The sequence below is a fragment of the Streptomyces cavernicola genome (assembly GCF_029968035.1).
Lineage (GTDB): Bacteria > Actinomycetota > Actinomycetes > Streptomycetales > Streptomycetaceae > Streptomyces > Streptomyces cavernicola.
On the sequence record NZ_JASCIQ010000016.1, the window covers coordinates 1 to 55,565 of the forward strand.

The 55,565-nt window shown below is 71.4% G+C and carries 53 protein-coding genes, 1 pseudogene and 1 riboswitch (1 of these 55 running past the window's edge); of the genes and pseudogenes, 29 read left to right on the forward strand and 25 right to left on the reverse strand.

What is annotated here, in order from left to right; translation table 11 throughout:
* Window positions 1-164 precede the first annotated feature (164 nt).
* Together QIS96_RS16475 and QIS96_RS16480 are read left to right on the forward strand one after the other, a co-directional pair.
* Window positions 165-1,517: a tetratricopeptide repeat protein gene (locus tag QIS96_RS16475; protein ID WP_282543356.1), complete on the forward strand. Its 1,353-nt coding sequence runs from the start codon at window positions 165-167 to the stop codon at window positions 1,515-1,517.
* A gap of 39 nt (window positions 1,518-1,556) precedes the next feature.
* Window positions 1,557-1,802: a CPCC family cysteine-rich protein gene (locus QIS96_RS16480; RefSeq protein WP_282543357.1), complete on the forward strand. Its 246-nt coding sequence runs from the start codon at window positions 1,557-1,559 to the stop codon at window positions 1,800-1,802.
* Between the two features lie 9 nt (window positions 1,803-1,811).
* Here QIS96_RS16480 and QIS96_RS16485 read toward each other — a convergent pair whose 3' ends face one another.
* The 4 genes from QIS96_RS16485 to QIS96_RS16500 all read right to left on the reverse strand — a co-directional run bounded on the left by QIS96_RS16485 (window position 1,812) and on the right by QIS96_RS16500 (window position 6,693).
* Entirely contained in the window at window positions 1,812-2,996 is a 1,185-nt protein-coding gene (locus QIS96_RS16485) for a hypothetical protein (protein ID WP_282543358.1), read from the reverse strand.
* Window positions 2,997-3,033: 37 nt separating this feature from the next.
* Window positions 3,034-3,978 (reverse strand): N-acetylneuraminate synthase family protein, encoded by a 945-nt coding sequence (locus QIS96_RS16490; protein WP_282543359.1) that lies wholly within the window; start codon window positions 3,976-3,978, stop codon window positions 3,034-3,036.
* An 11-nt stretch (window positions 3,979-3,989) separates the two neighbouring features.
* Window positions 3,990-5,300, reverse strand: a complete 1,311-nt coding sequence (locus QIS96_RS16495; protein WP_282543360.1) for an N-acylneuraminate cytidylyltransferase — start codon at window positions 5,298-5,300, stop codon at window positions 3,990-3,992.
* 79 nt (window positions 5,301-5,379) lie between these two features.
* Window positions 5,380-6,693 carry a DUF6716 putative glycosyltransferase gene (locus tag QIS96_RS16500; protein ID WP_282543361.1) on the reverse strand — a complete coding sequence of 438 codons (1,314 nt, stop codon included), beginning with the start codon at window positions 6,691-6,693 and terminating at the stop codon, window positions 5,380-5,382.
* A gap of 187 nt (window positions 6,694-6,880) precedes the next feature.
* On the opposite strand from QIS96_RS16500, the gene QIS96_RS16505 reads away from it, so the two are divergent.
* Genes QIS96_RS16505 through QIS96_RS16515 form a run of 3 tightly spaced genes read left to right on the forward strand, consistent with a single transcriptional unit; the run spans window position 6,881 to window position 10,349 of the window.
* Entirely contained in the window at window positions 6,881-7,867 is a 987-nt protein-coding gene (locus QIS96_RS16505; RefSeq protein ID WP_282543362.1) for a glycosyltransferase family 2 protein, read from the forward strand.
* Window positions 7,867-9,228: a polysialyltransferase family glycosyltransferase gene (locus QIS96_RS16510; RefSeq protein WP_282543363.1), complete on the forward strand. Its 1,362-nt coding sequence runs from the start codon at window positions 7,867-7,869 to the stop codon at window positions 9,226-9,228. The genes QIS96_RS16505 and QIS96_RS16510 overlap by 1 nt, the downstream gene beginning before the upstream one ends.
* A complete protein-coding gene (locus tag QIS96_RS16515) occupies window positions 9,225-10,349 on the forward strand; it encodes an acyltransferase family protein (protein ID WP_282543364.1) in 1,125 nt (374 codons plus the stop codon). The genes QIS96_RS16510 and QIS96_RS16515 overlap by 4 nt, the downstream gene beginning before the upstream one ends.
* Window positions 10,350-10,400: 51 nt before the next feature.
* Here the strand turns inward: QIS96_RS16515 and leuE are convergent, their stop codons facing one another.
* A complete protein-coding gene (leuE, locus tag QIS96_RS16520; protein WP_282543365.1) occupies window positions 10,401-11,057 on the reverse strand; it encodes a leucine efflux protein LeuE in 657 nt (218 codons plus the stop codon).
* A gap of 99 nt (window positions 11,058-11,156) precedes the next feature.
* Window positions 11,157-12,746: an acyl-CoA mutase large subunit family protein gene (locus QIS96_RS16525; RefSeq protein WP_282543366.1), complete on the reverse strand. Its 1,590-nt coding sequence runs from the start codon at window positions 12,744-12,746 to the stop codon at window positions 11,157-11,159.
* 92 nt (window positions 12,747-12,838) lie between these two features.
* Between QIS96_RS16525 and QIS96_RS16530 the strand changes: the two genes are divergently transcribed.
* The gene (locus tag QIS96_RS16530) at window positions 12,839-13,711 is read left to right on the forward strand and encodes a L,D-transpeptidase family protein (protein ID WP_282543367.1); all 873 of its coding nucleotides are present in this window, start codon (window positions 12,839-12,841) and stop codon (window positions 13,709-13,711) included.
* Window positions 13,712-13,904: 193 nt separating this feature from the next.
* On the opposite strand, the gene QIS96_RS16535 is transcribed toward QIS96_RS16530, so the two are convergent.
* On the reverse strand, window positions 13,905-15,134 hold the full coding sequence (locus QIS96_RS16535) for a hypothetical protein (protein WP_282543368.1): 1,230 nt from the start codon (window positions 15,132-15,134) through the stop codon (window positions 13,905-13,907).
* Window positions 15,134-15,811 (reverse strand): RNA polymerase sigma factor, encoded by a 678-nt coding sequence (locus QIS96_RS16540; RefSeq protein WP_282543481.1) that lies wholly within the window; start codon window positions 15,809-15,811, stop codon window positions 15,134-15,136. Before QIS96_RS16540 ends, QIS96_RS16535 begins: the two co-directional genes overlap by 1 nt.
* Before the next feature lie 599 nt (window positions 15,812-16,410).
* Between QIS96_RS16540 and QIS96_RS37700 the strand changes: the two genes are divergently transcribed.
* The gene (locus tag QIS96_RS37700) at window positions 16,411-17,205 is read left to right on the forward strand and encodes a hypothetical protein (RefSeq protein WP_349017388.1); all 795 of its coding nucleotides are present in this window, start codon (window positions 16,411-16,413) and stop codon (window positions 17,203-17,205) included.
* Window positions 17,148-19,100, forward strand: coding sequence for an FG-GAP-like repeat-containing protein (locus tag QIS96_RS16545; protein WP_349017389.1), 1,953 nt, complete (start codon window positions 17,148-17,150; stop codon window positions 19,098-19,100). The genes QIS96_RS37700 and QIS96_RS16545 overlap by 58 nt, the downstream gene beginning before the upstream one ends.
* 69 nt (window positions 19,101-19,169) lie before the next feature.
* On the opposite strand, the gene QIS96_RS16550 is transcribed toward QIS96_RS16545, so the two are convergent.
* Window positions 19,170-19,892, reverse strand: coding sequence for a hypothetical protein (locus tag QIS96_RS16550; RefSeq protein ID WP_282543369.1), 723 nt, complete (start codon window positions 19,890-19,892; stop codon window positions 19,170-19,172).
* Between the two features lie 181 nt (window positions 19,893-20,073).
* Between QIS96_RS16550 and QIS96_RS16555 the strand changes: the two genes are divergently transcribed.
* Window positions 20,074-20,460, forward strand: a complete 387-nt coding sequence (locus QIS96_RS16555) for a hypothetical protein (protein ID WP_282543370.1) — start codon at window positions 20,074-20,076, stop codon at window positions 20,458-20,460.
* Between the two features lie 307 nt (window positions 20,461-20,767).
* Here QIS96_RS16555 and QIS96_RS16560 read toward each other — a convergent pair whose 3' ends face one another.
* The 3 genes from QIS96_RS16560 to QIS96_RS16570 form a co-directional block, all read right to left on the reverse strand.
* Complete coding sequence (locus tag QIS96_RS16560; protein WP_282543371.1) at window positions 20,768-21,280, reverse strand: hypothetical protein; 513 nt, start codon at window positions 21,278-21,280, stop codon at window positions 20,768-20,770.
* Window positions 21,281-21,364: 84 nt separating this feature from the next.
* On the reverse strand, window positions 21,365-21,862 hold the full coding sequence (locus QIS96_RS16565) for a hypothetical protein (protein WP_282543372.1): 498 nt from the start codon (window positions 21,860-21,862) through the stop codon (window positions 21,365-21,367).
* A gap of 125 nt (window positions 21,863-21,987) precedes the next feature.
* Window positions 21,988-23,619 (reverse strand): family 20 glycosylhydrolase, encoded by a 1,632-nt coding sequence (locus QIS96_RS16570; RefSeq protein WP_408907198.1) that lies wholly within the window; start codon window positions 23,617-23,619, stop codon window positions 21,988-21,990.
* 410 nt (window positions 23,620-24,029) lie between these two features.
* On the opposite strand from QIS96_RS16570, the gene QIS96_RS16575 reads away from it, so the two are divergent.
* From QIS96_RS16575 to QIS96_RS16620, 10 genes are all read left to right on the forward strand, one after another.
* Window positions 24,030-24,587 (forward strand): 2-oxo-4-hydroxy-4-carboxy-5-ureidoimidazoline decarboxylase, encoded by a 558-nt coding sequence (locus QIS96_RS16575; RefSeq protein ID WP_282543373.1) that lies wholly within the window; start codon window positions 24,030-24,032, stop codon window positions 24,585-24,587.
* 137 nt (window positions 24,588-24,724) lie between these two features.
* Window positions 24,725-25,105, forward strand: a complete 381-nt coding sequence (gene sdhC, locus QIS96_RS16580; protein ID WP_282543374.1) for a succinate dehydrogenase, cytochrome b556 subunit — start codon at window positions 24,725-24,727, stop codon at window positions 25,103-25,105.
* Between the two features lie 5 nt (window positions 25,106-25,110).
* Window positions 25,111-25,581 (forward strand): succinate dehydrogenase hydrophobic membrane anchor subunit, encoded by a 471-nt coding sequence (locus QIS96_RS16585; protein ID WP_282543375.1) that lies wholly within the window; start codon window positions 25,111-25,113, stop codon window positions 25,579-25,581.
* Between the two features lie 23 nt (window positions 25,582-25,604).
* Window positions 25,605-27,368, forward strand: coding sequence for a succinate dehydrogenase flavoprotein subunit (gene sdhA / locus QIS96_RS16590; RefSeq protein ID WP_282543376.1), 1,764 nt, complete (start codon window positions 25,605-25,607; stop codon window positions 27,366-27,368).
* The gene (locus QIS96_RS16595) at window positions 27,368-28,129 is read left to right on the forward strand and encodes a succinate dehydrogenase iron-sulfur subunit (RefSeq protein ID WP_282543377.1); all 762 of its coding nucleotides are present in this window, start codon (window positions 27,368-27,370) and stop codon (window positions 28,127-28,129) included. The genes sdhA and QIS96_RS16595 overlap by 1 nt, the downstream gene beginning before the upstream one ends.
* 146 nt (window positions 28,130-28,275) lie before the next feature.
* On the forward strand, window positions 28,276-28,893 hold the full coding sequence (locus QIS96_RS16600; protein WP_282543378.1) for a Uma2 family endonuclease: 618 nt from the start codon (window positions 28,276-28,278) through the stop codon (window positions 28,891-28,893).
* A gap of 9 nt (window positions 28,894-28,902) precedes the next feature.
* Entirely contained in the window at window positions 28,903-29,316 is a 414-nt protein-coding gene (locus tag QIS96_RS16605) for a VOC family protein (protein WP_282543379.1), read from the forward strand.
* A 150-nt stretch (window positions 29,317-29,466) separates the two neighbouring features.
* Window positions 29,467-29,892 (forward strand): hypothetical protein, encoded by a 426-nt coding sequence (locus QIS96_RS16610; RefSeq protein ID WP_282543380.1) that lies wholly within the window; start codon window positions 29,467-29,469, stop codon window positions 29,890-29,892.
* Window positions 29,893-29,895: 3 nt separating this feature from the next.
* Window positions 29,896-30,411 carry a thiol-disulfide oxidoreductase DCC family protein gene (locus QIS96_RS16615; RefSeq protein WP_282543381.1) on the forward strand — a complete coding sequence of 172 codons (516 nt, stop codon included), beginning with the start codon at window positions 29,896-29,898 and terminating at the stop codon, window positions 30,409-30,411.
* Between the two features lie 38 nt (window positions 30,412-30,449).
* Window positions 30,450-31,169 (forward strand): TetR/AcrR family transcriptional regulator, encoded by a 720-nt coding sequence (locus QIS96_RS16620; RefSeq protein WP_282543483.1) that lies wholly within the window; start codon window positions 30,450-30,452, stop codon window positions 31,167-31,169.
* A gap of 37 nt (window positions 31,170-31,206) precedes the next feature.
* Here QIS96_RS16620 and QIS96_RS16625 read toward each other — a convergent pair whose 3' ends face one another.
* Both QIS96_RS16625 and QIS96_RS16630 read right to left on the reverse strand, forming a co-directional pair.
* Window positions 31,207-32,499, reverse strand: a complete 1,293-nt coding sequence (locus QIS96_RS16625) for a metallophosphoesterase (RefSeq protein ID WP_282543484.1) — start codon at window positions 32,497-32,499, stop codon at window positions 31,207-31,209.
* Between the two features lie 53 nt (window positions 32,500-32,552).
* A complete protein-coding gene (locus QIS96_RS16630; protein ID WP_282543382.1) occupies window positions 32,553-32,798 on the reverse strand; it encodes an SCO4848 family membrane protein in 246 nt (81 codons plus the stop codon).
* A gap of 127 nt (window positions 32,799-32,925) precedes the next feature.
* On the opposite strand from QIS96_RS16630, the gene QIS96_RS16635 reads away from it, so the two are divergent.
* Window positions 32,926-34,161 (forward strand): D-alanyl-D-alanine carboxypeptidase family protein, encoded by a 1,236-nt coding sequence (locus QIS96_RS16635; RefSeq protein ID WP_349017390.1) that lies wholly within the window; start codon window positions 32,926-32,928, stop codon window positions 34,159-34,161.
* 64 nt (window positions 34,162-34,225) lie between these two features.
* On the opposite strand, the gene QIS96_RS16640 is transcribed toward QIS96_RS16635, so the two are convergent.
* From QIS96_RS16640 to QIS96_RS16655, 4 genes are all read right to left on the reverse strand, one after another.
* Complete coding sequence (locus QIS96_RS16640; RefSeq protein WP_282543384.1) at window positions 34,226-35,131, reverse strand: YihY/virulence factor BrkB family protein; 906 nt, start codon at window positions 35,129-35,131, stop codon at window positions 34,226-34,228.
* 93 nt (window positions 35,132-35,224) lie between these two features.
* The gene (locus tag QIS96_RS16645) at window positions 35,225-35,815 is read right to left on the reverse strand and encodes a 2'-5' RNA ligase family protein (protein WP_282543385.1); all 591 of its coding nucleotides are present in this window, start codon (window positions 35,813-35,815) and stop codon (window positions 35,225-35,227) included.
* 84 nt (window positions 35,816-35,899) lie between these two features.
* Entirely contained in the window at window positions 35,900-36,919 is a 1,020-nt protein-coding gene (gene trpS / locus QIS96_RS16650; RefSeq protein ID WP_408907199.1) for a tryptophan--tRNA ligase, read from the reverse strand.
* Between the two features lie 260 nt (window positions 36,920-37,179).
* Entirely contained in the window at window positions 37,180-38,631 is a 1,452-nt protein-coding gene (locus QIS96_RS16655) for a glycine hydroxymethyltransferase (protein ID WP_282543387.1), read from the reverse strand.
* Between the two features lie 70 nt (window positions 38,632-38,701).
* A riboswitch (ZMP/ZTP riboswitch) is annotated at window positions 38,702-38,788 on the reverse strand.
* A gap of 119 nt (window positions 38,789-38,907) precedes the next feature.
* Between QIS96_RS16655 and rocD the strand changes: the two genes are divergently transcribed.
* Entirely contained in the window at window positions 38,908-40,113 is a 1,206-nt protein-coding gene (gene rocD, locus QIS96_RS16660; protein ID WP_282543388.1) for an ornithine--oxo-acid transaminase, read from the forward strand.
* Between the two features lie 45 nt (window positions 40,114-40,158).
* Here rocD and QIS96_RS16665 read toward each other — a convergent pair whose 3' ends face one another.
* Together QIS96_RS16665 and QIS96_RS16670 are read right to left on the reverse strand one after the other, a co-directional pair.
* Window positions 40,159-41,343, reverse strand: coding sequence for a glutathionylspermidine synthase family protein (locus QIS96_RS16665; protein ID WP_282543389.1), 1,185 nt, complete (start codon window positions 41,341-41,343; stop codon window positions 40,159-40,161).
* Between the two features lie 3 nt (window positions 41,344-41,346).
* Window positions 41,347-41,664 carry a hypothetical protein gene (locus QIS96_RS16670; protein ID WP_282543485.1) on the reverse strand — a complete coding sequence of 106 codons (318 nt, stop codon included), beginning with the start codon at window positions 41,662-41,664 and terminating at the stop codon, window positions 41,347-41,349.
* A gap of 202 nt (window positions 41,665-41,866) precedes the next feature.
* On the opposite strand from QIS96_RS16670, the pseudogene QIS96_RS16675 reads away from it, so the two are divergent.
* A pseudogene (locus QIS96_RS16675) lies at window positions 41,867-42,701 on the forward strand (hypothetical protein).
* Between the two features lie 779 nt (window positions 42,702-43,480).
* Here the strand turns inward: QIS96_RS16675 and pdxR are convergent.
* Window positions 43,481-44,968, reverse strand: a complete 1,488-nt coding sequence (gene pdxR / locus QIS96_RS16680; RefSeq protein WP_282543390.1) for a MocR-like pyridoxine biosynthesis transcription factor PdxR — start codon at window positions 44,966-44,968, stop codon at window positions 43,481-43,483.
* A gap of 185 nt (window positions 44,969-45,153) precedes the next feature.
* Between pdxR and QIS96_RS16685 the strand changes: the two genes are divergently transcribed.
* The 7 genes from QIS96_RS16685 to QIS96_RS16715 all read left to right on the forward strand — a co-directional run bounded on the left by QIS96_RS16685 (window position 45,154) and on the right by QIS96_RS16715 (window position 49,909).
* Entirely contained in the window at window positions 45,154-45,606 is a 453-nt protein-coding gene (locus tag QIS96_RS16685) for a carboxymuconolactone decarboxylase family protein (RefSeq protein ID WP_282543486.1), read from the forward strand.
* A complete protein-coding gene (locus QIS96_RS16690) occupies window positions 45,603-46,061 on the forward strand; it encodes a carboxymuconolactone decarboxylase family protein (protein WP_282543391.1) in 459 nt (152 codons plus the stop codon). Before QIS96_RS16685 ends, QIS96_RS16690 begins: the two co-directional genes overlap by 4 nt.
* Window positions 46,052-46,783 (forward strand): isocitrate lyase/PEP mutase family protein, encoded by a 732-nt coding sequence (locus QIS96_RS16695; RefSeq protein ID WP_282543392.1) that lies wholly within the window; start codon window positions 46,052-46,054, stop codon window positions 46,781-46,783. Before QIS96_RS16690 ends, QIS96_RS16695 begins: the two co-directional genes overlap by 10 nt.
* Window positions 46,784-46,901: 118 nt before the next feature.
* Window positions 46,902-47,222 carry a hypothetical protein gene (locus QIS96_RS16700; RefSeq protein WP_282543393.1) on the forward strand — a complete coding sequence of 107 codons (321 nt, stop codon included), beginning with the start codon at window positions 46,902-46,904 and terminating at the stop codon, window positions 47,220-47,222.
* The gene (locus QIS96_RS16705; RefSeq protein WP_282543394.1) at window positions 47,223-48,485 is read left to right on the forward strand and encodes a putative T7SS-secreted protein; all 1,263 of its coding nucleotides are present in this window, start codon (window positions 47,223-47,225) and stop codon (window positions 48,483-48,485) included. It begins immediately after the preceding gene.
* Between the two features lie 37 nt (window positions 48,486-48,522).
* Window positions 48,523-49,224 (forward strand): hypothetical protein, encoded by a 702-nt coding sequence (locus QIS96_RS16710; RefSeq protein WP_282543395.1) that lies wholly within the window; start codon window positions 48,523-48,525, stop codon window positions 49,222-49,224.
* Between the two features lie 49 nt (window positions 49,225-49,273).
* Entirely contained in the window at window positions 49,274-49,909 is a 636-nt protein-coding gene (locus tag QIS96_RS16715; protein WP_282543396.1) for a hypothetical protein, read from the forward strand.
* Window positions 49,910-49,999: 90 nt separating this feature from the next.
* Here QIS96_RS16715 and QIS96_RS16720 read toward each other — a convergent pair whose 3' ends face one another.
* The 4 genes in view from QIS96_RS16720 to QIS96_RS16735 are tightly spaced (at most 53 nt apart) and all read right to left on the reverse strand, a layout consistent with a single transcriptional unit that may run on beyond the window.
* A complete protein-coding gene (locus QIS96_RS16720; protein WP_282543397.1) occupies window positions 50,000-50,998 on the reverse strand; it encodes a glycine betaine ABC transporter substrate-binding protein in 999 nt (332 codons plus the stop codon).
* Between the two features lie 53 nt (window positions 50,999-51,051).
* On the reverse strand, window positions 51,052-53,064 hold the full coding sequence (locus QIS96_RS16725) for an ABC transporter permease (protein ID WP_282543398.1): 2,013 nt from the start codon (window positions 53,062-53,064) through the stop codon (window positions 51,052-51,054).
* A gap of 43 nt (window positions 53,065-53,107) precedes the next feature.
* The gene (locus tag QIS96_RS16730; protein WP_282543399.1) at window positions 53,108-54,220 is read right to left on the reverse strand and encodes a quaternary amine ABC transporter ATP-binding protein; all 1,113 of its coding nucleotides are present in this window, start codon (window positions 54,218-54,220) and stop codon (window positions 53,108-53,110) included.
* On the reverse strand, window positions 54,217-55,565 hold the 3' portion of the coding sequence (locus tag QIS96_RS16735) for a GMC family oxidoreductase (protein WP_282543400.1). It continues 214 nt past the right edge of the window; the window shows 1,349 of its 1,563 coding nt (coding positions 215-1,563); its start codon lies beyond the right edge, outside the window; it ends in the stop codon at window positions 54,217-54,219. The genes QIS96_RS16730 and QIS96_RS16735 overlap by 4 nt, the downstream gene beginning before the upstream one ends.

Sequence of the window (55,565 nt, forward strand, 5' to 3'; positions counted from 1 at the left end):
TTGACGCGGTCGCGGGGGTCCTGTGTGCGAGGCCGAGTTCTTTCGGCCCCTGTGCAAGAGGTAACCGCCCGGACACGCTGCGCAGGTACCGTTGAGAGACGGTCAGACCGTGAACACCGTGAACGCGACCGTGAAAACCCTTGACACCGTGGGGAGTTGAGGACATGGCAGCACGGAAACGCACCCCCAACCCAGCCTTGGCCGACCTGCTCGACCAGGCGCGATGGACCCGGACCCAGCTCGCCCAGCAGGTCAACCGCCTCGGCCCGCAGGCCGGACTCGACCTGTCGTACGACCGCACGGCAGTGGCCCACTGGATCGCGGGGGTCCAGCCGAAACCGCAGGTCAGAGCGCTGGTTCTCGAAGCGCTTTCGGCTCGGCTCGGCCGCCCCGTCACTCACGCGGAGGCCGGCCTGGAGCCCGCCCATGCCGCCGTAGGAACTGAACGGGTGGACACTGTCGAGGAGTTGATCGACCTGGGGAGGGCAACCATGGATCCGTCCCGCCGCACCTTGCTGACAGCCTCGCTGTTCTCCGCCGCCTTGTCCGTGCCCGCGTTCGCGTTGCCTGCGCAGGCGGCCGAGGAGAGTGTCGTACCGGGCAGGAGGACCGTTCGGGTCGGCTCCTCACAGGTGCAGGCGATCCGCACGATGACCGACCGGATCGCAGACATCCTTGACGAACTCGGCGCGGGCCACGCCATGCCCATGGCGTCCGCGTTCCTCGTCAACACGGTCGGGCCTTGGCTCCGGGCGCAGTCGACCGACGCCATACGCCAGGACATGCTCGCCGCCGCCTCCGACCTCACGTACTTGACCGGCTGGATGGCCATGTACGAGAAGGCCCACGGGCTCGGTCAGCGCTACTACGTCCAGGCGCTCAGCCTCGCTCGCGAAGCGGCGGATCAGGCCACGTACTGCAGGACACTGCGCGGCATGTCCTTGCAAGCCTCCAGCCTGGGGCACGGGCCGAAGGCCCTGGAGTACGCAGACGCCGCAGCGGAGGCCGCACCCACCGCGGGGCCGAGGCTCACAGCGTTCCTGCGGGGGCAGCAGGCCCACTCGGCGGCCATGGTCGGGCACAAGCAGCAGGCGCACTCACGCCTCAAGGAAGCCGAGGACGCCCTCGCGAAGGCGGACAACCACAGGGACGCCATCGGCGGCTACGACAGGACGGCCTACCTCTTCCACGTCTCCCATGTCCTGTACGAGGAGCGGGACTTCGAGGGTTCGATCAAGGCGCTCAAGCAGTCCCTCCGCTTCCAGCCGGAACAGGAACGCCAAGGGCGCGCGCACTTCCACGCGGTTCTCGCGCAACGCCAATGGCGCCTGGGGCACCTGGACGCGGCCTGCGAGAGCTGGTCACGGTTCCTCGACTCGTACGAACACATCTCGTCGAAGCGGGGGGACGACCACTTCAGCACGCTGCGCACCGTACTGCGCGGGCATCCGAGTGCCCGCCCCGTACGCGAGATCGCCGACCGGGCACGCGAAGTGGCCGCCGCCAAGGCTGCCTGAGACGGTTCGAGGGGACGCGTGGGCACTGACAACGGTTCTGTGACAGGCAGTTCGGCCTGCCCCTGCTGCGGGCTCCTGACCCTGGAGCGCCGGGGGCGGCACGAGATCTGCAAGGTCTGCTTCTGGGAGGACGACGGTCCCGCCGAGCGCGACCCGGAGAGTTGGGGCGGCGGGCCGAACGGGGTCACGCTCGCGGAGGCCAGGCGGAACTTCGAGGCCTTCGGGGCCTCCGAGGAGCGGCTCGTTCAGTTCGTGCGCCGTCCGCTCGCGGAAGAGCTGCCCTGACGCCCGACCTCACGCACTCCCCGTAGAAGAAACCCTCCGCACATCCCGAGCCGTCCCCGTGACCCCCGACAAGAACCCCTCCGCCCTCGGCGAGGCGTTCTCCGTCAGCCACGACGGGTCGATGTCGCAGACCGCCACCTCGACCTTCGTGCCCGCGAGGGCCAGCGGCAGCGTGTGGACGACCGTGGACGGGAAGCTGAGGATCGTGCGGCCTATGGGGCCTCTGCGGGCGATGAGTTCCAGGGGGAGGTCGGGGCGGACGATCTCCAGGCCCGTGGCGGAGGCCAACTCGTGGAGTTTCTCGGCGCTTTCGCGGCGGTGGGCGAAGTAGCGGGTGGCGTTGTGGGTGCGGGCGAGGGACTTGACCGCCGACAGGTAGCGGGCCGGGTCCACCACGCCCGTCTCCACCAGGGACGTGCCCACCAGGTCCGCGCCGCGGGTCAGGCGGGGCGGGCCGAAGCGGGCGCGGGTCCAGGCGAAGGTGTTGGGGGTGAGGCGTACGCCCGGCGGGATCTCGTCCACCGGCATGGCGGAGAAGACCTCGACCGAGCCGGCCGTGCCCGGTGTCAGGCGGCGGACCGCCGTGCGGGCGAACGGGGCGAAGGCCAGGTCACGCGGGGAGGGCCGGCCGCCCCGCCGGTGCCAGCGCACCAGGCGTTCGCCGCGGGCGAGTTGGGCGATGAACTCCATCGTGGCCGTGCCGTCGTCGACGACCACCAGGTCGCGGGCGCGGGTGATGGTCAGGAGGAGTTGTACGTAGCGGGAGAAGGGGTCGCCTATGACGACGCGGCGGGCGCGGCGGAGGTCGCCCGTCAGCGCGCCGATGGTCTTCAGGGGCGCGGCCGCTCCCCCGCGCGCCTCCTCCCAGCGCACCGAGTGCCCCTCGTCGCGGGCCAGTTGGGCGACGCGGCGCAGCTGGCCTCGGGACATCGGGTCCAGGGGGGAGAGGACGACTATCGTCAGATCCCCCGTCGACTCCCCTTGCGCGGAGGGCTGTTGGGCGTCCGCGTGCGCCCACTCCAGGACGTTCAGGAGCTGGACCGGGCTCTCCACGAACGCGAGCGTGCCGCCCGTACGAGAAGCCGTACGAGAAGCCGTACGAGAGCCGGTACGGGGCCGGCGGCCCGGGGCGCGGAGGTCAGGGGTGGCCTGCTCCGCGTCCCGGGGCGCGCCGTCGGGCCCGTGTTCGGACATCACCGTGAGGTGTCTCCGGGTTCCGTGGTGGTGGGGGTCAGACCGCGACCGGCTCGCGGTCCGTGTCCGCCGCCTCGGCCGCGGCCACGACGCCCTCGACGCGGCGCAGCTTCTTCATCGGGCCGAGCTCCGACTCGTAGACCTTCTTGACGCCGTCGCCGAGGGAGGCCTCGATGGTGCGGATGTCGCGGACCAGGCGGGTGAGGCCCTGCGGCTCCACGGACGCGGCCTGGTCGGAGCCCCACATTGCGCGGTCGAGGGTGATGTGGCGCTCGACGAAGGTCGCGCCGAGGGCGACCGCGGCGAGCGTGGTCTGCAGGCCCGTCTCGTGGCCGGAGTAGCCGATCGGGACGTTCGGGTACTCGGCCTGCAGGGTGTTGATGACGCGCAGGTTGAGCTCCTCGGCCTTCGCCGGGTACGTCGAAGTGGCGTGGCAGAGCAGGATGTTGTCCGAGCCGAGGACCTCGACCGCGTGGCGGATCTGGCGCGGCGTGGACATGCCCGTGGAGAGGATGATCGTGCGGCCCGTGGCGCGCAGGGCGCGGAGCAGCTCGTCGTCCGTGAGCGAGGCCGAGGCGACCTTGTGCGCGGGGATGTCGAACTTCTCCAGGAAGGCGACGGCCTCGGTGTCCCACGGGGAGGCGAACCAGTCGATGCCGCGCTTCTTGCAGTGGTCGGAGATGGCCTGGTACTCGGCCTCGCCGAACTCCACGCGGTGGCGGTAGTCGATGTAGGTCATCCGGCCCCAGGGGGTGTCGCGCTCGATGTCCCACTGGTCGCGCGGGGTGCAGATCTCCGGGGTGCGCTTCTGGAACTTGACCGCGTCGCAGCCGGCCTCGGCGGCGACGTCGATCAGCTTGAAGGCGTTCTCCAGGTCGCCGTTGTGGTTGATGCCGATCTCGCCGGTGATGTAGACGGGACGGCCGGGGCCCGCGGTCTTGTTGCCGAGGGTGCGCAGGCGGGACTGGGATGCAGCAGACATGAGGTGTTTCCTTAGCTGTTGAGGGAGTCGAGAGAAGGGCCGAGGATCCAGCTGGCGATCTCTCGGATCGCGCCTTCGCCACCGGGGACGGTGGTGACGGCGCGTGCGGCGCCGCGCACGACGTCGTGGGCGCTCGCGACCGCCACGGGCCAGCCGACGAGGCCGAAGCACGGGAGGTCGTTGACGTCGTTGCCGACGTAGAGCACGCGCTCAGGCGCGATGCCCTGCTCCTCGCACCACTGCTTGAGTGCGAGGTCCTTGCGGTCGATGCCGTGCAGGACCGGGATCTTCAGCTTCCGGGCCCGAGCGGCGACCACCGGGTTCTGTTCCGTGGACAGGATCAGCAGCGGGATGCCTGCCTTGCGCAGGGCCGCGATGCCGAGTCCGTCGCCGCGGTGCACGGCGACGACCTCCCGTCCCTCGGAGTCGATCAGCACCTTGTCGTCGGTCTGGGTGCCGTCGAAGTCGATGACGATCGCGTCGATGTCGGACGCGTTCGGGAGCTCCTCGCGGTCGAGGAGAGGGGCGAGCGCGCGGGCGCGCGCCAGGTCGTGCGGGTCGTCGACCTCCAACACCCGTGCGGGGTCGGTGCGGACGAGTTCCGTACGGCCGAAGAAGCGGTGCCGGTGCTCGCGGAAGCCGGGGGCGGCCATGGCGTACGCGGCGCCGGTCTCCAGGAGGTCCTGCGGGCGGTCCTGGCGGCGCGGCCGGAACGACTTGTCGTGGTTGACGCCGTAGCCGTCGCCGCTGCGGTCCGTGGCGACGACGGTGGCGGTGGCCCCCTCGACCGACTGCGTGCTGCGGCCGCCGATGACCGACTCGGTCGCCTCGTCCGCGCTGTCCCGCCACACGAAGCCGTGGAAGGGGGCGACGGTCAGGGCGGTCTCGGCGCCCTTCTCGACGACCGCGGCGGCCACCCCGTCCACGTCCTCGCGGGTCAGGAACGGGCTGGTGCACTGGACGAGCAGGACCACGTCGACGGGCGAGCCGTGCAGCGCCTCGTGTGCGTCCATGGCGTGCAGGACGGCGGCCTCGGAGGTCGCGGTGTCGCCGGCGATGGCGGCGGGGCGGAGCACGACCTCGGCGCCGGCCTCACGGGCGACGGCCGCGATGGCCTTGTCGTCGGTGGAGACCACCACGTCGGTGACGTGCCGGGCGGCGCGGCACTCGCGTACGGCGCGGGCGACGAGCGGCACGCCCGCGACCGGCGCGAGGTTCTTCGCGGGGACGCCCTTGGAGCCGCCGCGCGCGGGGATCACGGCGAGAACGCGGCGCACGGGCGCGGCAGTTGGTCCCGGTCGTCCCGGTTCCGGGTTGCTCATGGGCAGTTCTCCTTGGGGAGCGGTTGATACGCGAGAGGCAGTCGGGGCGGCTCCCGCCGCAGACGGGGCGGGGCGGGGCTCACAGCTCGCCCATCCGCCGGATCACCGGAGCCACGCGCTGCACGCCGTGCCGGTAGGCGCCGCGCGCGGCCTGGCGCACGACCTGGCGCACCGGCCCCGGCTCCTTCGCGGCGACGGGCGCGCCGGGCAGCGGGGCGCCGTCGGGCCCGAGGTGGTGCCGGGCGAGCACGCCGGGCTGGTAGCCGGGCGCGGTGACGGGCGTGTAGTACGGGGCGATGGCCGGCATCCGGTCGAGCGCGGCCAGCTCGGCGACGCGGGCGCGCGCGGCGTCGTACGCCCCGTCGACCGCCACGCCCTGCCGGGCCAGCCACTCCTCGTCCGGCGCGGGCACGTGGCCCTCGTCCAGCTGGTCCCAGGAGGCGAGGCAGCCGGAGCCCACGAAGTGGTGGTTGCCGAGCGCCTCGCGCACCCCGAGGTCGGTGAGGACCGCGGTGGGGATGCGCCGGTGCAGGGATTCGAGTGCGGCCGTCGAGGAGACCGTGACCAGGAGGTCGGTGCGGTCCAGGACCTCGCCCATGTGCCCGTAGACGAGGCGGCAGTTGGGCGGGAGCCCGCCGGGGAGCTTCTGCGCCAGCTTCTGGTACGGGAGCTCCTCGATGTGCGTGGTGTGCTCGCCGGGCCTGGAGCGCAGCTTGAGCAGCACCTCGCGGTCCGGGTGGAGGCGGGCGTGCGCCGCCATCCGGTCGAGGAGGTACGCGCGGTCCTTGCGGCTCTCCGGCACGGAGGGCTGCGCCGCGAAGGTCACGGTGTACGGGTCGTGCTTTTCGTACGGGGCTCCGCCCAGGAACGGCAGCGCGCACTCCACGACCGAGCCGGCCGGCGCGCCCACTCCCTCGTACACGGCGCGGAAACGCTCCGCGTCCTGGCGGGAGTTGGCGAGGACGAGGTCCGCGCCGTGCCGCAGGAGCAGGCCGTCGGCGAGCTTCTCGTAGACGACGCCGACATAGCCGGTGGCGACGACGGGGCGGCGCTCGCGGCCGCGCCAGCTGTGCGCGAGCCCGTGCAGGAGCGCCTGCACGGCCCCGCCGACCAGGGCGAGCACGACCAGGTCGTACGGCTTTTCGCCGCCCGTCTCCCCCATCTCGCGCAGGAACTCGACGGCGGTGACCTCGCGCAGCGTGTCGGCGCGCACCCCCACCTCGGCGAGCTGGCGGGGGGTGGGCGTCGCCCGGCCGCGGAGCAGGTAGCCGTCAAGGCGGATGTCCTCGCGACCGCCCTCGGTCAGGCGGCTCGCGGTGAGCGAGCCCCACTTCCACCGGGTGTCGGAATCCGCGAGTACGGCGACCCGCTGCTTCTTCCTCGTACTTGGCACGTCGATGACGCTAGGAAGGAATTCGGTGGCGCGGCCTAATCCGAATACAACAAACGGTTAACAGCAGACCGCCGAACGGCCAACTGGCCCTCGGGAAAGGCCGGTTAACCATTCCGCCATGCTTCGTTCACCCACCGGCCCACTTACGGTCGAGACGAATGGCGCTCGGACACCTAACGTCCCCTGCGTGGTTAAGCTCTCCGTCATCGTGCCGTTCTACAACGTGCAGCAATACGCGCCCGACACCCTGAGATCGTTGCGGGACAACGCGCGTGCCGACTTCGAATTCATTCTCGTCGACGACTGTTCGCGCGACGAGACGCCGGAGATCCTGCGGCGGGCCGAGCGCGAGCTCGCCGACGTCGCCCGGGTCAGATACGTACGCCACGAGGTGAACGGCGGTCTGGCCACGGCGCGGAACACCGGCCTCGACGCGGCCGAGGGCGAGTACCTCACGTTCCTGGACGGCGACGACTGGCTCGCGCCCGGGTACTACGAGCAACTCCTCGGCTCCATGGAGGAGTTGGGCGTCGACTTCGTGCGCACCGACCACGTCCAGTGCACCGCGCGGGCGCGCTCCGTGCACCGGGTGCCGCACGGGCGGCGCGGCGTGGCGCTCGATCCGCGCGCGCTGATCCTGCCCGCGGACCGCTCCACGTCGGTGGACTACGCGTTCGCGTGGGCCGGCATGTACCACCGCCGGCTCGTCGACAAGGGCCTGCTTCACTTCACCGACGGACTGCGCACGGCCGAGGACCGGCCGTGGATCTGGCGGCTGCACCGCGAGGCCGAATCCATGGCGGTACTGGGGCATCTCGGCGTCTACTACCGGCGCGGCGTCGCCTCTTCCCTGACCCAGATCGGGGACGTACGGCAGCTCGATTTCATTCGGGCATTCGACCAGGTGGTACGGGAAACGGCAGTGGACCGGGACGCGGAGAATTTGCTTCCGAAAGCGGTGCGTACGTACTGCGCGATCATTTCCCACCACCTGGGATCCATTGAAAGGTTTGAACCTCCCGTGGCCCGAAAGCTGCGCTCGCTGAGCGCCGCGGCATTGAAGCGCATGCCGCAGGACGTACTCGACGAGGCCCTCGACTCCATGGACGTGAAGCGCGCGACCCGGCTCCGCCGCCTGCGCCGCCGTCCGGTCTCGGCGGAGGTGGCCGCGTGATGACCCCGCCCACCTCGACGGGGAGCCGTCGGACCACGCAGATCTTCTTCGCCTCCACGCTCTACGGGACGGCCACCCTGGCCGCCGCCCTGGACGCGGACCGCTTCCCGGCCGCTTCCCGGCGGCTGCTCCTGGTCAGCAACAACGCGGCCAACCCGGAGACCGCCCCGGCGCTCGACACCATGCCCGGCTTCGAGCAGCTGCGCGACCGCTTCGACGGGGTGCTCTCCTGGAACGAGGCCATCTCCCCGTTCCACCCCGGGGGTTGGTCCCCGCGCGGCGACGACATCCCGCTGTGGGAGCGGTATCTGCGGATGCTGTGGGACCTCGGCGACGACGACGTGCACCTGGCCGTCGAGTCGATCCAGGTCAACCCGGCGCTCGCGCTCACCCAGATCTTCACCGGCGCGCCCGTGGACGTGTACGCGGACGGCCTGATGAGCTACGGCCCGACCCGCAACAAGCTGGACCCGCTGGTCGGCACCCGTATCGACCGGCTGCTCCACCTGGACCTCGTACCGGGCCTGAAGCCGCTGCTGCTCACCGAGTTCGGGGTCGAGCCGGAGATCGTGCCCGGCGACACCTTCACCAAGGTCCTCGCCGAACTCGCCGACGCGGGGCCCGACTTGGACCTGCCGTCCGGCCGGCCGGCGCTGCTGCTCGGCCAGTACCTCTCGGCGCTCGACATCCTCACCGCCGACGAGGAGGAGCAGCTGCACGTCCGCATGCTCAAGGGCGCCCTCGAACTCGGCCACGAGCACGTGGTGTTCAAGCCGCACCCGAGCGCCCCGGCCCGCTGGTCGCGCCACCTGGAGCAGGAGGCGGAGCGGCTCGGCGCGCAGCTGACCGTCTTGGACGAGCCGGTCCTCGCCGAGGTCCTCTACCAGCGGATGCAGCCCGCCCTCGTCGTCGGCTGCTTCTCCACGGCCCTGCTCACGGCGTCCGCCCTGTACGGCCTGCCGGTCGCGCGGATCGGCACCGACGTGCTCCTGGAGCGCCTCACCCCGTACCAGAACAGCAACCGCGTGCCGGTGACGATCGTCGACGCGACGGTGCCCGAGCTGACCGACAAGGCCGCGGTCGAGGCCCAGCACCAGGAGACGGCCGACCTGAAGGGCCTGGTCGACGCGGTCGGCTTCGCGATGCAGCCGCAGATCTACCCGGCGCTCCGCCCGGCCGCCGAGGGTTATCTCGCGCGCCGCCTGAACCCGCACACCTGGCGCTACTTCAAGCGCCGCCGGCTCACCGCGCTCGCCCTGCCGGGTGCGATCCCCAGCCAGCTGGACTTCATCCCGCGCAATGCGACGGTGCGGCGCGTGGCCCGCCGGGCCAGGGCCGTCAAGCGGGCAGCACTCGGATGAGCGCGCCGCCGAGCACGCTCCCGGCCCCCGCCACGGTCGTCGCACAGCCCCCGGCCAAGGCCGCGCGCCGGGTCCCGCGCCTGCGCGCCCTCGACGGGCTCCGCCTGATCGCCGCCCTGATGGTCGCCGCGTACCACTACGGCGGCCGGGACGGCGAGATCGGCGAGGCCTGGGGCGGCTCGCCCGCGCTCCAGTTCCCCACGGCGCACGAGTGGTTCGCGTACGGCTGCCTGGGCGTGCAGATCTTCTTCGTGATCAGCGGCTTCGTGATCTGCATGAGCGGCTGGGGCCGCCCCCTGCGCTCCTTCTTCGCCTCCCGCGTCTCGCGCCTCTTCCCCTCCTACTGGGTGGCGATCGTCCTGGTCACGGCGGTCTTCGCACTGCCCGTGGTGACGTACGAGGCGGTCTCGCCCAGCGACGCCCTGGTGAACCTGACGATGCTGCAGCAGCCGCTCGGCGTGGACCGGGTGCTCGGGGTGTGCTGGACGCTCTGGGCGGAGCTGCGCTTCTACGCCCTGTTCGCGCTGTGCGTGGTGCTGCCGGGCGCGAACCGGCAGCGGGTGGTGCTGTTCTGCGCGGTCTGGACGCTCGCGGCGGTCGTGGCGGAGGGCGCTAACGAGGCCTGGCTCGACCTGATTCTGATGCCGGAGTACGCCCCGTACTTCATCGGCGGCATCGGCCTGTACCTGGTGCACCGGGACCGGAAGGACGTCACGGCCTGGGGCATCGTCGGGGTGAGCTGGCTGATCGGCCAGCACTACGCGGTGGACCGCCTGTGGCACGCGCCGAACCCGGACTTCTTCTCGTACCGCTCGTCCTTCGCGATCATCGCGGTCGTGACGCTCGGATACGTGGCCGTCGCCGCGATCGCCCTCGGCTGGCTGAACCGCGTCGACTGGCGCTGGCTGACCACGGCGGGCGCGCTGACGTACCCGTTCTACCTGGTCCACGAACACCTGGGCTGGGTCTCGGTGGCGGCCCTGCACCGCGGCCTGGGCCTGCCGTCCTGGGCGACGTTCGGCCTGACGGTGCTGGCGATGCTGGTCCTTGCGCGGCTGCTGAACCGGTACGTGGAGGAGTGGGCCACACCGCTGATCCGGCGGAAGCTGACGGGACGCTGAGCCCGCCCGATCAGCCCGTCCGATGAGCCCAGCCCGATGAGCCCAGCCTGGTCAGCCCGCGCTCGCCAGCGACAGCTTCGCCGCGAAGCCCAGGAACAGGGCGCCCGCCGCCGAAGTGGCCGTCGCCGAGAGGCGCTTGCGGCGGCGGAAGGCGTTGGCGAGCTTCGTGCCGCTGAAGATCAGCGCCGAGAGGTAGAGCACCGAGGCGAGCTGGGCGAAGGCGCCGAGGACGACGAAGGAGAGCGCCGGGTAGGCGTAGGCCGGGTCGACGAACTGGACGAAGAAGGCGATGAAGAAGAGGATCGCCTTCGGGTTGAGCAGGCTGATCACGAAGGCCCGGCGGAACGGCCGCTCGTCGGAGCCCGCGACGGCCTCGCCCTCGTCCTGCGCCTTCTCCTCGCGCCGGCTCTTCCACATCGACCAGGCGGCGCGCAGCATGCCGATCGCCATCCATGTGAGGTAGCCGGCGCCCGCGTACTTCACGATGCCGAACAGCAACGCGTTGGCCTGCAGGAGCGAGGCGACGCCGGCGGCGGAGAGCGTCATCAGGACCGTGTCCCCGCACCAGACGCCGGCCGCCGCCCGGTACCCGGTGCGTACGCCGCGGCGGGCGGCCACCGAGAGGACGTACAGGGAGTTCGGGCCGGGCAGCAGAATGATCAGGGCCAGGCCCGCGAGGTACGTGGGGAGGTCTATGACGCCGAACATGCCCGGAGTTTCGCACGTTGCCCCAGTCGGGTGGCAATGCATATCGGATATCGGACGGCTCACACCGACTGTCCGAACAGCACCCCGGGTCAGCGGCGGTCAGAACCGCTCCGTCGGCTCGTACGCCCCCCACACCTCGCGCAGCGCCCCGCACACCTCGCCGACGGTGGCCCGCGCCCGCAGCGCCTCCTTCATCGGGTACAGGGTGTTCGCCTCACCGGATGCCGCCTTCCGCAGCGCGGCGAGCGCCGAGTCGACCGCGCCCTGGTCGCGGGCGGCGCGCAGTTCGGCGAGACGGCGCGCCTGCAGGGCCTCAAGGGCCGGGTCGACGCGCAGCGGCTCGTACCGCTCCGCCGCCTCCGACTCCCCCGACGCGAAGCGGTTGACGCCGACGACGACCCGCTCCCCCGCCTCGGTCTCCCGCGCGATGCGGTACGCGTTCCGCTCGATCTCGCCCTTCTGGAAGCCCTGCTCGATCGCGGCGACCGCACCACCCAACTCCTCGACCCGCTCCATGAGTTGAAGCGCCGCCGCCTCCACGTCGTCCGTCATCCGCTCCACCACGTAACTGCCCGCGAACGGGTCGACGGTGCCCGTCACGTCCGTCTCGTACGCGAGGACCTGCTGGGTGCGGAGCGCGAGGCGGGCCGATTTGTCGGTGGGCAGGGCGAGCGCCTCGTCGAAGGCGTTGGTGTGCAGCGACTGGGTGCCGCCGAGAACCGCGCCGAGTCCCTGGACGGCGACCCGCACCAGGTTCACCTCGGGCTGCTGCGCGGTCAGCTGGACCCCGGCGGTCTGCGTGTGGAAGCGCAGCATCTGCGACTTCGGGTTCCGCGCGCCGAACTCGTCCCGCATCACCCGGGCCCACATCCGGCGCGCGGCACGGAACTTGGCGACCTCTTCGAGGAGCGTCGTACGGGCGACGAAGAAGAACGACAGGCGCGGCGCGAAGTCGTCCACGTCCATGCCCGCGGCGAGCGCCGTACGCACGTACTGGATGCCGTCGGCGAGCGTGAACGCGATCTCCTGCGCGGGCGAGGCCCCGGCCTCCGCCATGTGGTAGCCGGAGATCGAGATGGTGTTCCACTTCGGCAGCTCGGCCCCGCAGTACCGGAACAGGTCCGAGGTGAGCCGCAGCGAGGGCGCGGGCGGGAAGATGTACGTGCCGCGCGCGATGTACTCCTTGAGCACGTCGTTCTGCACGGTGCCCGTCAACTGCCCTGCGGAAACGCCCTGTTCCTCGGCGACGAGCTGGTAGAGCAGGAGCAGGAGCGCGGCCGGCGCGTTGATCGTCATCGACGTGGAGACGCGGTCGAGGGGGATGCCGTCGAACAGGGTCCGCATGTCGTCGATCGAGTCGACGGCCACGCCGACCTTGCCGACCTCGCCCGCCGCGAGCGGGGCGTCGCTGTCGTGGCCCATCTGGGTGGGCAGGTCGAAGGCGACGGAGAGCCCGGTCGTGCCGTGCTCGATCAGCTGCCGGTAGCGGGCGTTGGACTCGGCGGCGGTGCCGAACCCGGCGTACTGCCGCATCGTCCAGGGCCGCTGGGTGTACATCGTCGGGTACACGCCCCGCGTGAACGGGTACGCGCCGGGCTCGCCCAACTGCCGCGCGGGGTCCCAGCCCGCGAGCGCCTCGGGGCCGTAGACCGGCTCGACGGGCAGACCCGACTCGGACTCACGCGCCATGTTCGGAACCTCTCGTACGGGCGGAACGGTTCGCTCCCCATCATGCGCGGGAACCCTCCCGAAGGGGACATAACAGCAGGGGGGCGGGGCGGATGCGTCGTACGAGCGGGAGACGCGCGCGGGTCGGGGCGGCGACGCTCGGAGCGGTGCTCGCGGCGGGGGTGCTGCTCGCGGGCTGCGAGGTGCACGCGGCGGGCCGGGGCACGGGCACAGGCACGGGCACAGGCACGGGCACGGGGATAGAGGTGCACACGGACGGGAAACCGCCGGGCCGCTCGGCCACACCCACACCCACTCCCCCGAAGCCGTCGCCGTCGCCGAGCACCACGCCTCCGGCCCCGGTCCTCGCGCCCGGCGCCGAGGGCAGGAAGGTGCGCGAACTCCAGGCCAGGCTGCGGCAGATCGGCTGGTTCCACACGTACCCGACGGGCCGGTACGACGCCGGGACCGTCGAGGCCGTCAAGGGTTTCCAGGCCAAGCGGGGCCTGCCGCGCACCGGTTCCACGGACCGGGCGACCTGGCTGCGGCTGCTCGCCATGACCGGCGAGCCGGGCTACTTCGACCTGTACGCGGGCGGGGACCAGCCGCCCGCGAAGCCGGACCCGCGCTGTCTGACGGGCCGGGCGCTGTGCATCAGCAAGAAGAGCCGGACCCTGAGCTGGGTGGTCGACGGCAAGGTGGTGTCGACGGTCGACGTCCGCTTCGGCTCGCAGTACACCCCCACCCGCGAAGGCGTGTTCCAGGTCTACTGGAAGTCCCGCCACCATGTGTCGACGCTCTACGACACCCCGATGCCGTACGCGATGTTCTTCAGCGGCGGCCAGGCGGTGCACTACTCCGCGGACTTCGCGGCCCGCGGCTACTCGGGGGCCTCGCACGGCTGCGTGAACGTCCGGGACGAGAAGAAGATCGCCGCGCTCTTCGGGCAGGTCCGCAAGGGCGACAAGGCCGTCGTCCACTGGTGAGCGGGGCCCGCGGGGGCGGTCGGAAGAGGAGGGGCGGAGGTGGGACCGGGGGAACGTGTCCCACCCCCGCCGATGCGCCTGAGCCGTGGGGTACGGGGGGAACCCCGGCTCGCGCGCGGCCGATGACCAGTCGGCTCACTTCTTACTGCGCCACCCGGCCAAAAACTGTCACACCCCGCTGGTCACGGTGAGGTCACGGATTCTCGGAGCCGCCGGAAGCGGTCGTGGGAGCCGGTGACAGCGTTGCCGTGGAGGTCGTCGTCGGAGACACCGAGGCGGTGGAAGCCGTGGCCGTGGGCGTCGTGGCCGGAGTCGCGGACACGGTCGAGGTGGGCTCCGTCGAGCCGGGTGCGGACGCGGTGGGCGTCACCATCTCCCCGGTGCCGCCGTTGCCCTCGGGCTGGTTGCCGCCGCCCGCGGTGTCGCCACGGTCGCCCGCGCCGTCCCCGCCCTTGTCGTCCTCGGAGCCGCCGTCGGAGCCGCCGTCCCGGTCGCCGCCGCCGGCGTCGCCCGCGTCACCGCCGCCCTTGCCCTCGTCGGCGAGGACCTTGGTGCAGAACGTACGGACGCCCTCGGGACCGCCCGCGGACGATTCGATACGGCGCTTCTTCTCCGCGTCCATCGGCTTGCCCGCGAGATAGTCGCGGCAGCCGCTGACCACGCGTGCGTACCACCGCTCGCGCTCCTCGCGCGGCAGCGCCGAGTCGGTGGGCGTCGGCACGATGCCGCCCGAGGCGGACGGGTCGCCGCTGCCCTGCGAGGGGTGACCGGAGCCGGGCGCCGCGCCCTCGGACTCGCCGCCCGCCGTCGCGGAGCCGGAGCCCGTACGGCTCGGGTCGGATACGGAGGTGCTGGGCGTGGGCGAGAGCAGCGGGTCCGGTTCGCTGGGCGCCGCGGAGACGGAGGCCCCGGGGCCCGGCTCGCGACCGCCGCCGAAGGGCGTGGGGATCACGCCCGCGCCGGCCATCGCCACTCCGCCGAGGGTGCAGGCTGCCAGCGCTGCGGCCAGGCCGTAGCGCACGGGTCTTCCCCAGCGGGTGTGCGCCTTCGCTCCGCCCGCGCCGCCCGCCCCGATGCGCACGGCGCCGCTGTCGCCGAGCATGCCCGCGGTGTCGCCCGTACCGGATCGGGCGCCGAGCACACCGGCGCCCGCGGCGTCGTCTACACGCGTGGCATGCGCGGCGCGCGCGGCCCGGAACGCGGCGAGCGCGGCCGCCTCACCGGGCAGTTCGCCGCTCGGCGGGTACGGGGCGCCGGCGCTGTCGGGCTGCGGGTGCGGCCGGGCGCTGCGAGCCTCGGCGAGCACCGCGGAGAGACGTTCCGCCTGGGCACGGGCGTGATCGTCGACGGCGTCGAGGGGCTCGCCGCTGAGCAAACGCTCCGCTGCGTCCCCATCAAGCCACTGGTACTGCTCGTCGGCCATCACATGTCCTTCTGCGTCCGCGAACGCGAATCCGTCACACCTGCCGGAAACCTGGGCGCCTGCGCGGCGCGGCCTCTGCCGGGTTGCGGGGGCACCGCACCGAGCCCTTCGGCGTCCTCGTTCGCGGCGTCGGCGCCGAGCATCTCGGCGAGTTTCTTCAGGCCCCGGTGGGCGGCGGTGCGGACGGCGCCGGGGCGTTTGCCAAGGGTCTGCGCGGCGCTCTTCGCGTCGAGTCCGACGACCACGCGGAGCACCACGGCCTCGGCCTGGTCCTGCGGCAGCTGGGATATGAGGGCGAGGGTGTCGCCGGTGGCGAGCAGCTCCATGGCCTCGCTCGCGGTGTCGGTCTCGGCGGCCTTGCCGGTGAGCTCCGTCTCGTCCCCGCCGATCGCGGGGCGGCGGCCGCGCATGCGGATGTGGTCGAGGGCGCGGTTGCGGGCGATACGCGCGGCCCAGCCGCGGAAGCGGTCGGCGTCGCCCTCGAACCGGTCGAGGTCGCGGGCGATCTGCAGCCACGCCTCCGACGCGACGTCCTCGGCGTCGGGCTCGCCCACGAGCGTGCGCATGTATCCGAGCAGCCGCGGGTGCACAGCGCGGTACACAGTACGGAACGCGGTCTCGTCACCGTCCTGTGCCGCGAGCACCGCGGCGGTCAGCTCCGCCTCGTCCCCCAACAACTCCCTCATCCTGCCCATTTCGCAGCCCAGCAGGAACAAGACGCTACGGCGTGAACGGCCCTCACGTCCATGTCTGCAACTATCCGAAACTGCCGGGTGACAGAGCGGTGTGACACAAAACCCGACGGTGGCGCTGAAGAGAGTACGGGCCTGCGCGGCCCGTGCCGTGCGACGGCCGGGGCCTCTCCTGTGGGGGGTGGCGGCCCCGGCCGATCGCTGGCGGTTCTTTCTTCGGCCTGGTCGGGCCCGTCCTCTTCAAGGTTCCGCGTCCTGCCGCACGGCGTCCCGGACGCCTGACGCCGCTTCGGCGAAATCCTCCGGATCCCACTCGTCCACGTCGGACTCCTCCGCAGCCGAGACATCCCGAGTGACCTGGGCCACTGCGCCCGAGTCGGCCCACGCGCCGGCGCGCCACACGGACACCCTCCCGGGGCCGGGGCGGAACGCGTCCAGCCCCGCCCAGAAATGTCACCCGAAAACTCGTATCAGCGGACGTACAACCAAAGCCCGCTCCGGAGGGTCGTACTTGCTCGTCACACATGGAACTTCCCTGAGGGGTGGGGCATTTGAGCCCGAAAGGCACAAGACGCTACAGACCCATGCCGCTAAGACGACGGGTCTGGGTGACGCTCGGCGCGGTCGTCGTCGGCGGCACCGGAGTGGCCACGTACGCCATGGCGGGGCCGGACGCGGAGGCCGACGATCCGGCGCGCGCCAAGCGGCCGGTCGAGGTGCACGACATCGCGCTGCGCTCGGCGGGCGCCGGCAAGCGGGAGCTGCCGCGCACCGGCACCGAGCCGTTCTCGCTGCTCGGCGTCTCCTGGCAGGGCCCGCGTACGACGGTCGAGGGCACCGCGGAGGTGCGCACCCGATCGGTGGAGAGCGGCGCCTGGTCGGCGTGGCAGCCGCTCGGCCTCGACCCGCATGTGCAGGAGGACGTGGAGCCCGGCATGCGGGGCGCGTCCGAGCCGCTGTGGGTCGGCCCCTCGGACGGCGTCGAGGTGCGGGTCGTCGCGGCCGACGGCACCTCGACCGCCGGGCTGCCCAAGGGACTTGAGGTCAACCTGGTCGACCCGGGCGTGACCGCGAAGGAGGCGAAGAACCCGGCCCTGGACACGGAGGCGATGAGCACGGCGGCGTACGCGCAGCCCGCCGCCGCCGAGGAGCCGACGCCCACCGAGCCGACCCCCGCGGAGCCCGCGCCCACCGAGCCGACGCCCACGGACCCCGCACCCGAGCCCACGACGTCCGCCCCGGAACCCACCACGGAACCGACCGCCGAGCCGACCGCGAGCCCGAGCCCGACCCCCACCAAGCCCCCCGCCCCGCGTCCACCGTGCAGCAGCCCCCGATCATCGGCCGCGCCGCGTGGGGCGCCGACGAGTCCAAGGTGAAGGACCCCGTCGAGTACATCGACAAGATCCAGGCGGTCTTCGTCCACCACACGGTCGGCGGGAACAACTACAGCTGCGCCGAGTCCCCCGCCCTGGTGCGCGGCATCATGGCCTACCACGTGGACGTCGAGGGCTGGAACGACCTGGGCTACAACTTCCTGGTCGACAAGTGCGGCCAGATCTTCGAGGGCCGCGGCGGCGGCGTCGACCTACCGGTCAAGGGCGCGCACACCTACGGCTACAACAAGTACTCCACCGGCATCGCCTTCCTCGGCGACTTCGAGGGCAACGCGACCACCCCGGCCGGCCGCCCCACCCGCGCCGCCCTGGAGTCGGCGTCCCGCGTCGCGGCCTGGAAGCTCGGCCAGTACGGCGGTGACCCGCAGGGCAAGGTGACGCTGCAGCAGATCCTCACCAGGTCCGACGGCACCGAGTACAACGGCGTGCTCAAGGAGTTCGACGTGATCTCCGGCCACCGGGACGGCTTCGCCACCCAGTGTCCGGGCCAGAACCTGTACGCGAAGCTCGGCGAGATCCGCCGGTACGCGGCCGGCCCCGGCCGTGACTCCGCCGTCCCGACCCGCGACGTCAACCGCGACGGCATCGCGGACCTGGTCGCGGGCACGCCGCGGATCTCCGGCGGCGTGGGCGGTCTGACCGTCGTCCCCGGCGGCCTCGACGGCCCGGTGGCCGAGGCGCGGAAGACCCTCACGCAGTCCGGCCCCGGCGTCCCCGGAGTCTCCGAGTCCGGCGACAACTTCGGCGCCGCCACCGAGTGGGGCGACGTCAACGGCGACGGCTACGCGGACCTCGCGATCGGCGCGCCCGGCGAGGACGACACCTCCGGCCACGCCGACCGGGGCGCCGTCACGATCCTGTACGGCCCCGGCCTGGACACCGGCACGTCCTTCACCACGGACGACGGCGCCCCGACGACCGGCGCGAAGTTCGGCTCGGCCGTCACCGTCGGCGACTTCAACTCCGATGGAAAAGCAGACGTGTTCGCGGCCGCCACCGGGAGCGGCGGCGGCTGGTACGCGCGCACCGGTTCCGGCAGCGGCACCGGCGGCGCCCTGACCTCGGCCACCGGCGCGCTCGCGTACGCCGACGCCGCCTCGGGCGACTTCAACCGGGACGGGTACGCGGACGTGGCTCTCAACTACCGCGACCAGTCCGGCATCGGCCGCGTCGCCTGGTTCAAGGGCTCCAAGGCGGGCCTGACCCGCGTCGGCGTGCTCTCCGTCAAGGGCGGCCGCTCCATCGCGGCCGGCGACTTCAACGGCAACGGGTACGACGACGTCGTCATCGGCCAGCCGTACACCGCCGAGTCCGGCGCGCACGCGGGCGGTCAGCTGACCATGGTCCTCGGCACGTCCACCGGCTTCACCACGACCGGGATGCGCACCGTCCACCAGGACACCTCCGGCGTCCCGGGCGCGGCCGAGGCGGGCGACGCGCTCGGCTGGTCGGTGTCGGCGGGCGACGTGAACGCCGACGGGTACGCGGACGTCCTCGCGGGCGCGCCCCGCGAGGACATCACCCGCGACGGCACGGCCCGCAAGGACGCGGGCACCAGCCTGCTCGTCCTCGGCACGTCCACCGGCATCGGCGGCACCGGCACCGTGGCGTACACGCAGGACACCAGCGGCATCAGCGGCGCCACCGAGGCGGGCGACCGGCTCGGCTCGGCCGTCGTGCTGCACGACCTGTCCGGCTACGGCCGCGCGGACCTCGCCATCGGCGTGGACGGCGAGGACGCGGGCAACGGCACGATCCTGCAGCTGGACAGCGGCAGCAAGGGCGTGTCGACGACGACGGCCGTGTACTACGGCGTGACCCAGCTGGGCACCCCGGCGGGCGCCCACCTCGGCGAATCCCTCACGCCCACCGGCTGAGGCTCAACTGACGCGGGCGCTCGGGTCGTTCAGGACCCGAGCGTCTGCCTCAGTCCCCGAGCGTCTGCCTCAGTCCCCGAGCGTCTGCTTCAGCCGCCTGAGCTGCGCGTCGTACAGATCCCGCGGCAGCTCGCCCTTCTCCGGCTCGGTCAGGTGCAGCGCGAGGAACAGCGCCACCACGTTCCCCTGCCGTACGGCGGTCATCCGCAGCGGCACCTTCTGCCCCTGCGCCCTGCCGGTCATCGACCAGGCGACGGCCTCGTCCCCGCCGGACGGGACCTCTTCGGCCCGCACCGCCACGTACTCCACGGTCGCGCCGCCGTTGTTGCCCGAGGTGCTGAACCCGTCGGCGCAGTCGTCGAGCGCCTCGCGGAGGTCCGCGAGCGTGGTGGCGGCGCCGTCGCCCTCGTACGAGAAGAGGCTGGTCGTGACGGCCAGGCCGCGTTCGGTGGTGGAGCCGTAGGAGCGGCTGGACCAGGCCTTCGCCATGGGGGTGCGCTCGACGCCCGAGCCGGTCATGTCGGCGAGCGCCCGGCACTCCTCCCGGTCGGCCTTCGGGCGTACGGCGGGCTGGTCGTTGTCCTCCAGGCGGTAGCCGCGGACGTCGGTCCTGGTGGCGAGGGCTCCCGCGAGCCGGATCTCGGACGGGACGGGAGCCGCGGTGCGCTCGGCCGCGCCGGCCTTGTCGGCCTTCCCGGCGTCGCCGGCCGCATCGCCCGGCTCGGCCGAACAGCCCGCGACACAGGCGAGGGCGACGGCTGCGGTGGCGACGGCGCGCAGCGGGCGTCGCATACGTATCTGCTTCACATCCGTACAGCGCCGCCGGCGGCCCGCCCGTCACTCGGAGGCGTCCGCCGAGCCGCGTGTCGATTCGGCGAACTTCGGCGAACACCGTGCGACGCGTCTGTGAGGGTTCCGGGGACCTGGCCCGAACCGGGTAATGATCTGCGGCTCCGGCGCGCAGTAGCCCTACGTGACTGCACTGCAAGCAACGGCCGCCAAGCCCGCGAAGCCCGCCCGCTGGGCCGCCGACTCCGTCTCGATCCTCCGCGAGGGCGCCCGCCTGCGCCTGGACCACTCCCCGCAGAGCCTGTGGAGCGTGGACCGGGTGATAGCCGAGCTCCGCTGCGAGGACCCGCCGTACGAGGCGGTCGCCCAGACGCTGCGCGGCTTCGGCGCGTACGCGGGCGAGGTCCTGATCCGCGAACTGGACGCGGTCTGGGAGGAGTCGGCCGAGTCGTACCGGCTGCGCACCCCCGACGGCACCGTCTGGGACCCGATCGGCGAGGCCCGCCGCACCTTCGAGGCCGAGGGCTCGCTGCGCCTGCTCTGCCTGGACGCAATGCACGCGGCCCGCTAGAGGCCCCCTCGGGGCCCTCCACGGCCGAGCCCGCAAACACCTGACGCCTGCGGCGCTGTGTTGCCTGCTGCTGCGCCGTCGTGGCTGGTCGCGCCCACGCGGCGCAGCCGCCAATGTCACAGCCCCGCGCCCCTGTCGGGGCACGTGTCTCAGCCCCACCCCGCCAAATTCAGCCCCTCCGGCGTTTGAGATGGGGGTCCCCCCTGCTCGAGCGAAGCCGAGAGCTTGGGGGAGGGGGTCCGGGGGCTGGCCCCCGATGCCGACGGCGGTCTTTCGGGAAGGGGCGGGGAGGGGATCCAAAAAGGCCCTACCCCTGAACCCGCGCCCGCCGCGACACCACCGCCCGAACCACCCGCCGCCCCTCCGTAGAAACGACGAGCGCCTGACGAAGCCCGCCCCCGGGGGACGCGAGGAGGTCCAGGATCTGGGTCTGGCGGCGGAGTTCGCCGGAGGTCAGCGGACCGTCGGCGCCCCCCGAGGCGCTCGCGTCGAAGAGCCGATGGACCTGCAGCGACGCGGCCGAGCAGGCGTCCGCCCAGGCGCGGAGGCCGGGCGCGGGGAAGGCGTCCGGCGCGGCCGCGAGCATGCGGTGCACGAGGGCCGCGCCCTCGTCGCCCGCGCCCGTCGCCACGTACGCGGCACGGATCCGCGCCAGCTGCCCGCCCCAGCCCTCGCCGCCCGCGTCCAGGCTGGCCCAGAGCGGGCGCAGCACGTCGTCGTCCGCGCCGCCGAGCAGGGGCAGACAGCGGTCCAGGCAGGCGAGTCCGCCTGCGGCCAGACTTCGGTCATCGGCCTGAGCGATCAGTTCCACCAGGCTCATCGGAGGGTCGCCTTCCGTCGCGGACGCTGCACTTCCTGTTACTGCGCCCTGCTGGCCGAAAACGTCACCCCCGTGGCCGAATGTTCACCTTCGAGGCAGCCCGAGCCGTTCCAGGAACCGGAAGAACAGCAACTCGGCGGAGGGCTCGGCGGGCGCCTGCAAGACCTTGACCAGGTCCGACAGCGGCGCCGGCGTGCAGCCCGCCTCCTCGGCCCAGGCCGCGGCCCGCTCCGCGGCGTCCCGCGGCGGCAGGAACAGGTCGTCCGGTTCCTTTCCCTCGGCCGCGAGGAAGGAGCCCATCGCCTCCCGCGCCAGGCACGCGTTCCACGCACCGCTCGCAGGCCCCGCCGCCTCGACGGCCACACACGAGCTGTCCATCACGAACCCGAACAGCGCGGGCGCCCCGGAGTCCTCGGCGAGCTTCACCATCGACCCGACGTCGGGGACGGAGGCCTCCCAGATCTGCCAGCCGTCGGCGCGCCGCTCATGCAGCGCGAGCCCTTCGCGTACGCCGCCCAGCGCGCCGAGTTCCGCCAGCGGCCGCTCGCCGTGGCCCACGACGTAGTACCCCCAGAAGCCCATGTCCGCTTCCCCCTCGCCCCCATGTCAGACGGTCGGCTCTGCCTCGAATCCAACACACCGGCAAGGGAGTTCGCCACCGAAAGCGACCAAGATCCACCCGACGGATCCCGGAGCGGCGGGGGCCGTCAGCCCAACTGCTTGGCCAGATTCTGGAAGTCCGGCCAGGACATCGCGGGCTTCCGCTCGTCCCACACCTTCTGCGCCATCGCCCGCAGCGGCATCCGGATGCCGTCGGCGACCTGGTCCTGCGTCTGCGACTCGGACAGATCGCACCAGACCGCGAACCGCGCGCCCAGGATCTGGTCGTCGTACTTCGCCGCCACCGGCTGCGTCTTGCGCAGCACCAGCGGCGTCCACTCCTTGTAGATCCGCTCCCCGGTCGGGTACGTGAACTCGTTGGGCTCGCCCAGGACGTAGTAGAGGTACTCGTCGTTGAGGTTGACCATCTTGCGGCCCGCGTCCAGGTACTCCACCGGCTCGCGGGCGCCGATCTCCTTGCCCGTCCAGTACTCGACCTCGATGTCCTTCGCCGCCTGCACCGTGCCGCCGCGGAAGAACCCGTCGTTCCAGGCCTTCAGCTTCTTGCCGGTCGGCCGGACCGTGTCGGCCCGGTCGTTGAGCCAGCCCGTCGCCAGGTCCTGCACCTTCGCCGCGCCGCCGTACTCCTGCTGCGCCGCCCGCGCCAACTGCGGATACGAGGCCTCGGGATTCGTCCGCATCAGCGCCTGGTACTCGTCCGCGCCCAGGTGCCAGTACGCGCCCGGGAACAGCTCCGCGTACTCCTTCAGGAGCTCGTCGACGATCTTCGCGGCGGCCGGCTTCGAGATGTCCACCGCGCCCCGCGCCGGCACCCCGCGCGCATCCACCAGCTGCAGGTCCGGGTGGGCCCTGATCACCGCGCCCAGGTGTCCGGGCGAGTCGATCTCGGGCACGACCGTGATGTGCAGCGCCTGCGCGAGCTTCACGATCCGGCGCACCTCGGCCTTGGTCAGATGCGGATCGGAGACCACCTCCGGGTGCTCGTCCGACTCGATCCGGAACGCCTGGTCGTCGGAGAAGTGCAGCCCCAGCTGGTTGTACTTGAGGTCCGCGAGCTCGCGGACCCGCTCCTCGATCCACTCCGCCGTGAAGTGCTTGCGCGCGATGTCCAGCATGAACCCGCGCTGCGCCTTGGCCGGTTCGTCCCGTACGACCCCTTCGGGGGCGGTGCCGTCGCCGCGTGTCATCTGCTTCAGGGTCCGGGTGCCGTAGAAGACGCCCGCGTCGTCCGTCGCGGAGATCCGCACGCGCTTGTCGCCGACGTCGAGCGTGTACGCCTCCGCGCCCGCGTCCCCCGAGTTCAGGGCCAGCTCGACGTCGCCGGGCCCGGCCTTCGCGCCCTCGGCGTACTTCAACTCCAGCTCGCCGGCGAGCAGCCGCCCCTCGTCGGCCAGTTCGTCCGCGTCCTTCTCGGCGACGACGACCTGCCCCTCGGGCCCCGGCTTCCAGCCCGGCCCGCGCGCCGCCTTGTGCTCGGCGACGGCCGGGATCGTCTGCGGCGCCTTCGACATCGGGTACGTCGGGCTCGGCTCGGCCGACCTCGGCGGCGGGCTGTTGTCCGCCCGGTCCCCGCCACCGCCCTCGGAGCCACCGGGCCAGAGGGTCACGGCGAGGACCACGGCGCCGCCCGCGGCCACCGCCCCGCCCACGATCGCAGCCCTCGACCCACGGCTGCGGCGGCCGCCGCGGTCGGCTCGCCTGCCGTGCTGCCCGGTCACTTCCGACTCCCGGAAGCCGGGCCGGAGTTCGTCGTTCCGGCGTCAAAGATCATCCGCATCACGTGAGCAACCTCCCATGCGAGGCGACGGCCCGGAACTGTTTCCGGTCGGTCGTCCACGACACGTACCGAAACCCTCCCGTCCGGGTGAAAATCGCGCATCCGTCGGACAGCTCCCGCCACGCGTCGTTAGCGTGACGCCACTTCTTCGCCCGCCGGGGCCGGAACCCCGCACCCGCCGGGCCCGTCGAGCCCGCCGAGGGCGCCGCCCGACCTTCCACCAGCGCCTGCCGACGGCACCGCCTCACCGAGGAGCGCACGCTGCACACGCCTGAGCCACCGCGCGCCGCGGAACCGCGCGAGCACGGAGCCATATCGACCCGAGACCGCGGCGGCGGCCTCACCTCAACGGTGCACCGGGGCCTCAGCGTCTTCAACCGCGCCCCCGCCGCCTCGGCCACCTCCTGGCTGCTCGCCTGCTGCACCAGCCTCGCCTGGGCCGAACGGGTGAGCGCGCACCGCCCGTACCCGACCCCGGACGCCCTGCTCGCCGCCGCCGACGAGGCCGCCTACGACCTCGCGCCCGCCCAGCTCGCCGCCGCCCTCGCCGCCGAACGGCCGCACGGCCCGCACCCCTCGGGCGTCCCGGCCGCCGCCCGGACGGCCCTGGACGCCGCGCACGCCGCGTACGAGAGCCGTTTCGGCCATGTCTTCGTCATCGCCCTGGAGGCGTACCGGAGCGAGGAGCACCTCGACCAGACCCTCTCCGGGCTGCGCGCCCGCCTCGCCAACGACGCCGAGGAGGAGCGCGTCGTCGCCGCCGACGAACTGCGCCGGGTGGCCCGCGCGCGACTCACCCGGCTCGTCTCCGGAATCGGCGGACAGCCCACGGACCAAGCACGGAAGCCCGAGAAATCAGGGGAATTTCCGGATTCCGGCCCCAGCGATAGCCCGTACGTGCCTGTTTGATCACACCTGCGGACCCCGGGCGGGCGTACCGACAGTTGGTCGATACGATGACGGACGGCCGGTGGACCGTACCCGGCCGGGCCAAACCGACACCGAAGCCGGCGCGGCCCCAATCCCCGCTCCCGGAGGGTTCTTCCGTGCCGGCTGGAACGCTGTACCGCGGCCGGGAAGGAATGTGGTCCTGGGTGGCTCATCGAGTCACCGGCGTCCTCATCTTCTTCTTCCTGTTCGTACACGTCCTCGACACCGCTCTCGTGCGTGTCTCCCCCGAGGCGTACGACGAAGTCGTGGCCACCTACAAGACACCGCTGGTCGCACTCCTTGAGTACGGCCTCGTCGCGGCCATCCTCTTCCACGCGCTCAACGGCCTGCGCGTCGTCGCCGTCGACTTCTGGTCGAAGGGCGCCCGCTACCAGAAGCAGATGCTCTGGACCGTCATGGCCGTCTGGTTCGTGCTGATGGTCGGGGCGCTCTACCCGGTCCTCGGCCACGCCGTCCGCGAAGTCTTCGGGAGCTGAGGCACATGTCCGCTGACACGACCGCTGCCAAGACCGACGACGTGACGCTCTACGACGTGGACAACCCCGCGCCCGTCATCGAGGCCCCGCGCAAGCGCACCAAGAAGACGCCGAAGGCCACCCGCGGCAACTTCGAGATGTACGGCTGGCTGTTCATGCGCCTGTCCGGCATCGTCCTGGTCGTCCTGGTCCTCGGCCACCTGCTGATCCAGCTCGTCCTCGACGGCGGCGTCTCCAAGATCGGCTTCGCCTTCGTGGCCGGCCGCTGGGCCTCCCCGTGGTGGCAGGCCTGGGACCTGGTGATGCTGTGGCTGGCGATGCTGCACGGCGCCAACGGCCTGCGCACGATCATCAACGACTACGCCGAGCGCGACAACACGCGCTTCTGGCTCAAGATGCTGCTGTACACCGCGACGGTGTTCACCGTCCTGCTGGGCACGCTGGTGATCTTCACCTTCGACCCGAACATCCGCTAGGCCCGGGGCTGAGGTAACCACTCATGAAGTTTCACAAGTACGACACCGTCATTGTCGGCGCCGGCGGCGCCGGCATGCGCGCCGCCATCGAGGCGACGAAGCGCAGCCGCACCGCCGTGCTGACCAAGCTGTACCCCACCCGCTCCCACACGGGCGCCGCGCAGGGCGGCATGGCCGCCGCGCTCGCCAACGTGGAGGAGGACAACTGGGAGTGGCACACCTTCGACACGATCAAGGGCGGCGACTACCTGGTCGACCAGGACGCCGCCGAGATCCTCGCGAAGGAGGCCATCGACGCGGTCCTCGACCTGGAGAAGATGGGTCTGCCGTTCGGCCGCACGGAGGCCGGCAAGATCGACCAGCGTCGCTTCGGCGGTCACTCCCGCAACCACGGTGAGGCCCCGGTCCGCCGCGCCTGCTACTCCGGCGACCGCACCGGCCACATGATCCTGCAGACGCTCTATCAAAACTGCATCAAGGAGGGCGTGGAGTTCTTCAACGAGTTCTACGTCCTGGACCAGCTCATCGTCGAAGAGGACGGCGTCAAGAAGTCCGCCGGCGTCGTCGCGTACGAGCTGGCCACCGGTGAGATCCACGTCTTCCAGGCGAAGTCGGTCATCTACGCCTCCGGCGGCACCGGCAAGTTCTTCAAGGTGACCTCCAACGCGCACACCCTCACCGGCGACGGCCAGGCGGCCTGCTACCGGCGCGGACTGCCGCTGGAGGACATGGAGTTCTTCCAGTTCCACCCGACCGGCATCTGGCGCATGGGCATCCTCCTCACCGAGGGCGCGCGCGGCGAGGGCGGCATCCTCCGCAACAAGGACGGCGAGCGCTTCATGGAGAAGTACGCGCCCGTCATGAAGGACCTCGCCTCCCGTGACGTCGTCTCCCGCTCCATCTACACGGAGATCCGCGAGGGCCGCGGCTGCGGTCCCGAGGGCGACCACGTCTTCCTGGACCTGACGCACCTTCCGCCGGAGCAGCTGGACGCCAAGCTCCCGGACATCACCGAGTTCGCGCGTACGTACCTCGGCATCGAGCCCTACACGGACCCGATCCCGATCCAGCCGACCGCGCACTACGCGATGGGCGGCATCCCGACCAACGTCGAGGGTGAGGTCCTGGCGGACAACACCACCGTCGTGCCGGGTCTGTACGCCGCGGGCGAGGTGGCCTGCGTCTCCGTGCACGGCGCCAACCGCCTGGGCACCAACTCGCTGCTCGACATCAACGTGTTCGGCCGCCGCTCCGGCATCGCCGCCGCGGAGTACGCGCACAAGGCCGAGTTCGTCGAGCTGCCGGAGAACCCGGCCGAGCTGGTCGAGGAGCAGGTCGAGCGGCTGCGGAACTCCACGGGCACCGAGCGCGTGGCGGAGCTCCGCAAGGAGCTGCAGGAGACCATGGACGCCAACGTCATGGTGTTCCGCACCGAGCAGACCATCAAGACCGCGGTCGAGAAGATCGGCGAGCTGCGCGAGCGCTACAAGAACGTGTCCGTCCAGGACAAGGGCAAGCGCTTCAACACCGACCTCCTGGAGGCCATCGAGCTGGGCAACCTGCTCGACCTGGCCGAGGTCATGGCCGTCTCCGCGCTCGCCCGCAAGGAGTCCCGCGGCGGTCACTACCGCGAGGACTTCCCCAACCGCGACGACGTGAACTTCATGCGCCACACCATGGCGTACCGCGAGGTCACGGGCGAGGGCGAGTCCGCGAAGGACTCGATCCGGCTCGACTACAAGCCGGTCGTCCAGACCCGCTACCAGCCGATGGAGCGTAAGTACTGATGGCAACTCCCGTACTGGACAAGGCCGAGGCCGAGGCCAAGGCCGCCTCGCCCTACATCACCGCCACGTTCCGGATCCGCCGCTTCAACCCGGAGATCTCGGACGAGGTGACCTGGGAGGACTTCCAGGTCGAGATCGACCCGAAGGAGCGTGTCCTCGACGCCCTTCACAAGATCAAGTGGGACCTCGACGGTTCGCTGACGTTCCGTCGCTCCTGCGCGCACGGCATCTGCGGCTCCGACGCGATGCGGATCAACGGCAAGAACAGGCTCGCCTGCAAGACGCTGATCAAGGACATCAACCCGGAGAAGCCCATCACGATCGAGGCCATCAAGGGCCTCACGGTCCTGAAGGACCTGGTCGTGGACATGGAGCCGTTCTTCCAGGCGTACCGCGACGTCATGCCGTTCCTCGTCACCGAGGGCAACGAGCCGACGCGTGAGCGCCTGCAGTCCCCCGAGGACCGCGAGCGCTTCGACGACACGACCAAGTGCATCCTGTGCGCCGCGTGCACGTCCTCGTGCCCGGTGTTCTGGAACGACGGGCAGTACTTCGGCCCGGCCGCGATCGTCAACGCGCACCGCTTCATCTTCGACTCGCGCGACGAGGCCGGGGAGCAGCGCCTGGAGATCCTCAACGACCGTGACGGCGTGTGGCGTTGCCGCACGACCTTCAACTGCACGGACGCCTGCCCGCGCGGCATCGAGGTCACGAAGGCGATCCAGGAAGTCAAGCGCGCCCTGATCACGCGCCGCTTCTGAGGTCCGTTCCCTTACGCGGCCGAGGCCCCGTCTCCCCTTGCGGGAGGCGGGGCCTCGCCCGTATGGGTGAACGCATGGGAACGGGACGTTCGAGGCCTGACCGGCCTACGATGATGTTCTCGACACCCGCCACCGGGAGGCCCACGATGTCCGCAGCACCCGTCGAGCACTTCGCCACTGACGCCACAGCGCCGTCGCTGCTCGAAGAGGCCAACACGCTCGTGGAGCGCCTCCCCGGCTACCGAGTCGAGATCATCGAGGGTCGCCTGACCGTGACACCGCCCGCAGACGTCGCCCACTCCAGGGCTCTCAACCGGCTGATCCGCCCGTTCATCGCCGTCGGCCTGGACGACGGCGGGACGGAAGTTCACCAGGCCATCGGGCTCTGGCTACCGACCGGCGCCGAGGACTTCGCCATCCCCGACCTGTCAATCGTCGACGCCGACATCGACGACCACCTCATCGAGAACAACTGCTACGACCCGGCGTGCTTCCGGCTGGTCCTGGAGGTCACCTCCAGCAACTACCGTGCCGACCTGCGCACCAAGGTCGCCGCCTACGCGGACGCCAAGGTCCCGGTCTATCTGATCGTCGACCGCAGGCACCAGCGCCTCCACGTCCTCACCGAGCCGCTGGCCTCGGGCTACGACAACCACGAGGTCTACGCCCCCGGCCAGACCGTCACCCTCCCCGATTCCATCGGCGCCGAAGTCACCCTCGACGTAGCCGAGATCCTCAAGGCCGGGGAGCCGCGCCGCCCCTAATGTGACGCCATGTCACTTCAACTGCTCGGCTTCGACAACGTCCTGCTGCCCGTGGGCGATCTGGGCGAGGCCGTGGACTTCTACGGGCGGGCCGGGTTCCCGCTCTCCTTCCGGCTCGACGAGGCCGGCATCGCCCTGTTGAAGGTGGGCGACGAGACCCCCGGCGTACTGCTGCGCCAGGAGGACGGGCTGCTGCCGCGCCCGCCGGGGCCCTGGGCCTGCCGGGTCTGGCTGGAGGTGCCGGACGCGCGGGCGGCCGCGCGGGAGTTGGCGGCGGCGGGGGTCGCGACGGATCCGCCCTTCTCCGTGTCGACCGGCTGGACCGTCGAACTGGCCGACCCCTGGGGCAATGTCATCGGGTTCACGGACTACCTGAAGCGGCCGACGCTCGCGCGCGTGCACCCCGTCGAGACCTCTCCCTGAAAGAGCATCCCCGGACCAGCGCCGAGACATTCGCTTGAACGTGTTCAAAAACAGGTCTACAGTCCATGACAACAGCTTTTGAACGCGTTCAAGAGGGCTGATGACGGCTTCCTGCCGTCCCCTCGGGCGCCGTGAAAGGGGCAGGGACCCATGGACCTCACCGTCCTCGCGTACGTCGTCTACCTGGCGATCAGCATCGGCCTCACCGTCTGGGTGGCCCGCACCCTCAGCCGCAACGGGCGGATCTTCCTCGCCGACGTCCTGCACGGCAACGAGAAGCTCGCGGACGCCGTCAACCACCTCCTGGTCGTCGGCTTCTACCTGGTCAACCTCGGCTTCGTCGCCCTCTACCTGGGGGCCGAGGAGGAGATACTCACCGCCCGCGAGATCTTCGAGGCGCTGTCGGTGAAGCTCGGCGTCGTCCTGCTCGTCCTCGGCGTGATGCACCTCGGCAACGTGTGGGTCCTCAACAAGATCCGGCGGCGCGGAATGATGGAGCGCGAGCAGCTGCCGCCCGTGCCGCCGCAGGGGCTGAGCGGTCAGCAGGGCGCCTGGGCCAAGCCGGCCGGGGCCTGACCGATGGCCGCCGCGACCGTCGCGGCCGACCGGGACCCCGCGCGGGTCCCGGTCCGCCGGCTCACCGTCCTGTACGACGCGGGCTGCCCGCTCTGCACCCACGTACGCCACTGGCTCGCCCGGCAACGGCAGTTGGTGCCGCTCGACCTGGTGCCCGCCCGGTCCGAGGAGGCGCTGCGGCGGTTCCCCGGGCTCGACCACGCGGCCACGCTCGACGAGATCACCGTCGTCGCCGACGGCGGGCAGGTCTACCGCGGGCCCGCCGCCTGGGTCGTCACCCTGTGGGCCCTCGCCGAACACCGCCCGCTCGCCCACCGCCTGGCCACGCCCACCGGCGCCCGCTTCGCACGCGGCGCCGCGCTCGCCGCCGCCAAGTGGCGCGAGGGATACCGGGGTCGGCCCGGCGGCGGCTGGGGCGGCGGGGTGTACCGCACCGCGGACGGCTGGACGTACGACCCGCAGCGCGGCTGGACCCGTACGACACCGTCCTGTGCCGACGGCTCCTGCACCACTCGTTAGGCTCTGTGACCGTGGCAGCGACGAACGACGAAGCAGGCGTGACCCCCGCCCTCGGCAAGGACGAAGGCGGGAAGCCGCCCGCGAAGAGCGAACAGACCCGCGCCCTGATCCTCGAGACGGCCATGCGGCTCTTCCAGGAACGCGGCTACGACAAGACGACGATGCGGGCCATCGCCAAGGAGGCCGGGGTCTCCGTCGGCAACGCGTACTACTACTACGCGGGCAAGGAACACCTCATCCAGGGCTTCTACGACCGGATCGCCGCCGAGCACCAGGCAGCGGTCCGGCCGGTCCTGGACCAGGAGACCGAACTTGAGGCGCGGCTCGCGGGCGTGCTGCGCTGCTGGCTCGACATCGCCCAGCCGTACCACGAGTTCGCCGCCCAGTTCTTCAAGAACGCCGCCGACCCGGACTCGCCGCTCAGCCCCTTCTCCGCCGAGTCGGAGCATGCGCGCGAGGCCGCAATCGACGTGCACCGCGAGGTGTTGCGCGGCTCGAAGACCAAGGTGCCCGAGGAACTCCGGGAGATCCTCCCGGAGTTGATGTGGCTGTCCCAGATGGGCCTCGTCCTGTACTGGGTGTTCGACCGTTCCGAGGGCCGCACCCGCAGCTACCGCCTCGCCGCCCGCGGCGCCCGCCTCACCACCCGCGGCATCGCCCTGGCCCGCTTCCGCGTGCTGCGCCCACTGGTCCGCGAGGTGCACGAGCTGTTCACGGACTTCCTGCCGGGGATGACCCGAGCCCCGCAGGACCGGTAGGGCCTAGGCCGTGTCCGGGGCCGGCTGCCGCGAGGGTTCAGGCCTGGCGGGAGGCCAGGGTCACCACGGTGATGTCGGAGGGCGCGCCCACGCGGACCGGCGGGCCCCAGGCGCCCGCGCCCCGGCTGACGTACAGCTGGGTGTCGCCGTAGCGTTCGAGGCCGGCCAGGGTCGGGTTGGCGAGGTCCGCGATGATGTTGCCGGGGAAAAACTGGCCGCCGTGGGTGTGGCCGGAGAGCTGCAGGTCGACGCCGTGCCGGACCGCGTCGTGGATCATCACGGGCTGGTGGGCGAGGAGCACGGAGGCGCGGCTGCGGTCGCGGTCGCCGAGGGCCTTGGCGTAGTCGGGGCCCTGCTGGTAGTTCTCGCCGGCGATGTCGTTGACGCCCGCGAGGTCGAAGCCGTCGATCTCGACGCGGGCGTTCTCCAGCGGGTGCAGGCCGAGTTCGCGTACGTGGTCGACCCACTGCTCGGCGCCCGCGAAGTACTCGTGGTTGCCGGTGACGAAGAACGAGCCGTGCTTGGCGCGCAGTTGGGCCAGCGGTTCGGCGGCCGGGCCGAGGTTCTCGACGCTGCCGTCGACGAGGTCGCCGACCACCGCGATCAGGTCGGGCTGCGTGGAGTTGATGGTGTCGACGATGCGCTGGGTGTGGGCGCGGCCGAGGATCGGGCCGAGGTGGATGTCGCTGACCACGGCGATCCTGAACCCGTGGGCGGCGCGCGGGAGTTTGGCCAGCGGCACGGTGACGCGCTTGATGCTCGGGCCGCGCAGCACGGTGTTCGCCCCGTACCCGACGGTGCCGAGCGCGGCGGCCACGGCGGCGCCGGCCACGAAGCGGGAGACGAAGAGGCGGCGCGAGGGGTCGGCGGCGCTCTCGGAGTCGTCCGCGTTCTCCTCTGCCGGTGCCGGCTCAGCTGATTCGGCGGGCTCGGTCGACTCCGCGGGCTCCGTGAGGGCCGCCGGGGTGTCGGGTGCGGAGGCGGCGGGCGGCTCCGACTCCCCGCCCACCAGGGCCGGTTCGGGGTTCTCGGCGGGGGTCGCCGCCACGGCGCCGGACTCACCCCTGCGGCGCAGCACCCGCAGCAGTACGGGCCGTACGAGCTCGCCCGCGAGCAGGGCGAGCGTCAGGTAGATGGAGATCGCCATCCACAGGTAACCGGGCCAGGCCAGGACCTGTTGGAGCCAGAACGGCGCATCGGCTCGGCCGCTCACGAAGGCGGCGATCATCAGCAGCGGCCCGGCGACGAACACGGCCGTGCCGATCCGGCGAGCGGTCGTGCGCCGCGCCGTGGTGTCGCGCACCACGCGCCGCCAGCCGTACCACTGCATGCCGACGACGACACAGGCGAGTCCGAGGAAGAGGAAGCTCACTGCGGCGCTCCCTATGACTTCCGGCGCAGTGCGCGCACTCCGCGCAACCCGATGACCCCGACGGCCGTCCCCAGAACAAAGGACACGACGGCGAGCGTCAGATGGACCCAGAAGTACGGGGTCGGATCGCCGGAGGTCTCGTCGAAGGCGAGCTTGCTTCCGTTGTTCCAGAGGTTCTTGACGAAAGTGATCCAGATGACCCAGGACCAGACGCCGAAGGCGAGCAGGAACCACGAGACCGGGCGGCTGAGCTTCATATCCCCAGTATCGCGTCCCGGTCGGGCACGCCGCCGTCGGGGTGGTTCGAGCGATGATCCCAAGACACAGCCGAACGAGCGGCGTACAGCTCGGCGAATCACCTGTAATTTCCTCACCGTGCCTGTGTTGACTGCATCTATCAAGCGAACGACCGCCGTTGCGGTGGTTTCTGCCGCCTTTCTGACCGCTTCTGTCGCAACTCCCGCCGTCGCGGACGACAGGCCGGGCGGCAAGCCGAGCAAGCCGAAGCCGCCCGCGTCGATGTCGAAGGTCGGCGGCGCGCGGCTCGGCCAGGCGGGTACGCAGGTGAACCTCGGGCCCGGCGCCCCGGTCCTGCCCAAGAAGCTCTCGGGCCGCTCGTGGATCGTCACCGACGCCGAGTCGGGCGACGTGCTCGCCGCGCACAACGCGCACTGGCGGCTGCCGCCCGCGAGCACGATGAAGATGCTGTTCGCCGACACCGTCCTGCCGAAGTTCCCCAAGGAGCAGAAGCACCTGGTCAAGAACTCCGAGTTGAGGGAGGTCGGCGCGGGCAGCAGCCTGGTCGGCATCAAGGAGAACAACGAGTACACGGTGCACGACCTGTGGCTCGGGGTGTTCCTGCGCTCCGGCAACGACGCGGTGCACGTGCTGTCCCACATGAACGGCGGCATCGACAAGACCGTCGCGGACATGCAGAAGCACGCCGATGAGCTGCAGGCCCTCGACACCCATGTGGTCAGCCCCGACGGCTACGACGCGAAAGGCCAGGTCTCCTCCGCGTACGACCTGACGCTGTTCGCGCGCTCGGGGATGCAGAAGAAGGACTTCCGGGAGTACGCGGCTACCGCCACTGCCCAGTTCCCCGGCGAGGGCAAGGGCAAGAAGCGCGAGCACTTCGCCATCCAGAACACCAACCGGCTGCTCACGGGCGCGGACGGCGTGACCCCGTACAAGGGCATCGCGGGCGTCAAGAACGGGTCGACGACCAACGCGGGCACGACGTTCACCGGGGTCGCCGAGCGGAACGGGAAGGTGCTGCTCGTCACCGTCATGAACCCCGACTCGGACGAATCCCAGGCCGTCTACAAGGAGACCGCCCGGCTGCTCGACTGGGGCTTCGCCGCAGCGGACAAGGTCGAGCCGGTGGGCCAGTTGGTCGCCCCGGCAAGCAGCGACCGGAACGCGAAGGGCGCCGCCGCGCCCGAGAAGTCCCCGGCCGCCGAGAAGCCCGAACAGGCCTCGGAGCGGGAGGAGTCGAGCGGTCTCGGCATCGCGCTCGCCGTGGCCGGCGGGGTGCTTGTCCTTGTCGGCGCGGGCGTGTTCCTGGTCAACCGGCGTTGGCCGCTGCCGGAGTTGGTGCGGCGGCTGCCGCGGCGTTGAGGTTTACGGGGTTGCGTCCGGCGGCGTCGCCTTGGGCGCCGCCGATCGCCCTTCGGGCTCGTCCTCAAGCGCCGGACGGGCTGATTTCGTCCTCGTCCTCGTCCTCGTCCTCGGGCTCCGGACTCGCTGATGGTGTCGCCGTCCACGCCGCGCAGAACAGCAGCAGCTTCGCCGTGAAGTTGATCCACAGCAGCAGCGCGACCGGGGTGCCGAACGCGCCGTACATCGACTTGCCCGCGACGCCCCTGATGTAGCCGCCGAGCAGCGCCTTGAGGAGCTCGAAGCCGACGGCGCCGATGAGGGCGGCGACGACGAGCCGGCGGCGCGGCGGATGCACGCCGGGCAGCAGCGTCAGGACGTACAGCAGGATCAGGAAGTCCGCGAGGACGGCGAAGGCGAAGACGGCGGCGGAGAGCACCGGGCCGATCCACGCCTGGTCGTCCACGCCGAGCGCCTTGGTGATCCGGGAGACGGCGGAGTTGCCGATCCCCGAGGCGACGAGCGAGACCAAGCCGACCGCGCCGAGCCCGACAAGGATGCCCGCGTCCTTGAGCTTGCTCAGGAAGGGGTTCTCCTCCTCGTCGTCCTTGCCCCACACCGCGCGCAGGCAGTCCCGCATCGAGCCGACCCAGCCGATGCCGGTGAAAAGGAGCAGCGCGCCGGCGACCAGGCCGACGGTGCCCGCGTTCTGCACCAGGGCGTCGATGTCCAGCTGCTCGGAGATGCCGGGGACCTGCTCGCTGAGCTTGTCCTGGAGTTCGGCCTGCTGCTTCTTGCTGAGGGTCGCGGCGGCCACGGCGGCGGCGACGGTCAGGAGCGGGAAGAGCGCCAGGAAGCTGAGGAAGGTCATCGCCGCGGCGAGGCGCGACCAGTGCACGCGGTCCAGGGTTTCGTAACTGCGCCAGGCGTGCGTGGCCATCAGGCGGGTCACGAGGGGTCCCACGACGGGGAGGTTCTTCAGCCAGTCCATGATCTCTGTCTGCCCTCCGAGCGGAAGACCAAAGTCCGAGTACCCCGGAAGCACACCACAGTCGGCGGGCGCGGTCGCGGAGGCGGCGGAGGGTCAGGCCGTGGAGAGGGGGCCGCGCGGGGTGCAGGAGTCCCTGGGCTCGCCCTGCGCCGGCACCGTCGCGGAGCCGAAGGAGAAGTCGCGCAGCTTGCGCCAGACGGCGTCCGCGCCCTGCTCGTAGAGCGCGAAGCCGGTGCAGGGCCATTCGGCGGCGTACTCGCTGAGCTCGGCGAAGGCGCGGTCCATGGCCGCCTCGTCGATGCCGTGCGCCACCGTGACATGCGGGTGGTACGGGAACTGCAGCTCGCGCGCGACCGGCCCGGAGGCGTCGCGGACCTGCTTCTGCAGCCAGGTGCAGGCCTCGGCGCCCTCGGCGACCTGCACGAAGACCACCGGCGACAGCGGGCGGAACGTGCCCGTGCCGGAGAGCCGCATCGGGAAGGGCCGGCCGGCGGCGGCGACCTCTTCGAGGTGCCGCTCGATCGCGGGCAGCTTGTCCGCGTCCACCTCGGTCGGCGGCAGGAGCGTGACGTGCGTGGGAATGCCGTGTGCCGCGGGGTCACCGAAGCCCGCGCGCCGCTCCTGGAGCAGGCTGCCGTGAGGCTCCGGGACCGCGATCGAAACGCCGAGCGTTACGGTCCCCACGTCGTTCTCCTCTGTCGTGCGACTGACCTGTGAAGGGCCCCGGCGGTCGGTGCCGGGGCCGAGGTTGGTTCGTTCGGTTCGGGTTCAGTGCTTCGCCGGGACGAAGCCGACCTTCTCGTACGTGGCGGCCAGCGTCTCCGCCGCCACGGACCGGGCCTTCTCCGCGCCCTTGGCCAGGATCGAGTCCAGCGTCTCCGGGTCGTCGAGGTACTCCTGCGTACGCTCGCGGAACGGGGTCACGAACTCGACCATGACCTCGGCGAGGTCTGTCTTCAGCGCACCGTAGCCCTTGCCGACGTACTTCTGCTCCAGTTCCGGAATTCCCGCTCCGGTGAGGGTGGAGTAGATGCTCAGCAGGTTGGACACGCCCGGCTTGGCCTCGCGGTCGAAGCGGATCTCGGTGTCCGTGTCGGTGACGGCGCTCTTGACCTTCTTGGCCGTGGCCTTGGGCTCGTCGAGCAGGTTGATGAGGCCCTTCGGCGTGGAGGCCGACTTGCTCATCTTGATCGTCGGGTCCTGCAGGTCGTAGATCTTCGCCGTCTCCTTGAGGATGTGCGGCGCCGGGACCGTGAACGTCTCGCCGAAGCGGCCGTTGAAGCGCTCCGCGAGGTCGCGGGTCAGCTCGATGTGCTGGCGCTGGTCCTCACCGACCGGGACCTCGTTCGCCTGGTACAGGAGGATGTCCGCGACCTGCAGGATCGGGTACGTGAACAGGCCCACGGAGGCACGGTCCGCGCCCTGCTTGGCCGACTTGTCCTTGAACTGCGTCATCCGGGAGGCCTCGCCGAAGCCGGTGAGGCAGTTCATGACCCAGGCCAGCTGGGCGTGCTCGGGCACGTGGCTCTGCACGAAGAGGGTGCAGCGCTCCGGGTCCAGGCCGGCGGCGAGGAGCTGGGCGGCGGCGAGCCGGGTGTTGGCGCGCAGCTCCGCGGGGTCCTGCGGGACCGTGATCGCGTGCAGGTCGACGACCATGTAGTACGCGTCGTGGGTCTCTTGCAGGGAGACCCACTGGCGGACGGCGCCGAGGTAGTTGCCGAGGTGGAACGAGCCGGCGGTGGGCTGGATTCCGGAGAGCACGCGAGGTCGGTTGGCCATGTTGGCCATTGTCTCAGGTGCGGGGCGTTGTTCGGGCCGGGTTGGGTGTTGCCTCCCCCACCCCGCCCCGGGGCTCCGCCCCGGCCCCTGGCTCGCGCTCCGCGCGCATGGATCCCCTCCCCGCCCCTTCCCGAAAGCCTGCGGCGCCGTTTGCGCAGTTCCCCGCGCCCGTTAAAAGGGGCGCGGGGAACTGCGCGACCAGCCACGACGGCGCGGTAGACGAACGAACACCGCCGGAGGCTTTCGGGAAGGGGCGGGGAGGGGGAAAATCAGCTCAGGTCCACGCCCGGGTACAGCGGGAAGCCCGCGACCAGGTCGGAGGCTCGGCGGGCCACCTCGTCGGAGGTCTTCTCGTCGAGGACGTGCTGGGCCTTGGACACCGCGCCCTTGCTCGTCTTGCCCTGCTCCGTAGCCGAAAGCACCGTGACGATGAGAGCCGCGATCTCGTCCATCTCCGCGCCCCCGAGCCCCCGCGTCGTCAGCGCCGGCGTGCCGATGCGGATGCCCGACGTGTACCAGGCGCCGTTCGGGTCGGCCGGGATCGCGTTGCGGTTGGTGACCACGCCGGAGTCCAGCAGCGCGGCCTCCGCCTGGCGTCCGGTCAGGCCGTACGAGGACGCCACGTCGATCAGGTTCAGGTGGTTGTCCGTACCGCCCGTGACCAGGGTCGCGCCGCGCCGCATCAGGCCCTCGGCGAGTGCGCGGGCGTTGTCGACGACGCGCTGCGCGTAGTCCTGGAAGTCGGGGCGGCGGGCCTCGGCGAGGGCGACGGCCTTGGCGGCCATGACGTGCGGCAGCGGGCCGCCGAGCACCATCGGGCAGCCGCGGTCCACCTGGTCCTTGAGGCTGTCGTCGCACAGGACCATGCCGCCGCGCGGGCCGCGCAGCGACTTGTGCGTGGTGGTGGTGACGATCTGGGCGTGCGGGACCGGGTCGAAGTCGCCGGTGAGGACCTTGCCGGCGACGAGGCCCGCGAAGTGCGCCATGTCGACCATGAGCGTCGCGCCGACCTCGTCGGCGATCTCCCGCATGATCCGGAAGTTCACCAGGCGCGGGTAGGCCGAGTATCCGGCGACGATCACCAGCGGCTTGAACTCGCGGGCCTGGGCGCGCAGCGCCTCGTAGTCGATGAGACCGGTGGCCGGGTCGGTGCCGTAGGAGCGCTGGTCGAACATCTTGCCCGAGATGTTCGGGCGGAAGCCGTGCGTGAGATGGCCGCCCGCGTCCAGGGACATGCCGAGCATGCGCTGGTTGCCGAAGGCGCTGCGCAGCTCGGCCCAGTCGGCGTCGGAGAGGTCGTTGACGTTGCGGACGCCGGCCGCGGCCAGGGCCGGGGCCTCGACGCGGTCGGCGAGGATCGCCCAGAACGCGACCAGGTTGGCGTCGATGCCGGAGTGCGGCTGGGCGTAGGCGTGCTGCGCGCCGAACAGCTCGCGGGCGTGCTCGGCGGCGAGCGCCTCGACCGTGTCGACGTTGCGGCAGCCTGCGTAGAAACGGCGGCCGACGGTGCCCTCGGCGTACTTGTCGCTGAACCAGTTGCCCATGGCGAGCAGCGTGGCCGGCGATGCGTAGTTCTCCGAGGCGATCAGCTTGAGCATCTCGCGCTGGTCGGCGAGCTCCTGGCCGATGGCGTCGGCGACGCGGGGCTCGACGCCGCGGATCACGTCGAGGGCGCTGCGGAACGCGGTCGACTCCGTGGAGCGGGGCGGGGTGGCGGACATGGTGGGGACCTCCGGACGCGGTGACGGTCGTTGTCGGTACGACGCTTCGTACGGTCTCGTACGACGTTCTCGGTACGGCCCAGGCGCACGGCACACAGTTCACGGACCGCTCCCCGATGGTTGACCCCATCTCAGCGCGCCAGTCACGGCCCGCTGCTCACCTTACCGGCGTGCACGGCGGGCGAGGTTTCCTCGTCCGTCATGCGAGCGACGATAGGCATGGGGGGAACATCCCGCCCCCCGTGGGTCCCTAGCTCCACGACGAACGGAGATCCCGTGTCCCGTACGGAACAGGCCATCGCGTCGGCCGACGCCCACAGCGCGCACAACTACCACCCGCTGCCCGTGGTCGTCGCCACGGCCGAAGGCGCCTGGATGACCGACGTCGAGGGCCGCCGCTACCTCGACATGCTCGCCGGGTACTCGGCGCTGAACTTCGGGCACGGCAACCGGCGCCTCCTCGACGCGGCCCGCGCCCAGCTGGAGCGGGTCACGCTGACCTCGCGGGCCTTCCACCACGACCGCTTCGCGGACTTCTGCACGCAGCTCGCCGAGCTGTGCGGCATGGACATGGTGCTGCCCATGAACACGGGCGCGGAGGCCGTCGAGACGGCGGTGAAGACCGCCCGGAAGTGGGGCTACCGCACCAAGGGCCTCCTCGACGGCACCGCGAAGATCGTCGTCGCGGCCGACAACTTCCACGGCCGTACGACGACGATCATCAGCTTCTCCACGGACCAGGAGGCCCGCGCCGACTTCGGCCCGTACACGCCGGGCTTCGAGATCGTGCCGTACGGCGACCTGGAGGCCATGCGGGCGGCCGTCACCGACAACACGGTGGCCGTGCTGCTCGAACCGATCCAGGGCGAGGCGGGCGTCCTCGTGCCGCCGGCCGGGTACCTCGCGGGCGTGCGCGAGCTGACCCGGGAGCTGGACGTCCTGTTCATCGCCGACGAGATCCAGTCGGGCCTCGGCCGTACGGGAAAGACCTTCGCGTGCGAGCACGAGGGCGTCGTGCCCGACATGTACGTGCTCGGCAAGGCGCTCGGCGGCGGCGTCGTGCCGGTGTCGGCGGTGGTGGCGTCGGCGGACGTGCTCGGGATCTACAAGCCGGGCGAGCACGGCTCGACCTTCGGCGGGAACCCTCTGGCGTGCGCGGTCGCCCTTGAGGTGATCGCGATGCTGCGCACCGGTGAATTCCAGGAGCGGGCAACGGAGTTGGGCGAGCATCTGCACCGCGAGCTGAACCTGCTCGTCGGCGGCGGCGCGGTCCGCGAGGTGCGCGGGCGCGGACTGTGGGCGGGCGTCGACATCGACCCGTCGTACGGCACGGGCCGGGAGATCTCCGAGAAGCTGATGGAGCGGGGCGTGCTCGTGAAGGACACGCACGGGTCGACCATCCGGATCGCGCCGCCCCTGGTGATCTCCAAGGAGGACCTGGACTGGGGGCTCGACCAGCTGCGGGCGGTACTCACGAAGTAGACCCGGCGAACCAGGTGAACCGGGTGAGCCCGCCCGCAGCGGGCGCTACAGGATCACGTGCGGCAGGAACCGCGCGTACTCGTCGGTGATCAGACCCGACGACTCCCGGATGCCGAGCCCCGCCGCCTCGTCCTCGACGACCCACGCGCCGAGCACCACGCGGTTGCCGTCGAAGTCGGGCAGCGGGGCCAACTCCTGGTAGCAGCACGGCTCGTCGCGCAGCTCCGGCTCCGCGCCCGACTCGTGCACGGTGACGCCGGCGCCCTCGCGGCCGAGCAGCGGCTTCGCCACGTACCCGCCCTCGGCGGCCAGCTCGCGGGGGCCGTCGAGGTAGGCGGGCAGCAGGTTGGGGTGGCCCGGGTACAGCTCCCAGAGGATCGCGAGGAGCGCCTTGTTGGAGAGCAGCATCTTCCAGGCCGGCTCGATCCACAGGGTGGTGCCGGTGCCGCCGCCGTTGTCCAGGGTGTCCAGGACCTGCGGGCCGAACGGGTCGGTGGCCAGCCACTCCCACGGGTAGAGCTTGAAGCAGCTGCGGATGAAGCGGAGCTTCTCGTCCACGAACCGGCCGGAGATCCGGTCCCAGCCGATGTCCTCCATCGAGATGGCCTCGGTCTCGATGCCGGCCTGCTGCGCGGTCTCACGCAGGTACGCGACCGTCATCAGGTCCTCGCCCAGCTCGTCGCCGTTGGAGTGCGCGAAGTACAGCGGGCTGCCCGGCGGGAGCAGCGAGGCCTGCTTCTTCCAGGCGTCGATCAGCCGCTCGTGCAGCGAGTTCCACTGGTCGGCGCCGGGGAAGCGCTCCTCCATCCAGAACCACTGCGGGCTCGCCGCCTCGACGAGCGAGGTGGGGGTGTCCGCGTTGTACTCCAGCATCTTGGCCGGGCCCGTGCCGTCGTACCGCAGGTCGAACCGCCCGTACACGGACGGGAGTTCGTCCCTGCGCCGCCAGGCCTCCGCGATCAGGGATGCGAGGCGCGGGTCGGTGATGCCGAGGTCGGCGAAGCGGTCCTGCTCGACGATGTGCGCGGCCGCGGCCAGGCACATGCCGTGTAGCTCCTCGACGACCTCCTCCAGGGCCTCGACCTCCGGCAGCGAGAAGACGTAGTACGCGCTCTCGTCCCAGTACGGGCGCAGCGAGTCGTCCGGGTAGCGGGTCAGCGGGTAGATGCAGCCCTGCTCCTCGACCGTCTGCTGCCAGCCCTCGCGGGGTTCGGTCGTGCGGCGCTCCACGGGTCAGCCGCCGCTGGAGGAGGAGCAGCCGAAGCCGCCGCGGGACACGGACGACTTGTCGAAGCTGCCGCCCTCGACCTTGCCGTTCTTGGAGCTGCCGCCGTAGTAGTACGAGCCGCTGCCGCCACTGCCGCTGCTGCTGCCGCCGCCCTTGCACTCGTAACTCGGCAGCTGCTTGCGGGACATGGGGTCCACGCAGCGCTTGTCCGGCTCGGAGCCGCAGGCGCTGAGCGAGACGGCGAGGAGGCCCATGCCGCCGAGGATCACCGTGCTGGAGCGCAGCTTGCGCGGGTTGCTCGACTTGCTCGGCTTGGCGCCCATGCGCCGCTTGCCCGTGTCGGGCGCCGTTTCGATCGCTGTCTCGACGTTCGTCCCGATCGTCATGATCCGGCCACTCCCCCGCTGTCCGTCCGTTGTCCGTACGTGGTGTTCGACTCCCGCCAGCGTAGAGAACCGCCCCCGCGAGGCCGCAAGCTGACCCCTTGTCAGGGTCGCTGACTACTGTTGGTTCGTGCTGATTGGGATGGTTTGCGCGCTGGGTTCCGCGGTCTGCTACGGCACGGCCTCCGTCCTCCAGGCCGTCGCGGCCCGCGCGGTCGCCCCCGGCACGGGCTCCGGCGTCGACCCCGCTGCTGCTCCGCTCCCTGCGCCAGTGGCGCTATCTCGCCGGTCTCACCCTGGACCTCCTCGGCTTCGTCCTGCAGATCGTCGCGCTGCGGTCCATCCCCATCTACGCGGTGGGGGCCGCGCTCGCCGCGAGCCTCGCGGTGACGGCGGTGGTCGCTTCGTGGCTGCTCCGGGTGCGGCTGAGCGGCGCCGAGTGGGCGGCGGTCGGGGTGGTGGTCGCGGGGCTCGCGATGCTCGGGCTCGCCTCAGGCCCGGAGGGCGCGCGCCCCGGCTCGACGGCCCTCTCGTACGCGATGCTCGGCGCGGCGGTCGGCGTGCTGCTGGTCGGCGTGGTCGCGGGGCGGCTGCCGGGGCGGGCGCGGGCGCTGCTGCTCGGGCTCGGGTCGGGGTGCGGGTTCGGGGTGGTGGAGGTGTCGGTGCGGCTCATCGACTCCCTGGCTCCGCGGGTGCTGATCGCCGAGCCGGCGACGTACGCGCTCCTTGTCGGTGGGGGTGCGGCGTTCCTGCTCCTCACGTCCGCACTGCAGCGGGGGTCCGTGACCACGGTCACGGCGGGGCTCGTGCTCGGCGAGACGGTCGGGCCCGCGGTCGTCGGCGTGGCGTGGCTGGGCGACCGCACCCGCGAGGGCCTTGCCTGGCTGGCGATCCTCGGCTTCTTGGTGGCGGTCGCGGGGGCGTTGGGGCTGGCACGGTTCGGGGAGGCTCCGGCGGGGGCTCGGCCTGCGGGGTGACTTTGTTTTTCACTCCCCTCCCCGCCCCTTCCCGAAAGCCCTGCGGACAGCTCCGGGGACTCCGCCCCCGGCCCCCGGCCCGGGGCTGCCGCCCCCGCCCCCCACCACCACGGGGCTCCGCCCCGGACCCCGTTTCTGATCCCCGCCCTGCCCCTTCCCGAAAGACTGCCGTCGGCTACGGGGGCTCCGCCCCCGGACCCCCGCTCCTCAAACGCCGGCGAGGCTGAATTTGGCCCCGCCCGCGGATGCCTGGGGCGCTGGGCTTGCCCCTGCCCCTCAGATGCCGTGGGCAGATTTCCCCAGATACCAGGGGGTGCGGTTTGGCCCTGCCCTCAGATGCGGGGGGGCTGGATTGTTGCTGACTCGGGGGCCGAACTTTCCGATCTGGGGCTGCGATGGCGCCCCGACAGGGCCGCGGGGAACTGCGCGACCAGCCACGACGGCGCGGCAGCCAAACGACAGCCGGGGGCCGGGGCGAAGCCCCGAGGCGGGGGGGCTGGGGGCGCAGCCCCGTCAGGGGCGCGGGGAACTGCGCGACCAGCCACGACGAAACGGGCAGCCGAACGACGGCCCGGGTCCGGGGGCGGCAGCCCCGGGCAGGTGCGGGGGCTAGAAGGGAGGCCGTGGGACAGCGTCCGGAAGCAGGGCTGGAGGCGGCAGCGTCCGGTGGCAGGGCCGGGCCGCAGTGCCCGGGAGCAGGGGCCGGGCCGCAGTGGTCGGAAGCAGGGGCTGGGGGTGCAAGCCCGGGAGTTGTCCCGCGCGGGCGGGACGGGCGAGGGTCACGTGATCGCGGCCAGCGCATCGCACAGCGCCCCCACCGCCCCCGCCCACCCGTGATCCGCCGGCGTCCCGTACCCCACGACCAGTGCCGATCGGCCGGGAGCGGGCGGCGCCTCCGGGTGGCGGAAGCGGTCGAGGCCGAGGACGGTGAGGCCGTGCCACGCCGCCGCCCGGATCGCCGACTCCTCGCTGACTCCCGGGAGTTCGAGCACCGCGTGCAGCCCCGCCGCGATCCCGCTCACCCGCACCCCGGGCACCCGCGCGCCAAGGGCGGCCACGAGTTCGTCGCGGCGGCGCCGGTAGCGCAGGCGGGCGGCGCGTACGTGGCGGTCGTACGCCCCCGAGGTCAGGAACTCGGCGAGGGTCAGCTGGTCGATCGCGCCACAGGCCCAGTCCGAGGGCCCCTTGGCGCGTGCGACCTCGGCGGCGAGCCCGGCGGGCAGGACCAGCCAGCCGAGCCGCAGCGCCGGGGCGAGGGACTTGCTCGCGGTGCCGAGGTACACCACCCGGTCGGGGTCGAGGCCCTGCAGCGCGCCGACCGGCTGCCGGTCGTAGCGGAACTCGCCGTCGTAGTCGTCCTCCAGGATCAGCCCGCCGGAGCGCCGCGCCCAGTCGACCGCCTCCGCACGCCGCTCCGGCGGCAGCGCGACGCCGAGCGGGAACTGGTGGGCGGGCGTGAGCAGCACCGCGTCGGGGCGAAGCCGCGTCAACTCGCCGGTGCGGGTGGCCCGTTCGTCGTACGGCAGCGGGGGTGTGCGCAGGCCCGCGGCGGCGAGGAGTTCGCGGTGCACGTCGAGGCCGTACGACTCGACGGCGACGGCCGCGGACCCGTGGCCGCGGCGCTCGCGCAGTACGCGGGCGAGCAGCATCAGGCCGTGGGCGGCGCCGGAGCAGACGACGATGCGGTCCGGGTCGGCGTGGACGCCGCGGGCGCGCGCCAGGTAGTCGGCGAGCGCGGTGCGCAGTTCGACGCGGCCGCGCGGATCCCCGTACCCGAAGGCCTCGTTGGGCGCGGCGGAAACGGCCTTGCGGGCGGCCTTGAGCCACTCGGCGCGCGGGAACGCGGACACGTCGGGGTTGCCGGGGCTCAGGTCGTGGCGCGCGGGGCCCGGTGTGCGGCGCGGGGGCGGGGCGGTGGCCGGGCGGCTGACGGCGCGCTCGGCGACACGGGTGCCGGAGCCCTGGCGCGCGGTGAGCCAGCCCTCGGCGACCAGGTCGGCGTAGGCGTGGGCGACGGTGTTGCGGGCGACGCCCAGGTCGGCGGCGAGGGTGCGGGAGGACGGCAGCCGGGTGCCGGGGGCGAGCCGGCCGCCGCGCACGGCCTCGCGCAGGGCGTCGGTGAGGCCCTTGCGGACGCCGGGTCCGCGGATGTCCACATGCAGGTCGACGCCGCTGTCGCCGGAGCCGGAGCCGGAGCCGGAGCCGGAGCCGGAGCCGGAGCCGGAGCCGGAGCCGGAGCCCGGCAGAGTGGCCCATGAATCAGCCATGGAAATGGACCATACGCCTGGGCCATCGGCTTCGTAGGGTCGGGTTCATGAGCAAGTTCCTGAGCGACGAGCCCGCAGGCGACAAGCCTGTGAGCGGCAAGGCTGTGAGCGACGAGCCGGTAAGCGGTGGTGAGAGCGCCGGCGGCCATGTGCGGCACGACTTCGCCCCCGAGCACACCCCCCGCATGGAGTGGGCCAAGCTCGCCCCCGATGTGTACAAGGCGATGTGGCAGCTGGAGAAGGCCGCGCGTCAGGGCCTCGACCCGGCCCTTTACCACCTGGTCAAGATCCGCGCCTCGCAGATCAACCACTGCGCGTTCTGCCTCGACATGCACACCAAGGACGCGCTCGCCGAGGGCGAGTCGGTGGAGCGGATCGTGCAGCTGAGCGCCTGGGAGGAGTCGAAGCACTTCTATACGCGCAAGGAGATCGCGGCGATCGAACTCACCGAGGCCGTCACGGTGTTGACGGAGGGCTTCGTGCCGGACGAGGTGTACGGGCGGGCCGCGAAGGAGTTCGAGGAGGCCGAACTCGCCCAGCTGATCGCGGCGATCACGACGATCAACGCCTGGAACCGGTTCAGCGTCGCCACCCGCAAGGTGCCGGGCCACTACCGGCCCGCGGCGGCCCGCTCATGAGGCCGTACCCCCGCACCACCGAACTCCCCACCGAATTCCGCGAGTCGATGCAGGCGCTGAGCGCCGCCGCCAAGCGCGGGCTCGGCGACGGCACGCTCGCCGAGCTCGTCATGATCCGGGCCTCGCAGATCAACCGCTGCGCGTTCTGCCTCGACATGCATCTGACGCTGGCGCGCAAGGCCGGCGAGTCGGCGGACCGCCTGGACCTCCTCGGTACGTGGGAGGAGACGACCGGCACGTACACGGACCGCGAACGCGCGGCGCTCGCCCTCACGGAGGCGGTCACGGAGCTCACGACGACGGGCTTCGTCCCGGACGAGGTGTACGCGACGGCCGCCGCGCACTTCGACGACCGCGAACTCGCCCACCTCATCGGGGTGATCACGGCGATCAACTCCTGGAACCGCCTGATGGTCGCCCGCCGCATCCAACCCGGAGGCCCCGCATGGACGTGACCACCTTCCGAGCCCTGCACCACGACCGCGCCCCCGACGACCCGCTGATCCTCCCCGGCCCCTGGGACGCGGCCAGCGCCCGCGCCTTCGCCGCGGCGGGCTTCCCGGCCCTGGCGACGCCGAGCGCGGGCATCGCGGAGTCCCTCGGCCACGAGGACGGGGCCACCCCGGCCGACGAGATGTTCGCCGCGGTCACCCGGATCACCCGCGCCGTCGCGGAGTTCGGCATCCCCGTCTCCGCGGACCTGGAGTCGGGATACGGCCTGCCGGCCCGGGAACTCGTCGAGCGCGCCCTGGAGGCGGGCGCGGTCGGCGTCAACCTGGAGGACTCGGACCCGTCGGGCGCCCTCAACGACCCGGAACGGCAAGCGGATTGGCTGGCCGCCGTGCGTTCGGCGGCCGGCGACGCCCTCTTCGTCAACGCCCGCGTGGATACGTACGTACAGGGCGTGCCGGACATCGAGGAGACCGCGCGCCGCGGCCGGCTGTACGTGGAGGCGGGCGCGGACTCGATCTACCCCATCCTGTGCCCACCGGACCACCTCCCGGACCTGCGCACAGCGATCCCGGCCCCACTGAACGCCTTCGCGCTTCTGGACGACGGCCCGAGCCCACGCGAACTCGGCCAACTCGGCGCTTCTCGGGTGACGTTCGGACCGGGGCTGCTGCGACGAGTGATGGGGGCGGCGGGAGAGATCGCGCGGGAAGTGCAGGAATGGTGACGATTACCTGCCGACCGCTGCCTGAGCGCTTGTTCGACGAAGGTATCGTGCCGGGCGGGGCTGCGGCTCGGCCGCGGGGCCTTTTCGACCGCTCGACACACGGGGAGACAGTCGGTCCATGGGGGATCATTTCAAGACAGACGTCGGTCAACTCGCAGAGTTCCTCAAAAACCTCGAAGGGTGCGTACGGGAACTGAACGAGGCACGTACCGCTCTGCAGCATGTGCGGGCCGACCAGATCGGCACACCGCGGCTCGACGAGGCCTGCGACAAGTTCCAGGACGAGTGGAAGTACGGCGCCGAGCAGACCAAGAAGATGATCGACGCCATCAGCGAGGGCGTGAAGGCCAACAAGAAGGGCTACGAAGAGGTCGAAGAGGCCTTGGAGAAGGCCCTCAAGCACATCGAGAAGTCGGGCACGTCCGGGGGTGCCCAGTAAATGGCGGCGAACCCGTACCCCAACATCGGCTGGAATCCCGTACCCGGCATACCCACCGAGGTCACCGGTCTCCAGAAGAAGGTGGCCACGGCGGCCACCGCGCTCGACACCTGCCACCAGCAGCTGCAGAAGCTGCTCGGCGAGTCCAGCTACTGGCAGGGCGACGCCGCCGAGCAGTTCCGCAAGACCCTCGACGGCGATCTCCCCAAGTACCTCAAGGAAGCCGCGACTTCCCTGCAGACCGCCGCCTCCCAGCTGCACAACTGGGACGGCCATCTCGCCTCCAACCGCGAGCTGGCGCAGAAGTACGACGCCGACATCGCCGAGAAGAGGTCCGCGGCGGAGAAGGCGAAGGGCTCGTACGAGCAGGCCGCGAAGCACCCCGACCTGACCCCGGCCAAGCAGTACCCGAGCCAGGCCGAGGCCGACGCCGCCACCGCCCGGATGCGTTCGGCCGAGCAGAGTCTCAACGAGGCGTCCGTCGCACTGACCAAGGCGAACGCCGAGTACGAGGACATCGACCGCAAGATCAAGACGCTGGAGACCCAGCACGCCGACCAGGCCGAGACCGTCGCGAAGGCGCTCGACGGTTCCACGAAGAAGGCGCCCGACGAGCCCGGCTTCTGGAGCAAGGTCGGGGACGTCCTCAAGTCGGTCGGCGAGTTCCTGCTCGAACACGCCGGCACCATCGGTGCCATAGCTGGTCTGCTCGCGCTCTTCCCGACGCCGCTCACCCCGCTGTTCGCCGGCATCGCCGTGGTGGCCAGCGCCGCGTCCATGGGCAAGAACCTCGCCGATCCGGAGTTCCGAAGTCAGCTGATGGGCGGCGGCAGCGGCATGGACACCTTCGCCGCCTGGGCGTCGCTCGCCGGTGACACCGTCGGCATGATCCCGGGCGGCAAGGCCCTCGGTATGGCCGCCAAGGAAGTCACCGAAGGTGTCGCGGACGCCACCCGCTGGGGTGTCGCGGTGTCCAACAGCGAGAAGGCGGGCGCCTTCTTCAAGGAGATCGTCCCGGCCTTCTCGAAGAACGCCACCGACGACGTCGCCGACGCCTGGCGCGCGGCCGGCGAGTCGGCCGGCGGCTCGGCCAAGCTGATGGGCGAGATCACCGCCAACGGCCTCAACGTCGGCGCGAACCTGATCTCCTCCGCGGAGAGCCTCGGCCTGGTCGACAAGGACGGCGCCGAGCACAACGCGGCCGAGGGCACGAAGGCCGCCGCCACCGCACACAGCATCGCCGGACTCCTGGGCTGGGCGTGATGCCGATGTCCCCGGCCCTGGAAAGGACCACCGCCCCGTGACGGAACTCTCGACGAGCGCCGGGCCCGCCCGCACGCCGTCCCTCTGGTACGGGCTGCCGCACGGCTACGCCCAGATCGACCTCGACCCGCCACTGGAAGGCGTCGTCGAACTCCTCCGGCAGCTCGTCACGCTGCCCGGGGAGGAACGCGACCGTGCGGAAGAGGTGCTGCGCTTCTACACCGCCACCGTGGGCGCCCTGAACGCCCAGCGCGTGCAGAGCTGCGCCGTCGGCCTGCACCCCGACGAGAACGGCGAGCTGGTCTCGTCCGTGCTCACCGTGACCACCGTGCCGTCGTCGGGCGGTAACGCGAAGCTGGTCATCGCGGGACTCGCCGGCACCGCCGGCGACAATCCCGACGTCGGCATGCGGCCCCTCGAACTGCCCTGCGGGCTCGGCTTCCTGGCCGAGCAGAAGCGCCGCACGCTCGCCCCGGGCCGCCCGCCCGAGGGCAGCGACGGCCCGCACATGGAGCCGGTCTGGCAGGGCACGGTGGCCGTCACCGGGCCGGGCGGGCACGACATCGTCCTGCTGCAGCTGGTCACGTCGGCGGTGCACCTGGCCGACGACTACCGCGACGTGCTGCTCGGCATCGCCCACTCGCTGTCGTACACCGACCCCTCGCGTACCGTGCCGGAGGCGGAGGAGGCGCCGGCGCCGGGCAGCGCGGCCCAGCAGGTGCAGAGCGACTTCGGATGAGCCGCCCCGCACGATCGGCACGATCCCGTACGAAAAGGAGTTACGTGGCATGACGGAACCTGCCCAGGCACCCGAGGTCGACCGGGTCCTGAAGCGCAACAAGGGCGTCATGACCCGGCACGTCATCACGCGGCTGCTGCTCGGCGCAGTGCTCGTCGCAGCGCCCTCGGTGCTGGGGTCCCTGGGCGCACCGAACCACGTGCTCACGGTGCTGCCGATCGTGCCCGGCATCTACGTCCTGCTGTTCCTGCTGCTGCGGGTCCGGCACGGGCGGCGCCTCGCGCTGTGCGAGCGGGTGCTGCGCAACTACCCGCTGGAGTACCGCACCCGCGTGGAGAAGCGGGGCTCCGAGTGGCGGCTGCTCGGCACCGTGTACACCGTGAAGCTGTCGACCCGGGGCCAGTCCGGCGCCCGGGAGATGCGCGCCGTCAACGCCTCCGTCGTCCGCCGCTGGCCGGCGGGCGCGGAGAACGGCGGCGCCTGGTTCGCGGGTGACCCTGCCTTCGGTGGAGTCATGGTGGTGCCCGGCACCGACGACATGCTGTTCCTGCAGCCCGCCGAGTGGGAGAAGTACGAGTCCGAGCGAGCCGCCGCCGACCCGGCACGCCGCGACCTCGCCGAACGGGCGGGCATCTCCGGCCTGGTGGAGAAGGAGCCGAGCACGCTCTCCGCGATCGGCGGCTGAGACGGCCGGGTCCGAATACGACGGTGCCGGGCGCCCTTCTCGGAGAAGGGCGCCCGGCACCGTCGTATTCAGGGCCTCAGGCCCGCCGCCTCACTTCTTGGGAAGCCAGGCCTGCCAGACGTCCTTGTTCTCCTTGACCCACTTCTTCGCCGCCTGCTCGCCGGACATCTTGTCCTTGGCGATCCACTTCGCGACCTCGTTCTGCTGCTCGGTGGTCCACTTGAAGTTCTTCAGGAACTCCGCCGCGTCGCCGCCGTTCTTCGCGAAATCCTCGTTGAGGTACTTCTGCAGCGGGGTGTTGGCGTAGCCGCACTCCGTCTTCGCGGCGGGCTCGTTGCAGCCCTCCTTGAACTCGGGGAGCTTCACCTCGACGAGTTCGACGTCGTTGTTCAGCCACTGCGGGTCCCACCAGTAGGTGATGAAGGGCTGCTTGTTCTTGTACTTCTGCTGGATCTCCTTGATCTGAGCGGCCTCGTTGCCGGTCTCCTTGACCTTGAAGTTCAGCTTGTGGTTCTTGATCAGGTACTCGTCGTACGTGGTGTACGAGGGAGCCGCGCCCAGGAACTCGCCCTTGTCGCCGGACTCGGAGGTCTTGAAGTCCTTGGCGAGCTTGTTGAGGCCCTCGTAGGTCTTCGCCTCGGGGTGCTTGTCGGCGTAGTACTTCGGGATGAACCAGCCGATGTGGCCGACGACGCCGAGGTCGCCGCCCTTGACGACGTGCTTGTCCTCGTTGGCCTTGCCGCCCTTGCCGTCGTCCAGGTACAGCTTCTGCTTCTCCGGCTGGCCGTCCCAGTCCTCCAGGATCGCGTCGGCCTTGCCGTTGTTCAGGGCGTCCCAGGCGATGGGCTCGTCCATCGTCTTCAGGTTGACCTTCTTGACGTCCAGCTCGTCCTCGAGGATCACCTTGGCGACCTCGGCGTTGGCCTGGGCGCCGACCCACGACGGGACCGTGATGGTGACCTCGTCGGAGCCGCCGGACTTGCCGGTCTCGGCGGCGCAGCCGCTGAGGGCGACGACACCGAGGACACCGGCGCCGGCGACGAGGGAGTTGGCTATACGGCGGTTACGGCTGTGCTTGCTGGGCTTCACTTGAACGTTCCTTACCTGGAAGGGAGTTGCGGAAGTAGAGGGGCCGGGGCGGCTCAGGAGACACCGCGCTTCGCCTCCGCGCCGGGCTGCGAGACCCGGTCGAGGAGGATGCCGAGGCAGACGATCGCGATGCCGGCCGTCATGCCGAGGCCCAGGTCGCCCTTGGCGAGACCCTTGACCACGTCCACGCCGAGCGCGCCGCCGCCGATCATTCCGGCGATGACGACCATCGAGAGGACCAGGACGACGCCCTGGTTGACGGCGAGCAGCAGCGACTTGCGGGCCAACGGGATCTGGACCTGGCGCAGTTGCTGCCCGGTGGTGGCGCCGAGCGAGCGGGCCGCCTCCAGGGCTGCGGGGTTGATGGAGCGGATGCCCTGGTCGGTGATGCGTACGACCGCGGGCAGCGCGTAGATCACGGCCGCGGCGACGCCGGCGAACCGGCCGCCCATGAACAGCGCCACCATCGGGATCAGATAGATGAACTGCGGCATCGTCTGCATGGTGTCGAGCACCGGGCGGATCGCGCGGTCCAGCCAGTCGACGCGGGCGGCGAGGATGCCGATCGCGAAGCCCAGGATCAGGGTGAGCACCAGGGCCGCGATGACCTGGGACAGGGTGTCCATGGAGCGGGTCCACAGGCCCATGCCGCCGATCACGCCGAGCGCGAGCACGGTGGTGACCGCCGCCCGCCAGCGGCCCGCGAGGTACGCGAGGACGCCGCCGAGCACGAGGATCGCCCACCACGGGGTGGCCTGCAGGGCGTCCCGCATCGGGTTGATCACATAGTTCGCGAAGCCGGACGCCCAGGTCAGGGTGCCGCCGATGACGGGGATGCCGGAGCCCAGCTCGTCCTCGATCCAGGCGGTCGCGGAGTTGACCGGGCCCGAGATGGAGACGACCCACTCGTCGGGCCACTCGACCCGGCCGATCGCGGAGCCGACCACGGCGGCGACGGCGGTGCCGACGACGACCACGCCGCCCTGGATCAGGGACCCGCCGGTGGACCGTACGGCCGCGGGGTCGTCGAGGCGGTCGCCCGCGGCGGCCGTGGTGCGGTCGAACCAGACGGCGATCAGGACGATCGCGATGCCGGCGCCGAGGGACTGGCCGATGTCGAGGATCGACAGGGCGCGGAAGATCTCCTCGCCGAGGCCGGGGGCGCCGATCATCGAGGCGAGCACGACCATCGACAGACACATCATGATCGTCTGGTTGAGGCCGAGGAACATCTGCCTGCGGGCCAGCGGGATACGGGCCGTCTTCAGCTGCTGCCACGGCGTCGCGCCGAGCGAGCGGGACGCTTCGAGGGCCACCGGGTCGGCGCCGCGCAGGCCGAGCGCCGTGAGGCGGGCCATCGGCGGCGCCGCGTAGATCACGGTGGCGGCGAAGGCCGCGGGGACGCCGACGTCGAAGATCAGCACGAACGGCAGCAGGTACGAGAACGCCGGCAGCACCTGCATGGTGTCGAAGACCGGGCGGAGCACGCGCTCGCCGCGGTCCGAGAGGCCGGCGACCAGGCCGAGGACCAGGCCGACCAGGGCCGAGGCGATCACGCAGATCACCATCAGGCCGAGGGTCTCCATCGCCGGTTCCCACATGCCGAGCAGGCCGATCACCAGGAAGGTGACGAGGGCGGTGCCCGCGGTGCGCAGGGCTCGGCGGTGCAGTCCGGCGCCGCCCGCGTACCAGGCGAGCAGCACCGCGAGGACGGTCACGCCGATGAAGCCGAGGCTCTCCAGGAGGGTGACCACGAGGTCCACGGAGGACTCGGCGGTGTTGCTGATGTGCAGCAGGAAGTAGAGGAAGATCCAGTGGCTCTCACGGTTCTCGACCAGCCACTGGTTCAGCTCGGTCAGCGGCGTGCGCAGGTCGAAGGTGAGGCCTTCGGGCCAGACGCCGCTGCCGGAGACGACCGCGCTCACCACGGCGAGCAGCAGCGCCGCGATCAGGAGCAGGGCCTTCGGGTTGGCGGCGAGCCGGGCCAGGGGCCCCGGAGCCTGCGGGACGCCCGGGGTCGTGCCCGGGGTGTCCGCCTTGTCCAGTGCGGGAGTCGTCGTGCTCATCGGCGGCCCCCTTCCGTATGCGGGGGTATCGGATGGTGCGTGCTCATACGGCCGCCACCTCCTTGCCCTCGGTGTCGGGGCGGCCGCCGTCGATGCCGGCGACCACGGCGAGCAGCCGCTCGTGGTCGACGACGCCGAGCGTGCGGCCGTCCTCGACGACACGGCAGGGCTCGCCGCTCTGCGCGACGGCCTCGATGGCGTCGACGACGAGGGTGTCGGGGGCGAGTTCGGCGCCCGAGTCGGACTCCGCGGCGTCGGCCGGGCGCATCGCGCGGCGCACCGAGATGACCTGCTCGCGGGCCACGTCCCGGACGAAGTCGCGGACGTACTGGTCGGCCGGGTTGGCGACGATCTCCTCGGGCGTGCCGAGCTGCACGATCGCGCCGTCCCGCATCAGCATGATGCGGTCGCCCAGGCGGAGGGCCTCGGCGAGGTCGTGGGTGATGAAGACCATGGTGCGGCCCTCTTCCCGGTGCAGGCGGATGACCTCCTCCTGCATGTCCCGGCGGATCAGCGGGTCGAGGGCGCTGAACGGCTCGTCGAAGAGCAGCACTTCGGGGTCGACGGCGAGGGCGCGGGCCAGGCCCACACGCTGCTGCTGACCGCCGGAGAGCTGGCCGGGGCGGCGCTCCTCCATGCCGGCGAGGCCGACCTTCTCGACGATCTCCTGGGCCTTGGCGCGCCGCTCGGCCTTGCCGACGCCCTGGATCTCCAGGCCGTACGCGACGTTGTCGAGGACGCTGCGGTGCGGCAGGAGGCCGAAGTTCTGGAAGACCATCGCGGTCTGGCGGCGGCGCAGCTCGCGCAGCCGGTTCTTGTCCATGGCGAGGACGTCCTCGCCGTCCATGGCGATGGACCCGGAGGTCGGCTCGATCAGCCGGGTCAGGGTGCGGACCAGGGTGGACTTGCCGGAGCCGGAGAGGCCCATGACGACGAAGACCTCGCCGCGCTGCACGTCGAAGCTGACGTCGCGGACGGCGGCGGTGCAGCCGGTCTTCTCGCGCAGCTCGGCGGTGGTCAGGTCCTTGTGGGCCGGGTCGCCCGGTACGCGGTCCGCCTTGGGGCCGAAGACCTTCCAGAGGTCGCGTACGGCGAAGGCGGGCGCGGCGGGGTCCGCCGAGGTCTGCTTCGTGCTGTTGCTGGTGGTCTCGGTCATCGGACATCACTCCCGGTCAGCAGGTCCGCGCACTTCTCCCCCACCATCAGCACCCCGATCATCGGGTTCACTGCGGGCATCGTCGGGAAGACGGACGCGTCGGCGATACGGATGCCGTCGAGGCCGCGGACGGTGAGATCCGGGGACACTACGGCGAGTTCATCGTTTGCGGCACCCATACGGCAGGTACCGGCCGGGTGGTAGACGGTGTGCGCGGCCTTGCGGACGAGTTCGCTGATCTCGGCGTCCTCGGTGACCTCGGGGCCGGGGAAGACCTCGCGCTTGAGCCACTTCTTGAACGGCTCGGCCTCGGCGACCTTGCGGGCCAGCTTGATGCCGTCGACGAGGGTCTGCCCGTCGTAGTCGCCCTCGTCCTCGAAGTACTTGAAGTCCAGGGCGGGCTTGACCTCGGGGTCCGCCGAGGTGAGGTAAAGGCGGCCGCGGGCCCGGGACTTGGGGATGTTCGGGGTCATGGAGACGCCGTGCTCGGGGCGTTCGTAGCCGAGGCGCTCCGGGTTGTCCGTGAACGGGATCTGGTAGAAGTGGAACATCAGGTCCGGGCCCTTGTGGTCCGGGTCCCGCTTCACGAACAGGCCCGCGTCGGAGTCCATCGCGGAGTTGTCGGGGATCGGCCCGTTCGTCTCCCAGACGATGACCGACTCGGGGTGGTCGATGAGGTTCTCGCCGACGCCCGGCAGGTCGAGCACGCACTCCATGCCGAGGGCTTCGAGGTCCTTCTTCGGGCCGATGCCGGAGTGCATGAGGAGGCGCGGGGTGTCCACGGCGCCGGCACAGACCAGGACCTCGCGGCGGGCGGAGAGCAGCTTCTCCTCGCCGTCCTTGGTGCGGACGTGCACGCCGCGCGCGGTGGTGCCGTCCAGCTCAAGGCGGTACGCCCAGGTCTCCAGGAACAGGTGGAGGTTCGGGCGGTCGCCGGCCTCCATGTGCGGGTGGAGGTAGGCCACCGAGGCGGAGGAGCGCTTGTTGTTCTCCGGGTGGTACGAGAGGTCGAAGAAGCCGACGCCCTCGTCGAAGGGCTGGTCGTTGAAGCCGACGACCTCGGGCACGTCGAGCGCGGTCTTGGCGGCCTCGACCCAGTCGGTGGCGATCTGGTTCTGGTCCTTCTTGGCCACGCGCACGATGTTGTTGCGGAGCTTGCCGAAGTACGGGTCCATCGCCTGGGCGTTCCAGCCCTTGGCGCCGGCCTCCTCCCACTCGTCCCAGTCGGACGGCAGCGGCTTGAAGGAGATCAGCGTGTTGTGCGAGGAGCAGCCGCCGAGGACCTTGGCGCGGCTGTGCAGGATGTGCGAGTTGCCGCGCGGCTGCTCGGTGGTCGTGTACTCGT

Excerpts from the sequence above, each read along its gene's own strand:
- QIS96_RS16550 (WP_282543369.1), bottom strand. The coding sequence starts at position 19,892 with ATGCGACGCCCGCTGCGCGCCGTCGCCACCGCAGCCGTCGCCCTCGCC.
- QIS96_RS16690 (WP_282543391.1), top strand. The coding sequence starts at position 45,603 with ATGAGGCCGTACCCCCGCACCACCGAACTCCCCACCGAATTCCGCGAG.
- QIS96_RS16490 (WP_282543359.1), bottom strand. The coding sequence starts at position 3,978 with ATGTCTGCTGCATCCCAGTCCCGCCTGCGCACCCTCGGCAACAAGACC.
- QIS96_RS16510 (WP_282543363.1), top strand. The coding sequence starts at position 7,867 with ATGACCCCGCCCACCTCGACGGGGAGCCGTCGGACCACGCAGATCTTC.
- QIS96_RS16610 (WP_282543380.1), top strand. The coding sequence starts at position 29,467 with ATGGACCTCACCGTCCTCGCGTACGTCGTCTACCTGGCGATCAGCATC.
- QIS96_RS16485 (WP_282543358.1), bottom strand. The coding sequence starts at position 2,996 with ATGTCCGAACACGGGCCCGACGGCGCGCCCCGGGACGCGGAGCAGGCC.
- QIS96_RS16715 (WP_282543396.1), top strand. The coding sequence starts at position 49,274 with ATGACGGAACCTGCCCAGGCACCCGAGGTCGACCGGGTCCTGAAGCGC.
- pdxR (WP_282543390.1), bottom strand. The coding sequence starts at position 44,968 with ATGGCTGATTCATGGGCCACTCTGCCGGGCTCCGGCTCCGGCTCCGGC.
- QIS96_RS16625 (WP_282543484.1), bottom strand. The coding sequence starts at position 32,499 with ATGCAGTGGTACGGCTGGCGGCGCGTGGTGCGCGACACCACGGCGCGG.
- QIS96_RS16475 (WP_282543356.1), top strand. The coding sequence starts at position 165 with ATGGCAGCACGGAAACGCACCCCCAACCCAGCCTTGGCCGACCTGCTC.
- QIS96_RS37700 (WP_349017388.1), top strand. The coding sequence starts at position 16,411 with ATGCCGCTAAGACGACGGGTCTGGGTGACGCTCGGCGCGGTCGTCGTC.
- QIS96_RS16535 (WP_282543368.1), bottom strand. The coding sequence starts at position 15,134 with ATGGCCGACGAGCAGTACCAGTGGCTTGATGGGGACGCAGCGGAGCGT.
- QIS96_RS16600 (WP_282543378.1), top strand. The coding sequence starts at position 28,276 with ATGTCCGCAGCACCCGTCGAGCACTTCGCCACTGACGCCACAGCGCCG.
- QIS96_RS16670 (WP_282543485.1), bottom strand. The coding sequence starts at position 41,664 with ATGGGCGCCAAGCCGAGCAAGTCGAGCAACCCGCGCAAGCTGCGCTCC.
- QIS96_RS16695 (WP_282543392.1), top strand. The coding sequence starts at position 46,052 with ATGGACGTGACCACCTTCCGAGCCCTGCACCACGACCGCGCCCCCGAC.
- leuE (WP_282543365.1), bottom strand. The coding sequence starts at position 11,057 with ATGTTCGGCGTCATAGACCTCCCCACGTACCTCGCGGGCCTGGCCCTG.
- QIS96_RS16525 (WP_282543366.1), bottom strand. The coding sequence starts at position 12,746 with ATGGCGCGTGAGTCCGAGTCGGGTCTGCCCGTCGAGCCGGTCTACGGC.
- QIS96_RS16495 (WP_282543360.1), bottom strand. The coding sequence starts at position 5,300 with ATGAGCAACCCGGAACCGGGACGACCGGGACCAACTGCCGCGCCCGTG.
- QIS96_RS16730 (WP_282543399.1), bottom strand. The coding sequence starts at position 54,220 with ATGACCGAGACCACCAGCAACAGCACGAAGCAGACCTCGGCGGACCCC.
- QIS96_RS16655 (WP_282543387.1), bottom strand. The coding sequence starts at position 38,631 with ATGTCCGCCACCCCGCCCCGCTCCACGGAGTCGACCGCGTTCCGCAGC.
- QIS96_RS16725 (WP_282543398.1), bottom strand. The coding sequence starts at position 53,064 with ATGAGCACGACGACTCCCGCACTGGACAAGGCGGACACCCCGGGCACG.
- QIS96_RS16615 (WP_282543381.1), top strand. The coding sequence starts at position 29,896 with ATGGCCGCCGCGACCGTCGCGGCCGACCGGGACCCCGCGCGGGTCCCG.
- QIS96_RS16585 (WP_282543375.1), top strand. The coding sequence starts at position 25,111 with ATGTCCGCTGACACGACCGCTGCCAAGACCGACGACGTGACGCTCTAC.
- QIS96_RS16630 (WP_282543382.1), bottom strand. The coding sequence starts at position 32,798 with ATGAAGCTCAGCCGCCCGGTCTCGTGGTTCCTGCTCGCCTTCGGCGTC.
- QIS96_RS16595 (WP_282543377.1), top strand. The coding sequence starts at position 27,368 with ATGGCAACTCCCGTACTGGACAAGGCCGAGGCCGAGGCCAAGGCCGCC.
- QIS96_RS16515 (WP_282543364.1), top strand. The coding sequence starts at position 9,225 with ATGAGCGCGCCGCCGAGCACGCTCCCGGCCCCCGCCACGGTCGTCGCA.
- QIS96_RS16640 (WP_282543384.1), bottom strand. The coding sequence starts at position 35,131 with ATGGACTGGCTGAAGAACCTCCCCGTCGTGGGACCCCTCGTGACCCGC.
- QIS96_RS16530 (WP_282543367.1), top strand. The coding sequence starts at position 12,839 with ATGCGTCGTACGAGCGGGAGACGCGCGCGGGTCGGGGCGGCGACGCTC.
- QIS96_RS16685 (WP_282543486.1), top strand. The coding sequence starts at position 45,154 with ATGGAGTGGGCCAAGCTCGCCCCCGATGTGTACAAGGCGATGTGGCAG.
- QIS96_RS16565 (WP_282543372.1), bottom strand. The coding sequence starts at position 21,862 with ATGGGCTTCTGGGGGTACTACGTCGTGGGCCACGGCGAGCGGCCGCTG.
- QIS96_RS16700 (WP_282543393.1), top strand. The coding sequence starts at position 46,902 with ATGGGGGATCATTTCAAGACAGACGTCGGTCAACTCGCAGAGTTCCTC.
- QIS96_RS16605 (WP_282543379.1), top strand. The coding sequence starts at position 28,903 with ATGTCACTTCAACTGCTCGGCTTCGACAACGTCCTGCTGCCCGTGGGC.
- trpS (WP_408907199.1), bottom strand. The coding sequence starts at position 36,919 with ATGGCCAACATGGCCAACCGACCTCGCGTGCTCTCCGGAATCCAGCCC.
- QIS96_RS16560 (WP_282543371.1), bottom strand. The coding sequence starts at position 21,280 with ATGAGCCTGGTGGAACTGATCGCTCAGGCCGATGACCGAAGTCTGGCC.
- sdhA (WP_282543376.1), top strand. The coding sequence starts at position 25,605 with ATGAAGTTTCACAAGTACGACACCGTCATTGTCGGCGCCGGCGGCGCC.
- QIS96_RS16705 (WP_282543394.1), top strand. The coding sequence starts at position 47,223 with ATGGCGGCGAACCCGTACCCCAACATCGGCTGGAATCCCGTACCCGGC.